Below are 57,671 nucleotides of genomic sequence, written 5' to 3'. Positions count from 1 at the left end.
AAAAATCTCCCTTGCATTTTCAAAGTTGTATTCCCCCTGATATTCCAACCAATAAGTATTGTTGCGGTATTGGGCTTTGATTTCTGCCATTGGTCCATCCAGTATCTTTTTAGATTTGTGGATCAGGGCGATATTGTCGCAAAGCTCCTCTACCGATTCCATCCTATGGGTGGAGAATATGAAAGTAGCACCTTCTTTATTGAGTTCTAATATTTCGTTTTTGATGACATCTGCATTCACCGGATCGAAGCCTGAAAAGGGTTCATCAAGGATGATGAGCTCTGGTTTGTGTAATACGGTAGCCACAAACTGCACTTTTTGCTGCATCCCTTTACTCAGATCCTCTACTTTTTTATTCCACCAATCGGCCATGTCGAGTTTTTCAAACCAATATCTGATTCTTTTGGTGGCCTCAGGAGTGCTTAATCCTTTAAGTCTGGCAAGATATAAAACCTGTTCGCCAATTTCCATTTTCTTATAAAGGCCTCGCTCCTCTGGCAAGTAGCCAATTTGAGAGATGTGTTTTACGTTGAGTCTTTCTCCGTTAAAAATCACCTCTCCGCTATCTGGTGCAGTAATTTGAGTGATGATTCGAATCAGGGAGGTCTTTCCTGCACCGTTTGGGCCCAAAAGGCCGAAGATCTTTCCTTTTTCTACGCGTAGACTGACGTCATCCAAAGCGCGATGAGCAGCATATTGCTTGACAATGTTATTTATAATCAGCATCTTTTAGTTTTAGTAGTTTAGTATACTAACTTATTAAAATGTTACTGATTATGTGGTAATAATTTCGAATGAAATAAAAATGAGACATAAAAAAAGCCACCCGAAGGTAGCTTTTTTAGCATGCCGACTAACCGGGGTTAGTCAAAGTATTCTTTCATTTTTTCAAAGAAACTCTTATCATTCTTTCCTGGCTGAGGTTTGAAGTTAGGAGATTCCCTAAGTTTCTCCAGCATACTTCTTTCTTCCGAGCTTAATGCTTTCGGTGTCCAGATGTTCACATGGATGATCTCATCACCACGGTGGTAAGAATTGATTTCCGGGATACCTTTGCCTTTCAAACGTAGAAGTTTGCCGCTTTGTGTACCTGGTTCTATTTTGATTTTTGCTTTACCATCAATGGTAGGAACTTCCGCACTGTAACCTAAAGCCGCATCAACGATAGAAACGTGTAAGTCGTAAACGACATTGTTTCCTTCGCGTTTTAGAGATTCATGAGGAATTTCTTCAATCAGGATGATTAAATCACCTGGAATTCCACCTTGAGGTGCTGCGTTACCTTTACCACTCATGCTCAATTGCATACCGTCGCTTACCCCAGCAGGGATATTGATGGTAATGGTTTCCTCACCACGGGTGATACCTTCACCATGGCAGGAAGTACATTTAGAGGTAATTTGTGAACCGCTACCATTACAGGTAGGGCAGGTAGAGGTTGTTTGCATTTGTCCCAATATGGTATTGGTTACTCTGCGTACTGCACCACTTCCACCACAAGTCTGACAAGTACTTACCGAATTACGGTCTTTAGCACCTGAACCATCACAGGTTTTACAGCTAACTTGTTTGTTAACTTTGATTTTCTTTTCTACACCGTTGGCGATTTCTTCCAAGGTAAGTTTTACTTTAATGCGCAGGTTGGTACCTTTCGCTACACGTCGGCCGCCACCACGAGATTGCTGACCACCGCCGCCAAAGAAGCTATCAAATGGGCTGCCGCCACCACCACCGAAGATGTCTCCAAATTGACTGAAGATATCTTCCATGTTCATGCCGCCACCGCCATAGCCGCCACCGCCGCCAGAAGCACCGCCAACACCCGCATGTCCATAATGGTCATAACGTTGTTTTTTCTCTGGATTACTTAAAATCTCATAAGCTTCAGCTGCTTCCTTAAACTTATCTTCTGCTGATTTATCATCCGGATTTTTATCCGGGTGAAACTTAATGGCTAACTTACGATAAGCCTTTTTAATCTCTTCAGCAGATGAACCCTTGGACACGCCAAGCACATCATAATAATCTCTCTTGCTCATAAAATATTAACTCCCTACAACGACTTTTGCAAAGCGTATTACCTTGTCGTTTAAAGTGTACCCTTTTTCTAATTCGTCCATCACTTTTCCTTTTAACTCTTCGTTTGGAGCAGGAATATTCGTTATTGCCTCATGATGGTCTGTATCAAATGGCGTATGTAATGTTTCCATTTCTTTCAGACCTTTTTGGGCTAATGTACTTTTTAATTTGTGGTGAACTAATGCCAGACCCTCAAGGATCGGGGCAACATCAGTAGCACCTTGCATCGCCTTATTGGCGCGGTCAAAATCGTCCAATACCGGAAGCATGGAGACAATTACGTCTTTACCTGCAGTTTGTAAAAGCTCTACGCGTTCTTTTTGAGTACGACGTTTATAGTTGTCGAACTCTGCAAATAAGCGCAGATATTTATCATTTAATGCAGCAACTTCTTGTTGTAGTTTCTCTTCAACAGAAAGCTCAGGTTGAGCTTCTTCTGGAGTAGAAGCGGCATCTGCACTTTCTTCGGCTTGCACGTTGGTTACCTGCTCATCAGCAGTATTTCCCATAATAGGATCTTCGATGTCGTTTTTTTTCTTCTTGCTAAACATGGTATAGTAGAATTTTTGGATTCAAACTCAAAAGGTTTGCCAATGAATGATATCAGCCATACTGTCAGTTTTCAAATGAAAAGACTGACTAGAATGGCTGAATAATAATAATTTGTCAGAATATGGTTACACAATTTGTGCATCTTCATGCACGATACCACCTTCACATTTTATGATTCTGGAAGGTAAAGTACGGATGATATGGTAGTCGTGGGTAGCCATTAATACCGCGGTTCCCCCTTGACTGATTTGTTTCAGTAGCATTACAATTTCTTCAGAAGTATCCGGATCCAGGTTTCCTGTAGGCTCATCGGCCAGGATAATTTCCGGGTTATTCAATAAAGCACGGGCAATCACCACACGCTGCTGCTCTCCACCGGAAAGCTCATGAGGCATTTTTCTAATCTTAGAGCGTAAGCCCACTTTTTCAAGCACATCTTTAATGCGTTCCTGGATTAATGCTGAATCTTTCCAGCCTGTTGCTTTCAATACGAACTCTAAATTTTTTTCTACCGTTCTATCGGTTAGCAGTTGGAAATCCTGAAACACAATGCCCAGTTTTCTACGTAAATAAGGTACATCTTTAATCGCCAGGTTTTTTAAATCAAATCCTGCAACCTGTCCTTCACCGTTTCCGATATGGAGGTCACCATAAATGATTTTTAGTAAACTACTTTTACCGGAGCCTGTCTGACCGATTAGAAAAACGAACTCTCCCTTATCCACATTCAGATTTACATTAGATAAGACCAGGTGTTTTTGCTGGAACACATCTACGTTCTTTAAATTTATAACTGCGTTTTCTGTCATGTTTAAATATCTAATTTAGCAATTTGTCCGAAAGGCAAATCGTTTACAAAATTCATTATAGCGGTCAATTTGTCGCCCAGACCTAGTTTTTCCAAGGATTTCTCCGGTCTATCTACCCTAAAGTACGCCAATAGCGTAAATTTCTCATCCCTCAACTGTACATAGTCTGGGATTTTGGCAATGCCTTTAACTTTGATTATATACATTTTGTTCAAAAATAGTATTTCAAAATGAGAAATGAAGCGGTTGCCCTAATTTTACCGCTTCCTATGTCGGGGTACAAGAATCAGACCTTTACAGGCTGTTCAGGAAATCGATGGTGTTTACATTGTCTGCATAATCCCATAATTTGGGTGCCTGACTTTGTCCTGGTGCCAATACCGTAGTGTTAAGCTTTAAATCAGCCTTAGAAACAATACATTGGATATTTTCTTCTTCCTGGGCCAGTCTTTCCTGTACTTCTTCCAGGTTTTTATAACGCTCATAAAACAGGACAGCCAATGGCGATACCATATTTACGTCTTCTTTCAGTAGTAGAAATCCATTGTCAAAATGTGTCGCTGCATTTACGAGGTAGATGGATTTGTTATAATCGTAGTTGTTGTTGTATTTGAAGTGATTGATGATGTTTTGGAAGGATTCTATAGGCTCATAGAAATTCTTAATGTCGTAATCTTCAGGGATGAAAAGTTTGGATACATTTCTGCAACCTAATCCGAAGTAATCGAATACATCATGACCTAACATTGCGATTTCTTCCTTGCTTTCTTTACCAGTTAGTACGGCAACACTATTTCTGTTTTTTCTAATGATATTAGGCACTTTGCCAAAATAATATTCGAAATATCTGGAGGTATTGTTGCTACCAGTAGCTATAACCGCATCAAAATCTTTTAGTCTTTCTACATAAACAATATGATCAGCCAATAAAGGTTCGATGTCTACCAATCTTTTCAGTAATGCTGGTAATAGCTTGTCGTCAGAGCTTGATAGTTTGATCAGGGCAATATTTCCTGTAGCCAATACCGAAATTACATCATGAAAACCGACCATCGGGATGTTTCCAGCCAGGATTAATCCTACCTTTTTCGGGCTTGCACTAACTTTAATGGATTTAAACCAGGTTTCAATATCCTGGTCATTGAGCATGTGATGTAAAGCTTTTAACGCTTTCTCTACCTCTTCAACCGTAAACCAGGCATTGCTATTTGGTGCTGATAAAATTAAATTTTTAAAGTCAGGATCAGGATTGGCAGTAAATTGACCGAGCTTTTTGAATGCAATTATGAGTTTTTCAGCAGTAAGGATTGCCATATTCCAATTATTTTAAAGTTTATGTGTTATATTTGCACTGCAAAGGTAACCTTAGCATTAGAATTAGACGAAGACATGGCTATTAAAATAACAGACGAATGTATTAACTGTGGAGCATGTGAGCCTGAATGCCCCAATAATGCGATTTATGACGCAGGCACAGCCTGGAGATTCTCTGATGGAACCAATTTAAATGGTATCATTGATTTTGGCGGGAAAGAAATAGACTCAGAAGCTTCTATGGAAGCTGGATCTGACGAAGTTTATTATATCGTTTCCGATAAATGTACAGAATGTAAAGGCTTTCATGATGAACCTCAATGTGCGGCAGTTTGCCCGGTAGATTGTTGTGTTGATGATGAAGATGTGCGTGAAACTGAAGAAGAGCTATTGGCTAAAAAGGCCTGGTTACATCAGGAAAACTAAGAACAGAATTATTGAAAAATATAAAGGACGCTGATTAGCGTCCTTTTTTTTGGAGTTATTCCTCTTTCTCTTCATATTTATTAGGCACAATCAGTACCGGACAGGCGGATTTTCTGGCTACGTGTTCTGCAACACTTCCCATTAAGAAATGGTAGAGGCCAGTACGGCCATAAGTACCGATTACAATCAGGTTGGAACCCCATTCGTCCGATTGTTGGATGATGCCATGTGCAGCATTGTCAATCACACTTAAATAAGTGGTTTTAATCCCCAAACTGTACTTTCCTTCTATTTCTTTCAATAGCATATTACTATTCTCTTCGCTGTTGTCGTACGTCTCCAAAAAAACAGGGGCAAGGGTCAGATCCGGGTTGATATTGGCCGGAATCGGCTCTATGATGTTGACCAGGGCTACTTCTGCATCAAATGTTTTTGCGATTTCATACCCTGTCTTGGCCGCCTTTTCGGAGCAGGTACTATTGTCGACAGCAATTAAAATCTTTTTAAGGTTCATGGTCTTACAAATTAAGGGTTATACTATTAAGACATCTTATTACTGTAAATTGTTTGCTTATTTAAAGCGATATAAAAATTTAACATTCCTAAAAAGGGCAATGATTTTATCTAATATATAGATTTTCAGGGGTATTATAGAAATCTATTCTGGATTGTAATAATGATAGAGTTATTGTTATTTTTATAGCAGCAGAGTCAGTAATAATATGGAACAAGAATATGGAATTTGCAGGGTGGCCATTGCCCCCCTAAGGACTGAACCTTCCGATAAAGCTGAGATTAGTTCTCAATTGCTTTTTGGTGATCATGTGGAGATTTTAGAAAAGAAAGAAAACTGGTGGTTGGTTTGCAATGCTGCAGACAGCTATGAGGGATGGATGGATTTCAAACAGCTGTCTATGATTTCTTTAGAACAATATGTGAACAACCACAGTTGTGACCATGTGGTTCCTGCCGAGCTTATGGGAACGGTGATTGATGAAGCGGGAACCAGATACTATCTTTCTCCAGGAAGTAACCTTCCGATGTTGGAAAATGGCTTTTGCACACTTGGGCAACAAAAATATGCGGTCATGTTTACCCCTTTAAAAACTACGGCTTTTCATACGGTGGAGGAATTGATTCAGCACGCACTTTTCTTTCTAAATGCTCCTTATTTATGGGGTGGAAGGAATTTGTTTGGGATAGATTGTTCGGGTTTCGTACAGATCGTGTTTAAATTGAACGGATTTCAATTACAAAGGGATGCCTGGCAGCAGGCAGAGCAAGGGGAGGTAGTAGACTTTTTACCGGCTGTAAAACCAGGTGATGTTGCTTTTTTTGACAATGCTGATGGACGGATTATACATGTAGGTATTATGTTGAGTACTGATCGCATCATCCATGCTTCGGGAAAGGTCAGAATTGATCCGATAGATGATCAGGGAATTTACAATGCGGAGTTGGGACGTTATAGTCACCAACTCAGAATCATTAAGCGCTTTATTTAAATATCCAGCCATTTAGACTGGCGTTAATTTATTTTGTTAATTCCCTTCAATCACACAGCTGGGTTGACACTTTACGGGAAAATTGCAGGAATTGGCAATGAAACACATTTTATGTGCTTGCTCATGTAAGGCATTTGCCTTATCCTGATCCACTGCTCTGGTAATCGTCACGATGGGATATAAAGTGACTTCTGAAAAGTGACCACTACCGTCAGCATTTTCGATCATCGTACCTACAGCATTGTCCTTGTAGTCCATCACAATAATATCATTTTGGGAACAAAGGTGAAGGTACCAAAGCATGTGACAAGAGGATAGGGAAGAAACGAGTAAATCCTCGGGATTGTGCTTGGTTTTATCGCCTAGAAAGGCGGAATCTGAAGAACCTGAAATTTCTGCTTTATGGTCAATAGAAATGACGTAGCTTCTGTCGTATGAGCGGTAATCCATCGTTCCTGAACCCTTATTCCCTGTCCAGGTGACTGCGGTCTTATATTGGTGTTCTTTTGCCATGATTGGTACTATTTTATACCAATTTAATCATTCTTAGTTTTCTTTCCTTAGTTTTTTGAAAGTAAATGGCAGTATTCTGATAACCTGTTAGTTAAATTTCCAAACCATGACTTGTCGGTCATCTCCTGTGGAAATCAGAAAGTCCCCATTGGTACTCCAGATCAGTTTATTGATGGAGTGGGAGTGTCCTGCTGTATTCTTTTCTAAACTTAGAATTTTGTAAAGTTTAAAATCTTTGCTGCCCCATATCTTAATGCTTTTATCTTGACTGCAGGTTGCAAAATAAGGTTCGGTAGGGTGAAATGCAATGGCATAGATGCTGAATAGGTGTGCAGCGATGCTATTGATCAATTCATAATCAGGTAAACTCCATACTTTTAATTGGGCATCTCGGCTCCCTGAAATCAGGTAATCTCCTCCAGGGGAGTATTGTAAGGAGGTGACCGGAAAAGTATGCGCATTAAGCGCTTTAATGAGGCTGTAATCCTCCGAATTATAGATTCGGATCAGACCATCTTTACCACCTAATGCCAATTCCTTTTCATCATTACTCAATGCAATTACCCTTACTGTTTGCGGAATCACTTGGAAATGATATAACAAGGAGAAGTCAGCTAAAGACCATACGGCAAGTATCCCATCTTCTCCGCTGCTTACCAGTTCATTTTTATAAGCGATGGTTTTAAGATCGAATACGCCCTTTTGATGGAAGTTTAAAGTCGCAATTACCTGCGCTTCATCCAGGTTAAAGACCAGGATCGATCCACTGCGTTGGGCAATAAATAATAGGTTGCCGAATCGGTGCAAAGCATATACAGAGCTTTGCACCGGCACAAGAACTTTTACAAAACCCATCGTTTCCAGTGACCATTCCACTACACCTTTGTCATTTCCGGCACTAAAAAAGGTGTCTTTTTTAGGGGAGTTCGCTAAGGAATAGATAGGGTTTTGGTGTCCGTTAAGGGTATGTAAGTGTTTCAGCATGATATTTTTGTAATGGTATTACTTGCTGTTTTTTACTGACAGCAATGGTTTCTATTTTCGGTGTCTTTTTTCCAGATTTTGAGCAATCTCAGTTAAGCTTTTTCCTTTTTCTTTCAGCAGTACTAAAAGGTGGAAAATCAGGTCTGAACTTTCATTTACAAAATCTTCATCTGTTTCGTTTAAAGCAGCAATTACAGTTTCTACACCTTCTTCACCTACTTTTTGTGCAATCTTATTCAGACCTTTCTGGCGAAGTTTGTTCACATATGATTCTTCTGAAGGGTTTTCATACCTATCTGAGATAATGCTTTCCAATTCAAAAAGGAAGTTTTGATTGTAGTCGGTTTTAAAGCAGCTTCTGCTTCCGGTGTGACAAGTTGGGCCTACCGGGCTCGCTTTAATTAATATGGTATCGCGATCGCAATCAATATGCGTCTCTTTTACGAAAAGGAAGTTTCCACTTTCTTCACCTTTAGTCCACAGTCGGTTTTTAGACCTGGAAAAGAAGGTTACTTTGCCTTCTTCCTGAGTTTTTGTCCAGGCTTCCTGGTTCATGTAACCCAGCATTAAAACTTCCAGCGTCTGGTCGTCCTGAATGATCACCGGAACCAATCCATCTGTTTTTTCAAAATCTATATTCATAACCTTACAGGTATATTGTGGTATTTTAATTTTTGTTTCAGGTCAGGAATGGGAATCTCACCAAAGTGAAATACCGAAGCCGCAAGGGCTGCATCAACGCCTGTTTTTTCAAAGACTTCTATGAAATGTTCCACAGTTCCCGCTCCTCCGGAGGCAATTACAGGAATATTGATCATTTGAGTAATCGTATTCAATAATCCACAATCAAATCCTTGTTTTGTCCCGTCATGATCCATCGAGGTTAACAAGATTTCTCCGGCACCTCTATTTTCTGCCTGACGAATCCAATCTTCCGTTTCCAGTTCGGTGATTAATCTACCCCCATTTAGGTGAACGCGGTTTTTACCTTCCACCAGTTTGGTATCTACGGCAACTACTACAAATTGAACGCCAAATGCGTTGGCCAGTTCTTCAATTAAAGCCGGGTTTTTGACCGCTGCAGAATTGATACTGATCTTATCTGCACCTGCATTTAACAGGGCTTCCGCATCTTGGATAGTGGTAATCCCGCCACCAATGGTAAAAGGAATGTTCAGCTGACGGGCAACTGATTTCACCATTTCTATCATCGTCTTTCGACGTTCATGAGTTGCGGTTATGTCTAGAAATACGAGTTCATCGGCACCTTGCTGCGCATATTGCCAGGCCAGTTCTACCGGATCTCCGGCATCCTTAAGGTCAACAAAGTTGACACCTTTTACCGTTCTGCCGTCTTTAACATCCAGGCATGGAATGATACGTTTACTTAGCATCGGCTTAAAGAGAAGTCATTTGCTTTAAATTCCACTCTTTGATCTCCTCAATAGTGATTCTGCTTTCATAAATGGCTTTACCTACGACTACAGAGCGGATGTCTAATTTTGCCAACTCTTCAATATCAGCCATAGAGCTCACACCACCAGAAGCGATCAGTTTAATGAAGGGTGAGTGTTCCAATAGTTTTTTATAAAGGTCTACTGCTGCTCCGCCAAGTTTTCCGTCTTTGTTGATGTCGGTACATAAGAATCTGAAAAAGCCCAATTGCAGACATTTATCTACGTAATCCATTAATTTAACAGGTGAGCTTTCCATCCATCCAGAATATTTAATCACCTCATCCAATACATCAATCGCAATGACGATTCTATTGGCGTAGTCATATTTCTTGCCTACTTCCTCACTTAATTCCGCAAGGAAATCTGGGTTGGTGATGGCTTGTGTACCTACGATAACGCGGTGAACTCCTGCATCCAATAAGTCAGTAACTTGTTGAATGGTACGGATACCTCCTCCGTATTGTACGCGCATATCAGTTTTACTAATGATTTCAAACAATGCTTTTTGGTTACTGAAATCTCCTTTGGCACCGTTTAAGTCAATAATATGTATGAACTCTGTACCGTTAGAACGGTAAGTTTCGATCATTTCGGCGATGGAAACATCATATTCAGTTTTCTGGTTATAGTCACCTTCTCTAAGGCGAACTACTTTTCCATCTAAAATATCAATAGCAGGTATTATGTACATTTTATGGTGTTAAGGTTGAGAAATTTTTTAATAAAAGTTCTCCGGCGGTACCGGATTTTTCCGGGTGGAACTGAACGCCGTAGAAATTGTCTTTTTGTATAGCTGCAGAAAATGGCGTGCCATAATTTGCAGTGGCAATATCAAAAATAGGGTTATATTCAATAAAGTACGAATGCACAAAGTAAAATTGCGTTTCATTTGCTACGCCATCAAATAATGGATTGTTTTTGTGCTCGATATTATTCCAGCCCATGTGTGGGATTTTAATACCCTGATTTTTATCAAACAGGCGGGTTTTTAAGGGGAAGATACCCATGAGTCTTGCATCTCCTTCTTCGGAATGATCGGTTAAAAGCTGCATGCCTACACAGATACCCAATACTGGTTTTTTTAGTGCTTTAATTGGTCCTACCAGTCCGGTTTGTTCCAATTTTTTCATGGCTGCACCAGCATGGCCCACACCTGGAATGATGATATGGGTATATTTATCCAGGTCTGCTTCCGTATTTACCATTCCATAGTTCAGGTGTTGTCTTTCTAACGCTGAGGTTAGCGAAAAGATATTGCCTGCGCCGTAGTTTACAATTCCAATCATTACAATACGCCTTTAGTACTCGGTAAGACTAACTTTTCAGCGTCGCGTTTAATGGCCATTTTGATGGCTTTTGCGAAAGCTTTAAAAATAGCTTCAATTTTATGGTGTTCATTTTCACCTTCAGCTTTGATATTCAGGTTACACTTTGCCGCATCACTAAATGATTTGAAGAAATGATAGAACATTTCCGTAGGCATGTCACCTACCTTTTCACGCTTAAATTCTGCGTCCCAAACAATCCAGCTTCTACCGCCAAAGTCGATCGCTGCTTGTGCTAAACAATCATCCATAGGTAAGCAGAAACCATAGCGCTCCAAACCTAATTTGTTGCCAATTGCTTTTGCAAATGCTTCGCCAAGTGCGATACCTGTATCTTCAATGGTATGGTGCTCATCGATATGAAGATCGCCATCAGTTTTAATTTTCAGGTCGATGCTGCCATGACGGGAAATCTGATCCAGCATGTGGTCAAAGAAGTTTAATCCTGTAGAGATCTCCGCTTTTCCCGTTCCATCCAGATCAATATCGATGCTGATTTTTGTTTCATTGGTGTTTCTTTCCTGGTGAATACTTCGGCTTCCTGCTTTCAGCATGGTATAGATGTCTTCCCAGTTCTGAGTTTTTAACGCGATATATTCGTTAAGGGCTTCTATTTTATCTAGTTTTTCATTGGCTCCCAATTGCAGGTTATTACATAACCAGATGGCTTTTGCACCCAGGTTTTTAGCCAAAATGATGTCATTGATGCGATCGCCGATTACAAAAGAGTTTTCCAGGTCGTAATCTGAGGTTAGAAAGTGTTGCAGCAAACCGATGTTAGGTTTTCGCGTCGGGGCATTCTCATGGGCAAAAGTTTTGTCGATGATCACCTCATTGAACACTACGCCTTCATTGGCGAAGGTATTCATGACAAAGTTATGTACCGGCCAGAAGTTGGCTTCCGGATGGGCCTCAGTTCCCAATCCATCCTGGTTGGTCACCATGACCAATTCATAATCCAGCTCTTTGGCTATTTTTGAAAGGTAATAAAGCGCACGTGGGTAGAACTCCAGTTTCTCAAAAGAGTCGATTTGCTCATCAGGTGGTTCATTAATGAGGGTTCCGTCTCTGTCAATAAATAATACTTTTTTCATTAGCATGTAATTGTTTTCAATGGTTCTGAAACTATGATCAGGATAATTATACTGGTTTTAAGTTTATGCCGATCATGGTTTCCTATTTTAGGGGTTAAGCGCTTTCAAAGCTGCTAAGAGGATTTCATTTTCTTGTGGGGTTCCTATGGTGATTCGAAGGCAACCTTCACATAATGTTACTTTAGAACGGTCTCTGACAATGATGCCCTGGTTTACTAAGGCGTCATAAGTTTTTAACGCATCTATGACTTCAATTAGTATGAAATTGGCATCAGAAGCATGAACTTTTTTAACGATTGGTAAATCGATCAGCGCTTCGCTCAGATTTTCTCTTTCTGCAACAGTGATTTTAATCCATTCGTTAACCTGTGCAATATTTTCCAACGCTTTCAATGCAAGGTCCTGTGTGGCCTGGTTGATGTTGTATGGAGGTTTTACTTTATTAAGGATGTCGATTACCGGACGGGCAGCAAATGCCATTCCTAAGCGCAATGCGGCAAGTCCCCATGCTTTAGAAAAAGTTTGTAGGATTACCAGATTTGGATATTCCGTCAATTCTTTAATAAAGGTGCGTTGTTTTGCATAGTTAATGTAGGCTTCATCAATGATCACCAATCCCTGGAAATTAGCCAGAACAGTTTCAATATCTGTGCGGATAATGGAATTTCCAGTTGGGTTATTTGGAGAACAGATAAAGATTAGTTTCGTGTTTTCATCAATTGCTTCTGCAATTTTCTCCAGATCCAATTGGTAGTTCGGCAGGAGGTTTACTTTTCGGGCTTCTACATTGTTGATGTTGGCAGAAACTTCATACATTCCATAGGTTGGAGGAAGAATGATCACGTTGTCTTTTCCCGGTTCGCAAAAGGCACGGAACAGCAAGTCTATTGCTTCATCGCTGCCATTGCCCAGGAACGTATTTTCAATAGGAACGCCTTTAATTTTGCTGATCGCATCTTTAAGATCCAGTTGTAATGGATCTGGATACCTGTTGAAATTTACATCTAGTGGAGAACCATATCCGTTCTCATTGGCATCTAAAAATACACTGGCCTGTCCTTTATATTCATCTCTTGCGGTAGAATATGGTTTCAGATTTTTGATGTTTTCTCTTTGGAGGTTATTGATATCCATCTTTATGATTTTAAACGAATAGTGATTGCATTTTTGTGCGCTTGCAGACCTTCTGCTGCGGCTAAAACTTCAACGGTACTGCCAATATTGGCTAAACCTTGTGTTGTGATGTGCTGAAAGGTAATTTTCTTCAGGAAAGAATCCAGGGATACTCCAGAGTATGCTTTTGCAAAACCGCTGGTCGGTAAGGTATGGTTGGTTCCTGAAGCATAATCGCCGGCACTTTCTGGAGTCAGGTTTCCTAGAAATACAGAACCTGCATGCTCAATTAAGGGGATCAGCTGCTCAAATCGACTGCTTGCTAAAATTAAGTGTTCAGGAGCATATTCGTTGCTAAACTGCATAGCCTGTTCCAGGTTATCTACTTGTACGACATAAGAATTGGCAATGGCTTTCTCTGTGACCTCTTTTCTAGGAAGTACAGCAAGCTGAACTTCGATTTGTTTTAATGTTTCGGCAACTATTTCGGAAGAGGTAGCGACTAAAATCGCCTGACTGTCGGCACCATGTTCTGCCTGAGCCAGTAAATCCGACGCAATGAATGCCGGGTTTGCAGTTTCATCAGCAATGACTAAAACTTCTGAAGGGCCTGCAGGCATATCTATAGCGGTCATACTGCTGGATTGAATCAGTTGTTTCGCCTGAGTCACATAACGGTTTCCCGGGCCAAAGATCTTATAGACTTTGGGTACGCTTGCTGTTCCATAAGCCATGGCAGCAACGGCTTGCGCGCCACCAATCATATATATTCTTTTAATACCAAGTTTTACCGCACAGTAAGCCAGGTAACAATTGGTTTTTCCATCTTTTTGAGGAGGGGAGCAGACTACAATTTCTTTACATCCTGCCAATACTGCCGGAATGCCAAGCATCAAAAATGTGCTTGGTAATACTGCCGATCCTCCGGGGATGTATAATCCCACACGACTGATTGGTCTGGATTCCCGCCAGCAAGTTACGCCAGGCATGGTTTCCAATTTATCTTCTGTGTTGGCTTGAGCCGCGTGAAAAGCCCAAATGTTTGCATAGGCCGTATCAATAGCCGCTTTTTCTGCTGCGGGAATCGTAGCGGCTATGCGTTCAATCTCCGCTTCCGAAAGGTATAATTCCGTTAAAGCGACCTGATCAAACTGCTGTGCATAATCGATTAATGCAGCGTCTCCGCGCATTTTTACTTGCTCAACGATTTGAGTTACACGATCCAGAATACTACTATCGTCTTCTAGCTGTCTTAAGCAGAGATTTGTGATCTCTAGCTCAGTCAACTCTTTATAACTATAGATTTTCATCAGAGTATATTGTTTTTAAAGGTGGTGTTGAGTTTTTAAGCGATGATTTTCTCAATTGGCATAACTACAATTCCTTGGGCACCGGCAGCCTTCAGGCTGTTGATTTTCTCCCAGAAATCATGTTCCGCAATGACAGAATGAACAGCAACCCATTCTTCATCGAACAAAGGAACTACTGTTGGACTTTTTACCCCTGGTAATAAATCAACAACTTTCTTTAAATTAACCTTCGCCACATTCAGTACCACATATTTAGTTTCTTTAGCGCGCAAAACAGAAAGGATTCTTTGTAACAGCTCCTGAACTTCAGGAAGAAGCTCCGAACCTTTGCTGCCAATCAGGATGGCTTCAGATTTCATAACTTCTGAGAAAGGTTTTAAACCATTGCTCTTTAAAGTTCCACCAGTAGATACGATATCGCAAATGGCATCACTCAATCCCAATCCCGGACCAATCTCTACAGAACCCGAAATGGTTCTTACTTCCGCATTGACATGGTTTTCTTTTAGGTATTTTTCTAAGATCACCGGGTAAGATGTAGCGATAGCTTTGCCTTCTAGTTGTGCAACCTCAGTGATTCTGCTTTCATTAGGAATGGCAATTTTTAAAGTGCATTTTCCGAAACCTAGTCGTTGAAGATAAGTGACATCTGCACCGGCTTCCACAATTACGTTTTCACCAACAATACCTAAATCGGCAATGCCATCCTGAACATATTCTGGAATGTCATCATCTCTCAGGAAAAGAATCTCTAATGGGAAATTCGTCACTGTGGATATTAGGGAACTTTTGTAGTTTTCGAATGATAAACCACAATTTTTAAGGATTTCTACTGACTTTTCGTTTAATCTACCAGATTTCTGGATAGCTATTTTAAGTGTTTTCAATGATTATGCTAGGTTGAAATTATTGAATATTGGACAAGAAGATATTTCGGAAACAAGTTTTGAAGTACAAAACATTACATATACATCGCCGACAGGCGATGGTGCAAATGTAAGTGATGGTTCAAAATTTGAGTCATAATTCTTTTTAAGTCCTTAATCAACAAGTGTTAGCATGCTGTGGAACTGCAAATATATAGATTGAAAGCACAAAACAAAATATATATGGCATTTAATTTGCCTATTTCAGTTTGATAATGACAATTAACATCTAGTTTTGTAAAAAAAATACCACATTGAAAAAAATACTGTTCCTTATAATCCCGTTCTGTTTACTATTAAATGCCTGTTCTTGGTTTAAAGATACCCCTGAGATCGGTTTAGTGCTTTCTAAGCATTTTGACCGCAAACTTTACAAAGATTTTGATACTGCTGAATATAATGTAGTCTTTAAGCAACGTTTTGATGCTTTGAAAGGAAAATTAACGAATCCAAATACCATTCAGCACTTTTATGCAAGCCATAACGAGGAACCACGTTTGGTGACCCAGTTTTTTATTAACGGTGGACTGGATACTTTAACGGCTTTTATCGCAAGAGTAGATGCACATGGTTATAATCCGGAGCTCTTCCGCCTGGAAGAATTGAAGAAGGCTTTGCAAGGCTTGTCTGTTAACAAATTTAAAACGATCCAGGAAGTTTACCCTGTTGTTGCTGATTTAGAACTAAATGCTGCGGAAAGCTTAACCAAGTATGATAATTTTGTAAGCTATGGGAGTGTAAATCCACGTAAACTGTTCTCCCGTTATTATGTTCCGGTAAAACGCCCTGATAGTGCAAGTATATCTCAGGTGTTGGCTACAAAGGATGTTCAGGGTTTATTGAAAGAAATTCAACCCAATTCTAAGCAATATTTAGCCATGCAACAAAAACTGGCTAGTTTAAAAGCAGCTGGTTTAGGAAAGAGCGACCAAGCGAAAACTATTTTGGTAAATATGGAACGTTTGAGGTGGAAGCTGCCCGAGATGGGGAACGAGTACGTAGAGGTAAATATTCCTGATTTTTCGCTGACCTGGTTTAGCAAAGAAGACACGTTGAGCCATATGAAAGTTTGCGTAGGAGGGAAGAGAGAAGATGGATATGCAGAGAAAATTGCCAAATATCAGAAAAGTGGTAACCTGGATGATAAACCTAAAAATCATGAAACGCCCATCTTATTTAGTAAGCTAAATTCTATTCAGGTAAATCCAATCTGGAATATTCCCGTGAGCATCGCCAGAAATGAAATTTATTGGATGGCAAGAAAAGATCCTTATTACCTTTCTAATAGTAACATCAATGTGTACCGAAATGGGCAATTGATTGGTGAGCCTGATACCATTCAGTGGAGTAATTACTCAAGAGAGAAATTGCCTTACCAATTTAAACAGGGTTCTGGAGATGGGAATGCTTTAGGGAAGTTTAAATTTATCTTCGACAACGGCTCTAGCATTTACCTGCATGATACCAACAATAAAAGCGGTTTTGCAAAAGCCAATCGCGCCATTAGCCATGGTTGTATCCGTGTAGAAAAACCTTTAGAGTTTGCACAGAACCTGGTTAAAGATAAAAACCGTTATGATCAACTCAGGATGGAAGTAAATCTTCCTCCTTTAGATACCACAAAAATGGCGCTGTATCGTAAGAAACTGGCAAAGAAAGCAGATACCGTGAATTTATTTAAGCTAAAACCTACCTGGTTTGGTACGAAAAAACAGGTTCCATTGATTATAAATTACATTACTGCCTGGTCACAGAACGGTTCAATGCAATATAGAGCCGATGTTTATGGTTTAGATGAAACTTTATGGTCAGCTATGAGGAAATTCATGTAAAAGTTCTACCTTTGGTTTTTAATGAATTTCCTATACCCAGGTTTTCTTTTCGCACTGCTGGCAATAGCCATTCCTATTGTAATTCACTTATTTAATTTTAGGAAATTTAAGAAGGTATATTTTAGTAATGTACAGTTTCTTAAAGAAGCAAAAGAACAGAATTCTTCCCGGGAGAAGCTTCAACATTTATTGGTATTGGCTTGCAGAATTCTTGCGATCCTATTCCTGGTGCTTGCCTTTGCAAGGCCTTATATTCCGCTGGATGCAGGCTTAGATCCTACTAAAGGTAACCTGATCAGTGTTTATATCGACAATTCCTATAGCATGGAAACGGTGAATAAGGAGGGGAATCTATTGGATGAAGCGAAGCGTAAGGCGAAAGAAATTGTAGGAGCTTATCAACTGAACGACCAATTTCAACTGCTCACTAATGATTTTGAAGGGAAACATCAACGTAAATTAAACAAGGAAGCTTTTATTCAAATGCTGGAAGATGTGAAAATTTCTCCAGCCAGTAGAACCTTGCAGCAAGTGGTCAACAGACTACAGCAGGAAGGTGATTCTAGAAAAAATCAATTGGTATACCTGCTTTCTGATTTTCAGCAAAATTTTGCGGGGACTGAAAAGATAAAATCTGATCCGGGTATCCGTTATTCCCTGATTAAATTAAATGCGAACGCAGTTCCAAATATTGCGGTAGACAGTGTATGGAGCTTATCTCCGGTTCATCAACCCAAGCAGGCGGAACAATTGGTGGTACAATTGCACAATTATGGTTCAGAAGATGCGAATGATGTTCCTTTGAAGCTCCTGATTAATCAACAGCAAAAAGCCATTAGCAATATTAAAGTTCCGGCAGGAAAATCAGTAAAAGATACTTTGGCCTTTAGCGGTTTGCAAAAAGGCTGGCAAAAAGGGGTGTTGTCTATAAAAGATTTCCCGATCACCTTTGATGATGCACTGAATTTTAGCTTCCGCGTGAATAGCGAGATGAAGGTGTTAAGTATTTCCGGTGATCCTACACAACAGTTCTTAAAATCATTATTCGCTGCTGATCCTTATTTTAAACTAATGGAAATGACGGAGGCGAATATTAAATATTCGAGCTTCCCGGAATATAGTCTCATCATACTGAATGGCTTAAAGCAACCTTCCTCTGGACTCGCGCAGCAACTTAAAAGCTATGTTCAAAACGGAGGATCATTAGTGATTTTCCCTGATCTGGACGCTGGTGCTGCGGTTTATACTCCATTTTTGACGGCGTTATCGTTGCCGGCAGTGCAACAATTGAATACAGGAACGGCGGTTTCGACGAGTATCGAGCTCAAAGATCCGTTGTTTAAAGATGTCTTTGAGCAGGTTCCTGCAAATATAGACCTCCCGGTAGTCAACAGGTACTTTAGCTATCTGGAGCGAAATACCGCAGGGAAAGAAAATATTCTTCAGTTGCCATTAAATCAAAGCCTTTTTGCCAGGTATCCTTCTGGTGCAGGGAAAATATATTTGTCGGCCAGCACTTTGAGACCTGAAGATGGAAACTTATCCAGACATCCGGTATTTGTACCGCTCTTGTTTAAAGTGGCATTTAGTAGTGCGAAAGAGCAGCCGATGTATTATACTGCAGGTAAAGATGATTTGTTGGAGCAGCAAAAGATCAGTCTTGGAGCGAATCAATCACTTATCCTTAAATCAGCTGATGGCATAGAAGTGATCCCGGAAATTCGTCAGACACCAGGGAAAACCCTGTTGTACATCGCAGATCAGGTGAAAAAAGCCGGTTTTTACGAGCTTAAAAGTGCAGATTCTGTGCTTGCGGTATTGGCTTTCAATGACGACCGCAGGGAATCTGATATGAATTATGCTAGCGAACAAAGTCTGAAGGATTTATTCGCCGGACAGCAGATTGCATTGCACAATTCTCAGAAAGATGCCTTATCACTAAACATACAGGCGAAAAATAGCAGTATAGAGTTATGGAAACTTTGCCTAATTTTGGCTGTTGTTTTTTTAGCCATCGAAATACTATTGATCCGATTTTTTAATAAAACAAAAAACATACAAAAACCATGAATCTTCTCATCACTGGGGTAACCATTGCCGACCCAAACAGCCAGTTCCATCAAAAAACTTGTGATGTACGTGTAGAACAGGGCAAGATTACTGCGATTGGCAGTAACCTGCAGTCTTCCGGCAAGGAAGAAGTTTTTGACGGAGCAGGTGCCATTTTATCACCAGGCTTTTTTGACCTGAACTGCTCTATAGGAGATCCTGGATTTGAAACTAAAGAGGATGTGGAAACGGGAACCCGTGCCGCTATGGCTGGTGGTTTTACCGGACTAGCCGTATTGCCACATACCAGACCGATTGTTCATTCAAAGGGAGAAATCGCCTATATCATCAATAAAGCAGCTGGAAATCTGGTAGACGTATTGCCAATCGGGGCAGTAAGTCGTGATCTGGAAGGAAAAGAGTTGGCAGAGCTGTATGATATGCAACAAGCAGGTGCTATTGCATTCTCTGATGGCAGTAAGCCGATTTGTGACGATGGATTCATGAGCCGTGCTTTACAATACCTGAAAGGCTTTAATGGCTTGATGATGGTGCATCCGGAAAACAAATCAATCTCTGGGAAATCGCAGATTAATGAAAGTAAAACCAGTGTATTACTGGGGATGAAAGGCGTTCCTGCATTAGCAGAAGAGATGCACATCAGCAGAGACATCTTCCTGGCTACCTACCATGATGCCCCATTACACTTTAGTAATATTTCTACAGCAGGTTCGGTCGCGCTGATTAAAAAAGCTAAAAAAGACGGCTTAAAGATCAGCTGTGATGTTGCGGCTCATCACCTGGTATTCACAGAAGAACTATTAAATGACTTCGATAGCAATTATAAAGTGAAACCGCCATTGCGTGGAAAATCAGATGTGAAAGCATTGATCAATGGCTTGAAAGACGGAACTATTGATGCCGTATGTTCTCAACACCGTCCGCAGGAGATAGAATTTAAAGCGGTAGAGTTTGAAATTGCTGCTTATGGCATCATTGCCTTGCAAACGGTTCTTCCATTAATGCTTAAAGCTGGATTGGATGCGACGCAAATTGTAGAAAAGTTGTCAATCAACCCCCGCAAACTGTTAAACCTTGAGGTTCCAGTTATCGAAGAAAATGAAATCGCCAACTTTACGGTGTACCATCCTACACTAGAATGGGAATATAACATTTCAAATAATCAATCGAAATCAGCGAATTCGCCGCTTTTAAATAAAAAATTAACCGGTAAAGTTCAACTGGTATATAACAACAAACAATTACAAGCATATGGATAATCATGTTAGAACAGCGCTAATTGCGTCGTTAGATAAATTTGCTACGGTATCTGGAATAGATTCCATCAAATTAGAAGAGGGGTTGATCGAAGTATTTAGTAAAGATCTTGGCTTCCTGGAGAAGGTAGAAGAATTTGATGAGGTATTTGATGAGTACCCTGCATTTGAGGAATTGAGAGAGGTTTTCTTCGATTTATTGATGATCAATTTCTTTGCTAATGATGTAAAAAAATTAGAAGAAGATTACTTGGAAACTGATGAGTGGGCGGATATTGAAGAAGAGACTATCGATAGAGGTACGGAGCTTTTAAACTTGTTATTGTACATCAATGAATGTCATGATGAGCGTATTAAGCCAGAGCTTGGCGATTTCCTGAAGGAATTCTTATTGGTAGAAGAAGATGAGTTCCAAGATGAATTCCATATCTATGAAGATTTAATCACGAACCAAAATCTGGTAGAAAGTAGCGTAGAAGATATTTGCAGTCATGTAGGTATGATTGATCTGGGTGAAGAAATGGAAGATCTGTTTATTCCTTTCATGTGTTTCTTCCACCAACCAAAAGAAAGTGAAGAAGTAATTAAAGATTTACAAGAATATAGTCCTCACAAGGAATTTGACGTTGCAGTTTATACGTTAATTGCTAATTTTAACAAAAACTAATACTTATATTATCATATATGCACCAAGACTTAATTGAGACGGAAAAGAAGCCAAATAAATTGGCATTTCAAGCAGCTATAGCTTTCGCACTATACTTTTTTGTACTGATTTTTGTGTTTAAATTTTTGAACATCAGTCCAGCAAATACCCATTTGTCTACTGCTTCTAAGGTGGTGAGTCAGTTGTTGTCTTATGTTCCTTTCTTTTTGGCGATTGTCTATGTACAATCGAATCATAGAAAAGAACTGGGTGGTTATATGAGCTTTGGCCGTGGGTTTTCTGCTGGATTTAAAGTTGCTGCTTACGCTGGATTATTGCTTTTTTTATTACAGGTTATCTATTTTTTTGTAGACAAATCGGCTACTGATGAATTGCTTAATGCAGCGATTGAGCAAGCTGATGGTGATGAGCAAAAAGTTAAAGGAGTGGAAATGATGCGTCCTTATATGGGCTTGTTTGTTGGTTTTGGAACTGCGATTACTTATACCTTAATTGGTTTGATTGCGAGTTTGATCGGAGCTGCAGTTTTCAAGAAGGAAAGACCCTTAGACAAAGATTAAAGTATATTTAACCTATGTATTTATAAATACACAACGTGCAGTTTTATCATTTTATTTGATGAAATTTGCACGTTGCTTTTTTTTAGCACGTTATTAAGTCATGGATATTTCTATTGTAGTTCCTTTATATAATGAAGAAGAGTCTCTTCCGGAGTTAACTTCCTGGATTGCTAAGGTGATGGAAGCGAATAACTTCTCTTACGAAATTCTGTTTGTTGACGATGGCAGTACTGATACTTCCTGGTCAGTAATTGAAGATTTGAAAACTCAATTTAATGCGGTAAAAGGCATTAAATTCAGGAGGAATTATGGTAAATCAGCAGCGCTAAATGTTGCTTTTGAGGCAGCACAGGGTGATGTTATCATCACAATGGACGCGGATTTACAGGATAGCCCTGATGAGATTCCGGAATTATTCCGCCGGATTAAGGAAGAGAAGTTGGACATCATCTCTGGATGGAAGAAAAAGCGTTACGATCCAATTTCAAAGACCATTCCAACTAAATTATTCAATGCAGCGACTAGAAAGATGTCTGGTATTCAGCTGAATGATTTTAATTGTGGTTTAAAAGCATACCGTAAAGAGGTGGTGAAAACCATTGAAGTTTATGGAGAAATGCACCGTTATATCCCTGTAATTGCAAAGTGGGCCGGTTTCAAGAAGATCGGTGAGCAGGTAGTAGAACATAGGGCAAGAAAATATGGCGTTACAAAATTCGGACTGAGCAGGTTTGTAAATGGTTTCCTGGATTTATTGTCGATCTTTTTTGTCGGTAAGTTTGGTAAAAGACCAATGCACTTTTTTGGTTCATTAGGGGTATTGAGTTTCCTTTTGGGAACCATTATGGCACTTTGGATGATCGGTGTGAAGTTGTACCATATCGCGATGTTGATTCCTTATAAAAGGGAAATTACTGATCAACCATTATTTTACATTTCTTTAGTGGCCATTATTTTAGGTTCTCAGCTATTCCTTACGGGATTTGTGGCAGAACTGGTGACTAGAAATGCGCCGGAAAGAAATGCTTATTTGATTGAAAAGGAAATTTCTTAAGCCATGTTTTTTTCTATAATTATCCCGCTCTATAATCGTCCGCAAGAAATTGATGAACTGCTGAATACATTGGTGCAGCAGACTTATCCTCAGTTTGAGGTCTTGGTGATAGAAGATGGATCAACCAATGATGCGAAAGCCATTGTTGCGGAATATGAAAATCAACTGGATATCAAGTATTTCTATAAACCGAATGCCGGACAGGGTTTTGCAAGAAATTATGGTTTTGAGCGAGCTAAAGGTGATTATTTCGTTATTTTTGATTCTGACTGCCTGATTCCTGAAGATTACCTGGAAACCGTAAGAAATTATCTTTTTGAACATCACCTGGATGCTTATGGTGGTCCGGATGCGGCGCATGAGACTTTTACTCCGGTCCAAAAGGCGATCAGCTATGCGATGACCTCTCCGTTTACTACGGGTGGCATCAGAGGAAATAAGAAACACATCGGGCAATTTCATCCAAGAAGCTTCAATATGGGCGTTTCCAGGGCGGTATGGGAAAAAGTTGGTGGGTTTATCCTAACCCGTTTAGGGGAAGATATTGAATACAGTATCAGGATCCATGAAAGTGGTTTTAAGATCGGCCTCATTCCAGCAGCAAAGGTATTTCATAAGAGAAGAACTAGTTTCGGTCAGTTTTATAAGCAACTACATTTTTTTGGAAGAGCGAGGATCAACATTTATAAACATTTCCCTTCGGAATTGAAATTAGTCCATTTCTTTCCTGCAGCCTTTACTTGTTTTGTGATCTTCACCATATTGATGAATTTCATATGGCCTCCATTGGCTTTTATCTGTAACTTTATGTTGTTGCTGTACTTTGTGATGATCTTTTTTCATTCTTGGCAAATCAACAAATCTTTAAAAGTGGCATTTTTTAGTATCATTGCATCATTCATTCAACTAACCGCTTATGGGTTAGGGTTTATGCAAGATTTTTTTAAGCGAGTAGTATTTAAACAACCATGATAAATTTTTTAAAGGAGAGTACGTTTACGGTGAAGGATGTGATCATGCAGGCCTGGATTGTTACGCGTGATAATTATTTCTCTATTGCCACTTTGTGTTTCCTGGTTTTTATAACCGTATCCACCTCCACTTTTATGGCCTTTTTTATGGGAGAACTTCCTACAGGCGTTAGGGTGGTGATGTTGTTGATCTTTGTGTTATTGTATTGTATCGTTAACCTTTCTCTGCTGAAATATATTTTCCGCCTGCTGGATAAGGAGGATGACAAAGACATTCAGATTATTGAAACCTTACCAACGCGGACAGAAATCATTCGGTTTTTAGTCGGTACGGTATATTTTGGAATCAGTATTTTTCTGGTAGGAATCTTATTGTTGCCGGTACTGTATGTTTTAGATCTTATTTTGAAGTTTGCAGTGAATCAAGGTTTTATAGCGGATTTTACTGCTGCAGGAAAGGTGATTGTGAACATTGCAGTAGCAATTGCGATTCTGAGTATTTTTTTTACGTTCATCAGGATTATCTTCTTTCCTTTCTTTATCATAGACAAGCACGTACATCCATTCGAATCCATTAAGCTGAGTCTGGCTACTACCAAGGGGAACTTCATTAAATTGTTGTTTATTTTTGGCGGTTTTGTACTGATCCAAGCAATTGTTTTTGGATTTTTCTACATCGTAGTGGTTAGTGGTTTTCAATTGATCAGCTTGATCTTTAACTACGAGATTTATTCCTATGTTTCTTTATTTACGGCTATTTTTAGTTCCTTTATTGTCGTACCATTCTCCACAGCTCTGGTAACTGTAGCTTACCGTAGAATGGTGAAAGAATATAAAGGAGATGAACATCCTGATATCTTACACAACATCGTTTAAAAATAATTTATGGGATTAAAAGCGGCATTAAGTAAACCGTTTGCGGCACTTGTAATTAAGGGCATCAATAAATGGAAAAAAAATGCAGTTGCTGCGCAAAATACGATTCTCGCACAGCTCATTGATTCCTCAAAAAATACCTCTTTTGGTAAAGACCATGGTTTCGGGGAAATCCGAAACTATGAAGACTTTAAAAAGCAGGTTCCACTAAGGGATTATGAGGCACTAAGGCCTTATATTGATCGGGTAGTGGCTGGCGAAGCCGATGTCATGTGGAAAGGAAAACCACAATATTTCGCTAAAACATCGGGAACTACTTCCGGTGTAAAATACATTCCAATTTCTAAGGAATCCATGCCTGAACACATCAAGGCTGCAAGAAATGCATTATTAACGTACATTCATGAAACGGGTAATGTAAAGTTCATCAACGGAAAGATGATCTTTTTGCAGGGCAGCCCGGTGATGACCAAAAAGAATGGCATTAATGTAGGTCGTTTATCGGGTATCGTGGCGCATCTTGTACCTAAATACCTGCAAAAGAATAGGCTTCCTTCTTATGAGACCAATTGTATTGAAGATTGGGAAGAAAAAGTTGATGCGATTGTAGAAGAGACTTTTCATGAAAATATGACGCTGATCTCCGGCATTCCGCCATGGGTACAGATGTATTTTGACAAGTTAAGGGAGAAATCAGGAGGTAAAAAAATCAAGGACATCTTTCCTGAATTCAGCTTATTCGTTTATGGTGGGGTGAACTACGAACCTTATCGCTCGAAAATAGAGGAGAGTATCGGCAGGAAAATTGATGCCATAGAAACGTATCCGGCATCGGAAGGTTTTATCGCTTATCAGGATAGCCAAAAAGATAAGAGCTTGTTATTATTGGCCAAGGCAGGGATCTTTTATGAGTTCGTGCCTGCTGAGGAGTATTACAATGAAATCCCTACCCGTTTAAGTTTAGGGGAAGTAGAATTGGATAAGAATTATGCGTTAATTCTAAATACGAATGCTGGTTTATGGGGGTATAGTATTGGTGATACAATTAAATTTGTTTCCAAAGACCCTTACAAGATCATGGTTACAGGGCGCATCAAGCATTTTATCTCTGCTTTTGGAGAACATGTGATTGGGGAGGAAGTGGAACATGCCCTATTAACTGTGGCCAATGAAGAGGGGGTAGGAATTACCGAATTTACTGTAGCTCCGCAAGTGAATACCCCAGTGGGTGAATTGCCTTATCATGAGTGGTTTGTGGAATTTTCTGTTGCGCCAAAAGACCTGGCTGCATTTAGTAAAAAGGTAGATCAGGCTTTGCAGAAGAAGAATATTTACTATTTTGACCTCATTGAAGGTAAAATATTGCAACCTTTAATCATTCGTTCCCTTCAAAAAGATGCTTTTGTGAACTACATGAGGGCGGAAGGTAAGTTGGGTGGACAAAATAAAGTACCTCGTTTATCAAATGACAGGAAGATTGCAGCGGTTTTAAGTAGTTTTACAATTCGTCAGACAGACGAAGAATAGGGAGAATTTAATTGAAGAATATATCAATATTAGGGTCTACGGGATCTGTAGGCACTCAGGCCTTAGCTGTGGTTCAGGCGAATCCTGGATTATACAAGGTTTTGGCGCTAACCGCACAGTCTAATGCCAGCTTATTAATTAGTCAGGCTTTAGCATTTGAGCCAGTACTAGTGGTCATCGGCGACGAAAGTCAATATTTAGTAGTGAAATCTGCTTTGGCGGGTACTTCAGTACGGGTATTGGCAGGTGAAGAAGCTTTATGTGAGGCTGCGGCTTTAACTGAAGTGGACCTGGTTTTAACCGCTATTGTAGGTTCGGCAGGTTTAAGACCAACGATTGCTGCGATTGAAGCAGGAAAAGATATCGCGCTGGCGAATAAGGAAACTTTGGTGGTAGCAGGTGATTTAATCACCAGTCTGGCTAAAAAACATGGGGTAAACATCATTCCGGTAGATTCTGAGCATTCTGCGATTTTTCAGTGCCTGGTAGGTGAAGGAAATGAAGCACTGGAAAAGATTTATCTGACCGCTTCTGGTGGTCCTTTTAGAGGAAAAGACCGGGAGTTTTTAGCAAATGTTACCAAAGCACAGGCTTTAAAACACCCAAATTGGGTCATGGGTGCTAAAATCACAATAGATTCTGCTTCTTTAATGAATAAAGGATTGGAAGTGATTGAAGCCAAATGGTTATTTGATTTGGATGCAGATCAGATTGATGTGATTGTACATCCACAGTCGGTTATTCATTCTATTGCGCAGTTTAAGGATGGTTCTATGAAGGCGCAGATGGGAGTTCCCGACATGAAATTGCCAATTCATTACGCTTTTGCCTACCCGCAGAGAATAAGTACGGACTTTAAGCGTTTTAATTTTCTGGAATACCCGGAACTGACCTTTTATCCGGCGGATAACAAAACCTTTAGAAATCTTGACCTGGCTTATACTGCTTTGAGAAAAGGAGGGAATATGCCATGCATCATTAATGCGGCCAATGAAGTGGTTGTAAACGCATTTTTGCAAGATAAAATTGGCTTTTTAGAAATGAGTGAGGTGATTGAAAACTGCATGGAGGAGATTGGATTTATTGAAGAACCGGGCCTGAATAATTATTTAGAAACGGATTACCATACGCGTATATTTGCGAATCAACTAGTAACAAAATAGGAATTAACGAATCAAAATTAAAACATTAATATAAGATATGAGCGGATTGATTATGGCAGCCCAGTTGCTTCTGGGGTTATCGATACTGGTAATTTTACACGAATTAGGACATTTTCTTGCAGCACGTGCTTTTGGGATTAAAGTCGAGAAATTTTATCTGTTTTTTGATGCCTGGGGCTTCAAATTATTCAGCTTTAAACGCGGTGATTGCGAATACGGAATAGGATGGTTGCCTTTAGGGGGCTATGTGAAAATTTCAGGAATGGTTGATGAATCGATGGATACGGAGCAATTGAAACAACCTGTTCAGCCTTGGGAGTTCAGAAGTAAACCAGCTTGGCAACGTCTGATTGTGATGTTGGGAGGGGTATTCGTGAACATTGTGGTGGGTATTTTCATTTTCTGGATGATGACCTTTAAATATGGAGAAACCTATATTCCGAATAGTTCTGTACTTATTGGGATCAATCCTGGTGAGATCGGCAGAGAAATCGGCTTGCAAAGAGGGGATAGGGTAATTGCGGTGAATGGCAAGAAAGTGATTCGTTTTGAAGAACTGATCAGCTCTAAAGTATTATTGGGAAATACGACATTAACGGTTGTACGTGGCAATAAAACCTTAGATGTTAAGGTTCCAGATAATATTTTGAACAAAGTATCAGATTCTGGTATTGAAGGTTTTATCAGTCGTGTGCCATTGCGTACGGCAACAGTAGACAGTGTGATTGCAGGGAAACCTGCCGCTAATTCTGGTGTATTGAAAGGGGACAAGATTGTTGCCATCAATAAAGAGCCGGTTAAAAGTGATATTGATGCTCGCGAGTTGATTTTAAAAAATAAAGGTAAAACGACTGATTTCACCATCAATCGTGCTGGACAAAACCTGGATCTAAGTATTCCCGTGGACACTGCTGGTACCATCGGCTTTGCTTTTAATCCGAATGAGATTAAACAAGAAACCATTAAGTATAGTTTACTTGCTGCACTTCCAATTGGTATAGATCAGGCTTGGAAAACGTTTAGTGACAATGCTAAAGGAATTTGGAAAGTAGTTACCGGAAAAGTGAATGCGAATAAAGCATTTTCAGGCCCGGTAGAGATCGCACGTAAGGTTTATGGTGGCGAGTGGATCTGGGCTAGATTTTGGGCTTCTACAGGCTTTATTTCGATCGCATTGGCATTTATGAACTTATTACCTATTCCTGCATTAGATGGTGGACATGTTGTGTTCTTATTAATTGAGATGATCAAAGGAAAACCACTTGGTGATAAATTTATGGAGCGTGCACAAATGGTAGGTTTTGTAATTTTATTGGCTTTGATGGTCTTTGTATTGGGGAATGACTTGTTTAAAGTCTTTTTCAAACACTAATGTGATGGTAGATTACTTTGAATTTTACGGTTTACCCGTTACTTTTCATCCTGATCCTGCATTGATCAAAAAAAAGTTTTATGAGCTGAGTAAAAAGTATCATCCTGATTTTTATATCAATGAATCGGAGGAAAAACAGGCAGAGGTCTTGGAATTGAGTACGATCAATAATAAAGCATATCAGGTATTAAGCGATCCTCAAAAACGAGTGCATTATATCCTGGAACTCAAAGGACAGTTGATCGATGGAGAACATTATACGCTTCCTCAATCGTTTCTAATGGAGATGATGGACGTGAATGAATCCCTGATGGATTTACAGTTTGATCCGGATGCAGAACGTTTAGCAGCGTTAAAAGCAGAGATAGATGAAATAGAAAAGGGTTTAAGCGACCAAATAGCTGCGCTAACGACTTCATTTGAACATAAGGACAAAGAAGCCCAGCTTCGCATCCTGACTGCTATAAAGGATTTATATTACCGCAATAAGTACTTATACCGGATCCGGGAGAGTATCAAAAAGGCAGAATCTGCCGCATAGGTGTTATCGCATTGTAAAAAAGCCCGTCAGGGCTTTTTTACAATGTATGTTTGAGGTACTTTTGGGATCAAACACATTTATATGAACACATTATCCATTTTTAGAAAAGTTGCGGTAGCTGAAGGGCTGTCTTACCTGTTGTTGTTATTTGTAGCGATGCCAATGAAATATTGGGCGGATATGCCACTTGCGGTGAAGTATACCGGCTGGGCACACGGTTTGCTGTTTGTGATGTACATGGTAATCTTAATCATGGCCTGGATGGAGTATAAATGGAATTTTAAAAAAGTAGCGATGATTGGTGCAGCTTCTCTGCTTCCTTTTGCACCATTTATCGTCGATAAAAAATTAAAAGAAGAAAATTAAAATAAAAATTTGCATTTATAAAACTAGTTCCTATATTTGCAACCCGCTAACGAAGGAAATGCCCGGATGGCGGAATTGGTAGACGCGCTGGTCTCAAACACCTGTGGGAAACCGTGCCGGTTCGACTCCGGCTCCGGGTACATACCGGACTGATGTCCGAAGAATCAAAGGGTTGCTCATAAAAAAGCAACCCTTTTTTATTGATCCTCTGCAGGTTATGCCGGAAGGTCGGGTCGATAAAAGCGGTTCTAAGTAGACCCCCTGCCCATACCAGATTATCTTTGAACACCCCCCTTACAATCGCATGTTTTTGGAAGATGTTACATTTTTCATAGATCTCAAAAAGATTGGTAAGAGAGGGCAGAATCCGATCAATCAGACTGTCAATTTCTATTTTTGATTTAGGATTTCCTTTTAGGCTCATTTCCAAGGATGCTTTTTCCTCTTTGTATTTCTTAAACCAGGTCTGATAAGTTGTGTTTTCGATCTGATTATTCATGAATTTCTCTTCCAGCTCCAGAATTTTGACGTTAACCGCGCTGATCGCATTCAGTTTTTCTTTTAATCTTTCCTGCTTTTGTTTTAGAGGTTCAGCTAGTAGTGCTTTGGCTGCGAGCTGTAGAAATTCTACCTGCTGCGGTTCAAAGCAAATGTCTTTAAGGACTTCGTCAAATTGTTCATGCAAAAGTTTACCTGGTACATTCACATTGTTATGGATATGGCATCTATAGTACAGGTAATATTGTTTTCGGCCTTTTGACCATCCCGCAGTCATACTTTGTCCGCACCAGCATTTTAAAACGCCTCTTAAGGGGAAGTCTTCGTCGGGACGTACTTTTTCCGGTCGTTTGTTGCTGAGCATTTTGTTTGCGGTCCAGTATTCAGCTTCGGTGATTATTGGCTTATGGATGCCCTTTACATACTTTTCTGGTAAATCTTTTAGGGCGGGGACTCTAATTAATCCTGCGTAGAGGCAGTTGTTCAATATATCATGAATGGCACTGTTTCCTTTGTTGGAGAATCCCATAGCTCTAACTGTTTTATAGATGATGTAAGGAGCAATGCCAAGCAGGTAATCATTAAATATTCTTTCCACAATAACGGCTTGGTTCTGATCGATATGGATATGGTTCTTTTTTGAGCCATCATTAGTGTTTTTATAGCCATAAGGCGCACGTCCAAGATAGCGTCCGTTTTCTTTAGCATTTCTTATCCCTTGCCTTGTTCTGTTACGGATAGTGAATAGCTCTTTGTTGGCAATCATGTAATCAAATGCCCTTTTCATGAAAACATCTGGATCAGATGTATCCAGATCTACGCGTTCATTTGTGGATAGTACCTTTACACCATGATTGCTTTCCAGATCTGCAATTTTCATTAAAGCTTCAGGTAGATTACGGCTGAAACGATCGTGATCCAGTACAATGAGGTATTGACATTCTCCCTTAAACTTCTTTAAGAAGATCTCTAGTGCACGATAATCTGGCCGGTCGAAGGTATAGCTGTCTTCTCCGTTATCTTTAAATAGCGCAATTATATTTAAGTTATTTCTTCGGCAATATTCCCGAACCGTCGATTCCTGGTATTCTAAAGATTTTGATTGGTCTTTAGTACTTAATCTTAGGTATCCAATAGCGTTCATGATTCCTCTTTTAATATGATTTCAATTATAATTTGTGCGAATAAAGTCAATAACACCTGCTCACTTTGACTAAATTTATATTCGCTTTTTTCCAGTACTTTTTGAACTGGCAAGGGCAAAAAATCAAGTATGTACCCTTCGTCTGGTATCAAGGTTATTTCTGGTTTGATGATTTTTGGATTTTCCTTTATTGCTGTCATAAACACTGTTTTCAGCAATTTGAGTTTAATCTGATTTCCATTGTCCCATATGGGAGAATTACACTTAGTTAGCAGAATCTACCAAAGTGCTTGGGTTCATGTGCAGAACTTTGGCTCTTTTCGTAGTCCAATTTTCTTTGGAAAAATTGGAGCAAGCGGAAGTTAGGCAGAGCCTTACTTTTCGCCCCTAGCGCTATCGCTAAGGGGGGGTGGGATATACTCCGGGTATATCCATTGGCATTTAAGTGCCTTTAAGCTAGGTTAAACCCATAAAAAAGTATATCCATGGATATATCCACACCTAAAACTTGACAACAATTAGGTTTTTTATGGAACATAATTCCGCAAAATATTAGCTCTAAAAAAATCAATAACTTCCTGAAATATTATTCTCTAACTTAATTTTTGCTGCTTGCTAAAATGGAATAACAGCAGCCCGTTGTATAATTTCTAACTATTTTAGTGAGCATATCATTTGATCTCACCCTACGGCTTTACAAGCAGCCTCAATTATATGTTCATTATATTCTTCAATTTTTCTTTTTACCTGCCCATTGAAATATGATTAAAAGTAGGCCCGGCTGTTGTATTATTCTTTTAAGAGTGATTACCCATGAAATGAATATTAGTGAGTACATTTTTTGTCTCACCATGCGGCTTTACAAGCAGCCTCTTTAAATTCTTTATTCAATAATTACCTGAATTCCGGCTTTCTCTGCTTTGTAATTTATTTTATCCTTTAGGCTATAATAGCTCCAATTTTGAAGTAAGAACGGATCCTCTTTTGCTATTTCTTCTTTTTGTTGTTGATTGACCAGGATTAAAGTGGCAGCCTGATGTTTTATACAAAGATCAATCAATCGACGGCTATAGACATGCAATTTGTATTCAACGTATTTTTTTTCATTATTCTGATAGTCTACAAGGCATTTCTTCTTTCTTTTCTCCCCATGGCCACCACGATTAAAGGTAATTCCTTTCTTTACCCTGAGAATGGCTGCCTGTATAGCTAACCTTCTATGTAGAAATTCCTCTTTATTCCCTATGGCGTATTGCTGATCTCCAATTTTAACATTTACCGGATGTTCTATGGAAAGAGTAGCTTCGGCAATTACTGCGGTGTCTAAATCATGTTGCTCTTTTTCAATTTGAATCACCGCCAGAAAATATATTTTACCCTTATCTAACTGGATGTGGCTGGTGCGGAGTTTTATTGTCCCATTCTTTATTCTATTCAGAAGGATTTTTTTATCAGCTGTATCTTTGCCCAGAAAGGTTCTGAAGGGAATTTGAAAGAGCTTAAAGCAGAAGTTTTTGTTATCAGGAGCATGATCTAATTTTGTGATCGCTTCTGCAGCAAAAGGCATAGGAATATTTTTTTTGTAATTTCTCAGCGATTTTTCACCTTTCCAATAGGCAACTCTCTCTTTGTTAAAGGTAGCTAACAATGTGTTATTTAAGTTGCTCAGGATGTTGGTTGGAATATGTCCTTTAAAATGATTAGAAAGCAGGCGGTAGGTAGTGTTTATTCTGGAAGACTTGAGTATGCCGTTTGGTTCTTTTTTTTCATCAGCAATTTTAAGAATGATTTCATCTGTTAAGTAAAAGAAGTCTTTTACCTGTTCCTGTACAAAGTGGTGGCTCATAATCATGTTGGCCGACCGAAAACAAATCGATTGCCAATTGAATAGCTTGTCTTTGATGTCTCTGACGTATTGACTGTCATCAGAATCGATCAGTAGCTGGATCTTGCGGGTGATAATCATTGTGTTATTTTCCATAGCATTAGATTTTTACCTTTTTTATCTTGGTATAGGCCTGAACAAAAACTTTTTGGATATAGCTTTGGCTTAGGTTTAATGTTCTGGCAATTTCTTCAAAGCTGTATTGAAGCTCATAGCGCATGTTCAGAATTGTAGATTGTTCTTCGCAGAGATCACCTTCGAACTTGTAATTGTTTGTTTTTCCTACAACGTTGAGCTTTTGGCTATTCGTTAAAATGGATTTTAGAGATTGCAGTGTTTTTTCAATTGTTCTAGCGACCTGATAGTCTGAGATTCCACCAACATGCCAAGCAATACGTTCATAACTAAATGAATATTTGATGCAGAGCCTGATGAATAACTGTTGATTTTCGGGAAGGTTTGGGAGTACATTTTCTACTTGTTCCCATTGCTTGCGCATATTTTCGTCAAGCTCTTGTTGGTATAGAACATCTGTATCTTCTTCTTCCCAAGGGTTGTAACCACCGATATATTCCTGATAATTTTCTAGGTCATCCAGTTTCAACATGTTTCGCTGAAATTTGGTATCTGAAGTTCTGTAATAAGCTTTGCAGCCATCTGAAGTCCATTTTTTAACAAATGTTTCAATGTGAGCTGGGTCAATAATAGTTTCTCTGATTAGCCAGAGCCTGAGAAATGCGTCATTAACAATACAATCAGCATTGATGTCATCCTTTATATATCTTAATCCTCTAATATATAAAGCTGGATATAAGAGCTTGTAAAAAAACTCAAGCCCTTTTTCATTGCCTTCCTGGAAGATGTTAAAATAATACTGCCTGTCGGTTACTTTGGTACTTTTCATGCTCGTAGTTTATACGAGTCCAATTATGACAGATGCAAATACTATAGCGGGCCCTATCACCGTGCTACAAGGTTCCGACGCCTTCAAAAACGGTTTACGATAGAGCCCATAGTGCTATAGCGGTACAAAAGTACATATATATTCACTATGGGCATTAGATCTATCGTCTCGTTCTGATTCAAATTGTCGGAATTTGTAACCGAGACTCTTTTTTATTAATACCTCTTCTTGTAAACTAATGCCTTAATCTTTTTTATTTCTTATCTATCATCAAATCAATGATGATTCAAATTTACTTAATTGTTTTTAATTACACAATAAGTCTTTCAAAATATCACGATTTAGTGTTGTCCATTTGTTTGATGGACAATTCAATATCAATGCTTAGTACTAACATATTGGAGCTAAGAGATGCTTTGGGCCTTTCTCAGAAGGACTTCGCTTTGCTTGCAAATATTTCGAGAACAACCTTAGGGAACATAGAATCTGGAAGAAATAATTTCAAAATTAGCAGCCTAGATGGAATCCTGAATTTTACCTCAATTAAATTAGAAGATTTAAGTAAAGAGTCTTTTACTCCTCCTAAGAATTTACGTGAAAGGCTAATGGAAAAGTATAAGATTGAGCCATCTGTATTCGTAATTTTAAATGAAGAACCTTCTATACCTTACTGTATAAAATATAAGCTTCTTAAGACTAATTTCCTTGATTTACCGAAAGAAACGAATCAGATCATAAAGTTCTTTAATGATAAATACGGCTGGACGCTTAAAGGAAATTCTCTGCATGCGGCATTAAAAAGAATGTCAGATCTCATAGAAATACAGCCACATCCAAATAAACAATCAACTAACTTATATTCAAGAAGAAAACTTGTCTAGTTTCATTATTTGCATAAAGGTTTTATTTAATTGGTATTAATCCCTTAGTCAATTACTTAAGGCCCTCATTAGTGGCTTGCGAAACACTTACGCTAATAGCCTCTCCTTTAGTTACCGCTTCTAGCATTTAACAATTAGGGGAAACTTGTGATATATTTTTCGTATACTATTTTTGAAGTTGGTCTGATGTAATGATTATAGATTATAATTGTTGCCTTTTAGCTAAAAGTTTAAGAATAACCGGTTTTTTGGATAGTCTAGATATGTTCTCGAAATTTTCCAAATATAATCCATAGTTTTAAAACATCTAAAACTCAAAATTATGATCTATAACGCAAATTATTTCTTCAGCTATGGCCTCTATTCCATTAAGAACGTAGTAAGTACTCTCTTTTTGGATAGTGACAATTTGAATTTTCTAATTTTAAATATCTATTAGTTTACAATTATCATATTATAATGCCTGTAAAACTTACACATGTTGATTATTCTCCAATGCATAATGAAGTTGAATTGGAGGTTGGCGATGAGGATAAGCTCGTTCAGAATGTTGCATATCTTTTGTTGGGAAATCATTTGCATGTCCAGCAAATCTTAGCAAAAAAAAAAACATCAAACCATCAAGTAATAATCGCGCAATTGACCTAGCAATAGAAAGGTTGAGTTATAACTCAAATGAGGAAAGATATAAAAGGGATGGCTGGGTATATCAAATGATCAATTGGGTCGCTATTAACCAAGAGCATATTGGAAGAAAATTCTTTGTTCAGTTACCTCATGATGCTCCCGCCCAGCATGGAATCGATGGGATTGCTGTGTTGCTGAAAGACGATAACAATCTTGAGCAGGTGATCATCTCAGAGGATAAATATACTGAAAATGCTAGGGAGACTGTAAGACTCCAGGTATGGCCAGATTTTGCGAAATTTGAAGAAGGAACGCATAATATTCAATTGGTTAGTCGAATAACATACATGCTTCATCATCTAGATCCATCACAGCTTTTGACGTCCATTAATGCTGATATTTATCGTCCAGAGATTAGGAAATATAGAGTAGCTATAACGCCTAAAAATAATACTAATAATCAGGTTTGGCGACCTAAGTTGTTCAAGGACTATGACAAAATGGTAAAAGGAACTGATGTGGTCAGAAGGAATAGTCTTACTTTTTACCAATCCGATATTCGTCAATGGATGGATAATTTTTGTCCTAAAGTAGCCACATATCTTAAAACCCTAAAGTCCTAAAATGTATAATTCGATAACAGAGGAAAATATTAGATCGATCCCTAAGGTTGGTAGCATAGATATAGAAAGATTGCCACAGGAGTTAACTAGAATATATGCAGTAGTTATTTCAGTCAGAAGTAATCTGTCTAATGGGAGTTTTGAAAAGGATGCTCTCGCAGCAAGCATTGATATGTTACGTTCGCTTGCAAATAATCTGGAAACCTTGGCGGTAATTTTGCCGGATTTGGAAAATAAGAGGTCAATAGCTTTTGTTTGCGCAACGGCCAGGTATCTGCTACTGCAGATAAGAGAATATTCTGAGCCTGAGCTGGTATCGGTGATGTTTGGAAGAGACCAGATTCCAGAGGTCATTTCAGCAATGGTTCTTTTTCTCATTGGAAATAGTCCTGCAGACGCTTGTGAAGCCTCCAGGTTTGCAAAGCGGGATCTGATAGATGATCGAATTGAATCGCTTCTGATGCGTGCAATCGTGCATTTGGCAAAAGGCGAGATGTCACATATAGTCAATCTGTCTGTTCCGGATATTGAGTATGAAGCTGATGAATCGGAAAGGGAGGCAATTGATTATCTATGGGAATGTTTACTTAATGGGGTCAAACAACTAGCTGAGGAACTATTTGATCCTAATTTTGCCAAAGATAAGACGGATTATTTCAAGACGGTAATAGAACTGTCTGTATTTGATCCTGAATATGAAAGCCTTTTTGAGAAGGAGAGCCTTTATGCTGGACCTTATCATTTGGCTAAGCTCCTCGATATATTAAGGGATGACTTACTGTTGAGAGGGATTGTAAAGGTTTCACCCCCGGTTAATACTGATGCAGAATTGTGGGGTACATTTCTCGCCCGTATAGCAAAAGAGCGACCCTATCTTTGGGAGAACCATTTTGATGCAGTGAAAACAAACTTCCTTAATACTGGGTGTTCTGCCGTACTTACTTTTCCAACTGGTGCAGGGAAGAGCACGCTTGCTGAGTTAAAGATATCATCAACTCTCCTTGCGGGAAAAAGGGTGATTTATCTTGTGCCTACTCATGCTTTAGAGGATCAGGCAAATAGCAATATGCTAAGAATATTTGAAGGGTTTATTCCCGAGTCAATAATGGAATTCGATCTTGAGTATACTGATATTGAAGATAGTGCGCTTCCAAGCATCGCAGTAATGACGCCCGAGAAGTGCTTAACGCTGATAAGCGTCAGGCCAGAAGAGTTTGCCGATGTGGGACTAGTCGTTTTTGACGAGTTTCACCTAGTGCATGGAAGAGAAGAAAAGAAAGATAGGAGGAGCATTGATGCGATGTTCTGTCTGCTCAGACTATTCGCTGAGGCACCATATGCGGATTATCTACTGATTTCGGCAATGGTCGAAAATGGACCGGAGATTGCGGAGTGGATTTCTTCAGTTACCAAAAGAGAGTGTGTAGCATTTGATTCATCTTGGAAGCCAACAAGGCAATTGCATAGCTGCTTGATGTATCGTGAAGAGGATATTGTAAAATTGGAGGGTGTTTTAAGGAAAGCACGTAAAGATAGTACTAGTTCAGGTCCTAGTGCAGCGGTAAAAAGAGAGTTGCAAGCAGTTCCCTTTACCTTTTTCAGTTTGAGAAATAAATGGGAATCCAAATCGAGTGATGATTATTATATCAATAGAATATTGACTCAGCCTGTTAATTTAAGTGCAAATAGTGATTGGAAACTTACAAGTAATAGAAACGAGGTGGCAGCGGAATTCGCTTCCTATTTTGCCAGTCGAAATATAAAAACACTGGTTTTTGTCGACGATCCTAGAATTACCAAAAGTACATCTCGAAAAATATCTGCTAAGTTAGAGGATGTTACTTTCCAGCGTACTGATCTTATGGATAAATATCCTCAGATGTTTGAAGCTCTGGCATTGGAATTAGGAGATATAAAATATTCGTTTGTTTCAAATGGCAGAACCGCAGTACATCATGGGAATATGTTGCCATTGGAGCGAAGGCTTAATGAGAACTATTTCAAGCGAAAGGACGGAATCAATGTTGTAGTTGCTACAGCTACCCTAGCCCAAGGTATCAATCTTCCCGCTGAGGTGGTGATCATGGCTGGTGATGACCGCTTTGATGAGGATACTGGCTATCGTGAGACCATAGATCCACAGGAAATACTGAATGCTGCAGGTAGGGCAGGTAGGGCTGGGTCTGCAGCCCAGGGGATGGTGTTGTTGATCCCGGGCAAGCTGATCCATTATAAAGATAATACGGTTTCTCAAAAATGGTGGGAGCTCAAGGAGACAGTATTCTCTAGTAGCGACCAGTGTTTGAAAATCAATGACCCACTTATAGGTTTTTTGGACAATCTCTCATCAGATAGCACGAAATTGACCGCGGAACAGAAGAATGTTATATTTAGGTTAAACCTGATACCTGATACAGAGAATTCGATCAATACTATCTTTGATAAGTCATTTGGTAAATATAGAGCCTTTAAAGACAGCCAGGAAGAATCATATGCGGAGAAAGTTCAGAAGTTAATTGTGGTGAGAACGGAAGTAGATGGTGAATATGTCAATGAAGATTGGGTAGGGCGGGTGAGCCTGAAAATGGGCTTAGATCCACAATTTGTGATTGAAGTCGGTAATTTTGTAAATGACGTTGGAATTGTAGAGCTAGGTGAGATGACCTTAGATGAGATAATTGATGAGGTAATGGACTGGCTTTGTGAAAAACAGGAGCGCATATTTAGTTTCTTTACAGGAAATGCTATTCATGCACAATTGGCTAAAGCACTTAATATTCCCATCAATAAGGCAACCGAGGAAATTATCTTTACTAAGATGAGTGGCATCAAGGATTTGCTATTGGCGTATATCAATGGAAAGGACTATTACAGGATTCAGATTCTTATTTCAGGCAATTCGGATGATAATTTGGATAAAGCGCGAAGCTTTTGTCTTAAGCTTATTCCGAATTTGAGTTTTATTTTCGGAGTAATTTCCTTAGTTATAAGGGATTAAACTATCGATAATGAGGAGTCCCCTAAAGATATTCCATATATGTTGCGTGCTTTGGCAAGTTTCATTCGTGAAGGGTTGGATTCCGAGGAAAAACTCAAACATAAGACTCGATATCCTTATCTTCTGAGAACACAGGTCCATGAGGTGTTTTCTTTAAATTAGGCCAAGTAGTTGATTCCCTCGGAACACTGGTAAACTTTGTAGCGGAATGGGTGGTAAACTATATAGCGGAATATGCAGGTAGCAATACTCTCCATTGGTATTGTTGCGTTAAAGCTGAAAAGAATACATTAACAATAGTGGAGTCTATTGAGATCAAAAATATGGACTTTTTTATAAAAAAGATCTCAGTCCGGGGTGGAATAAACGATACGATTACGATAAAGTTAAAAAGTTCGCTCTATTTTATGCCAGTAACAAATAAATAACTAAACGCTCATAATAGATTATGGAACTTCATTATATCTGGATAAATGATTTTAATTTTCTCAAGAAAAGAGGAATTAATTTATCCTCACAATTTATATTTAAAATGTCGGAAATAGAAGAAGGTAGGAAAAAGCTTCGGATAGGGTATAATCCTGATTATATTCCGAACTTTTTCGAAGCTAAAAATATTTCTAATGTCACTACGATTGTTGGTCAGAATGGAACGGGTAAATCGAGTATTCTCGAGTACATCAAAAATCGTCTGCCAAGTGGAATTAACCCTATGATAAATGAGGATATTTTTGCCTATAGTGCAGGGAACAAAAAGGAACTAATTGTTCTTTCTCCGACATCAATAGATCTAGATCTCGATGATGAGACAGGCCTATTCAGAACTAAAAAATATGATCAGAATGCCGCTGAAGGAGATCCAGTAAAGCTCCTTGGGGAGTTCAGCGATGTGGATTATATATATTACTCTTTTTTTCTGGATTATAAGACAGAGGTTAACTCATTTACAGGATTGAAGAATATTTCAACAGCTGCCTTATTGGCGGAAGCCCACTTCGCCCATTTCAATAGGGATAAAACGACTAAAGAGGTAGCGAATGCAGATGTTACAAACCTGGATGCCTTGATGGCATCCGAAATCGGGGACACGATGCTATTCTTGGTTAATCGAAAAGATATCAAATTGCCATTTACTAGGCCAGAAGAATTGATTATCTATTTTGATAGAAGGGATATAAGGTTTTTGAATAGTCAGGATGGTAGGAAGCCACTCACGATAGGAAATGATATCATAAAGTTTGTTAACGATTCGCTTCAGGGTATCGATGATCTTAAAGAGGATGGAAGTATTATAGCCGAGTTTCATCTTCTGGTACTTGCAAATTTCATCGTTTATATGAATGTCTATTTTCGAAATAGTGATTCTGAGTCGGAGTTTAAGCTTCCTCGAGGGCTGACTATTGTGGAAACAGTTAAGATATTCTTTGCCAATATAGTATATCATCGGATGGGTAATGGAGAATTGTTGAGCAATCCAATCATCCAGAATAAATGTAAAATAGTCTTGCGATTATTGGAAATTGTTGGAGAGATGGTTTATGATAATAAAATTAAAACAGGTAGCGCAAGTGATAATAAGGATAGAAAACTTCTGCTTCCGATTGGAAAAGACAGTGAGGAGGACTTCGAAAAGTTTATGGTACATTATCTTCAATCCAAAGGGAGATCGGGCTATCTGGAGTTTAAATGGCGTAATTTGAGCACAGGTCAGCAGTCTATGTTATCCTTTTTTTCAAGAATTTATGGATTGGTTGAGGGACAGGGTGCTCAGTTGAAAAAGACTGTTGTTTTGCTGATCGATGAGGGAGATGCCGGGTTTCATCCAGAATGGCAAAGGGAGTTTTTTATCAATACTATAAAGTTTATATCAAAGATCTTTGACAAGAGATCAGTGCAATTGATTTTTACCACTAATACACCATTTCTGACCTCCGATCTCACCAATCCGCATATTATATTCCTTGAAAGAAATAAGGCCACTGGTGAGATTATTATTCATGAAAAAGATGTTATTAGGGGAAATACCTTTGGTGCAAATATCCATGAGCTGTTTGCCAATTCGTTCTATATGGACGGCGTGCTGATGGGCGATTTTGCCAAAAAGAGAATCAATGATATCATCAAATTTCTTAAGGATAAGAAAAAGACGGTTCCACGGGAGGATTATAGAAAGACTATTTCGTTAATTGGAGAGCCGATTCTGAGACGAAAGCTTCAGGGGATGTGGATAGAGAAATTCAATAATGATGAAGAGAGTATACTTCTAGAGCGTTTGCGTGTGTTGAGGAAAGAGAAGGGTAAAAAGCCATGATCAAGACACCATTAAGCATCGAAGAACTGGATGCCCTGGCAGTGGAACATTTCGAAAATGTAGAGAAGTATCTTCGGGTAAAGAATAAGCTTGTAGAAGGACTGATGGGGCTTGCTGCCCCGGTATTCACATATATCATACCTCGTATTGATGATTTTATCATGGGGCGACCTGCTAAGCTTGAGGAGCTATTAGCAGAGGTCGAGCCGATCGCAAATGAGGTTAAGAATAACTATATTACAAGTAATCCTCAGCTTAGCATAGTTCAGGTTAGGAAATGGTTCAATAATATTATCTTTCAGGTATTTAATTATGACTACGATTATGGATTTACTAAAAGAATCTCGGGTAGATTGGCTTATGAACATGTGGACAAGTTAAAGCTAAATACCTGCCCATATTGCAATGCACAGTTCACTTTTGCGATCAAAAAAAAAGGAGGTAAAAAAGCTCGTCCCCATTTAGATCACTTCTTGGACAAAGCCTCACATCCTTATTTCGCGCTATCATTCTACAATCTTATTCCCTCATGCTATACCTGTAATTCAAGTTTAAAGGGAAGCGATCCCTTTAGGGTTACTAGCCACATCCATCCAATGCTCGAAAGCGTCGAGAGTGTTGTGAAATTTAGAACGAATATATCGGATGTTGATTTCCTAGTACACAAGAAAGATTTTGAACTGGAGTTTTTATATGATGATTCGAAAGACCCCGGTTTAAAAGAGAGGGCGGAAACGAGCTTAGGGAGCTTTTTGATCAGGGATCGATATAAATTTCATAAAAACTATGCATCGGATATCATCACCAAGGCCCATGTTTATTCTGAGAATACCGTTAGTGAAATTTACTATGACTACAAATCGATTTTTAGCTCTGAGAATGAGGTTTGGGATCTATTGATGGGAAATATTCTAAACGTTGATAATCATCATCAAAGAATTCTATCAAAAATGGCAAGAGATATAGCAGAAGAGTTTGGAATTGTCATACTCCCGAAAGAGTAAAAATGGATGGCTTCCCACTAGTAATAGTTTTGTTTTTTTTCTGAGCATTTACAATCATAATGATGGTTTTCAGTTATCCTTCATAATTGTTTTGACAATTCCTGAGATATTAATTTTCGGAACTTTCGATTTATACCTGAATATTTTGTGACGAAATTTGGTACTCAGCAGATCGGATATTTCCACCCCAAGGACTAAAAAAAGGTGTCCATGAGGTGGAGCTGATCTAAGACAACGTTCATTAACTTAAGGTGCAGCTGCACTTAAGTCAATGACGTTGTCTACTCCAAACCATTCCTTAGCTTTGGCTATTACGGAAGGATTAGGGTCATGATAGTAAACGGCCAAGTTTTCCTTTGCTCTGGTACAACATACATAAAATATTTTTTGAGTCCTGATCAGTACAGTCTCTGTGCCGGTGTTTAAGAAGAGGTTTGCAAAGTTGTAATTGTTCCATCGTCCATTGTCCATGATGACCAGTACGTTGTCAAATTCACTTCCTTTTGTTTTATGCTGGGTGGAAAAAGGGGTTTTTCCTTCAAGGAAATTATATAGTGATTGAAATTCAGAGAATTGGATGTCCTTTACTCGATTGTACAGATAAGACTTGTCCGCAATAAACTCATCGAGTTTATCCTCCATAATACAAATCCGTTTTTCGTGTGCTTCAAGGATAACCTGCTCGATGGTTTTGTTTCCTACATTGATCAGGTTTTCTATGTTATCCTTTAGTATTTGTTTGTCCACAATCTTCTGGATATGTATCCTATAGTCAGTAACGCGGAGGAATTCATTGTACTGGTGGTTTTGGTAAAGATGTATATTGGTCTGGATTTTGAAAAGATGTTTGATTAGAGCGTCCCGTTTCGATCCTTTCTTTTTCTCGTCACTTGCATTGTTCTTCTTGTCGTCTACAAGGTGGTCCTTGTGGACATAAAGTTTCATGAGTTCGCTATAGTTTGAAGCTAAGGCAATTTGCATGAGGTCGGGGCGGGCTTTGATGAAATCATTCATTCCAGCGGTTGGTAGTATCGGCCTCAGTGTGGTTTCAGTCTTTCCCTGTTTCAGTAGCTCAATCACCTCTCCAAAGGTATTCGAGGAGAAATCAGTGTTGATGCCGGTGTCCTGTATGTATTTTTTGATTCGGGTTCGGTAAGCGAGTACCTGGTCCTTATCATAGATATCCATTAGGTTCTTAAAGCCTGCTCCGTCAGCAATAAGGTTGTGGGTAAGGTAAAGCTCCTTTGTTTCTTTGCTATTGGTAAAATCCCATGTCTGTTCCCGGATGAGAAATTCTTTTGCTTTTTTTACGCCTGTCAATGCAGAATGTAAAAAAAGAATTCGCCCCTGTTTTAGGTTGCCTTGGTTCATATTGGGTGCATTGATATCTGTTGAGGGTACTTGGACAATCCCATCCGTCCGGAGCTTGTTGGCCAGATCGATGACTTTTTGTGGACTTCTTCTATTTTGATGTTTCTTCACCTCCCTGATGCAGTGACGATATTCGTTCAGGTTGCCGATGGTGTCATCATAGATGGACTGCATGGCATCTCCAAAAAATCCGATAATGTTTTTTCTTTTGCTGAGATCGAAATGGGTAAGGAAGATGTCAATGACCTCCTTACTGGTATCCTGGTATTCATCAATCAAGATGAAAGGATACTTGTCCTTGACCACGTTACTCAGTTTTGGATACTTTCCAAAGAGGTGAGTGGCTACGATGAGCACCTCATCATGGGAAATTATACCTTCTTTTAGCCTTAGGAACTCCTTATATTGGATACCTTCCTCACAGGTGTCGAAAAAGTTAATGGCCAAAGGAGTGTGTTCATCAAGCGAAATGGCTGTAACGGTTTCATCATTGCATAAGGTAATTAATGCCGCTTTCAGTTCCTTTTGAAAGTGCTTGATATTGTCCCATAGAAAATCATGTATGGTCGTGACATTGAGGTTAGCGTGGTTTATCCGCTCTTCGATTTCTTTCACTGCTGCATTGGTATATGTCATACAAGCGATCTTTGCCGTGGGGTTTTCCCTAATTACCTGCATGATCACTTGGACCAGGGAATAGGTCTTACCGCTCCCAGCACCCCCGCTGAGCAAAAAGTTTCCCTCCTGATCGATAATGGAGAATATCTCCTGCACCTCTGGCTCAAGCGCTAATCTTTTTTCAACCATAATAATCCTTCTTTGATATATGCCGGTATCTTCCAGTTCTTTAGTTCAGAATCACTGTGATAGATAATATCCATTGCAAAATGTGTTTTCTTTTTAATGCAGTTCGCTGCCAGAAAATAGGCGTTCTTTTTCGTATCATCGAAAATACTTCTATTCTTCAGACCATTGAAGCTTTCCTTATTGGTGATGATAAAATTTCGGTTGATATGTATGAAACCATCCTCAAAGCTCCGAGCATGGTAAGTGTCCTCCTCAGTTTGGAAGACTACACAGAGCCGTCCGTTCTGATTTTGCTGCCAGGTTCCACTGCTCTTTTCAAAACATTTTTCCGAAATTACAAAGGCCCTCAGTTCAGTCAAGGTTGCGGAACGGAAAAAGTAGTTAAGTGCATCATTAGAATAGTTCGTTCCAATCGCCACTTCACAAGCCTTATCATCATCTCCAACTGCATCTAGGTCGGTAATGATTAGTGACTTGATCCCCAGGAAGTCAATGAACTTTTCGAAGATCTGCGAATAGGCTCCGACCTCTATAATGGAAATATTCTGAGAGAGCAGAGGCATAATAGGATCTTCTTCTCCGGCATCAAGTAAGAGTTGCTTTTCCTCTAAATCGATCTTTCTCATGATTGTGGGGATTAGGATTCGCTCGGTGTCGCCTTCGATGAGCACGGCTTTATCCGCAAAGAAGATTTCCGCACGGCTGATGGTCAGATACTGAGTGAGGAACTGATAATGCTTGTTTTCAAGGTCATAATCCTTTTTCAGATCCTTTAGGCTGATGGCGTTGACGCCATTCTGGCCTTGTTTCTTAAGGTACTTAATATCATTGAAATCACTGTCTGCTACTATATGGGAAGAATGTGTACTAATGATATATTGCAATTTCCTGATGATTCCGTCTTTTCGACTCACGCCATCGCCAAGCAGTTTCTTGATGTTCTTGATGAACACATACTGCATCTGTGGATGTGTGTGTGCCTCTGGTTCCTCGATAAACAACAGGTTTATGTCCGCTGGTATCGCGCCAGCCTCGCGTTTGAACTCGTGAACGAGGATCTCGATCTCAAAAATCATGCTAATCAGGTTCATATAACCTAGGCCATTATAGTGTTCAGGGAGATGATTATCCTCATCGTGCTTGTAGACTACCGTGGTATTGCCCTTCAGCAGCTCACGGTGTTGGAGCGTTGAGATGATTTCGATGTCCGATTCGTTTACCTTGATCCCACCAAAAGATTTTACCTTTTTTATGATTCCGGAAAACATAGATTTATATATCCCACTTAAATGATCGTCAGTCTCACTAAGTTTCTCCTTAAAGTCCTCAACGGCTTGATTGCGCTCATCTGTTGCCTCTGTTTTTTCATAAATGCGAGAGGTTTGTGTGGAGAGCGTTTTGTCAACATCCTTATTGGTCACATCCCTTTTTGCACTTATGTACTTAAAATTGATGATGTCTTTTGTGCTGATCTCCTCCTTGATCAGATCGATATACACCAATTCGTTGACCTTTTTGTTCGTACGGTCGAATTCAAATGATTTTTTATTAAGTTTGAAGAAATCACCCTGCTGTTGTTTCAGGAACTCGTAAATGCCTTTGATCTTGTAATTCGGATCTGCAGCTAGTTTCTCTTTCTCTAAGAATTGGTGTTCAGAGTATGCTTTCCTTGCTGTTACAAATCCAAGGTAGTCCAGGGTATACTCAAAGCCCAGGACAACATTGTTGTTTGCGGGATCCAGGTCCATCATCACTCGGTTGATGTTGCTCAGATTGTCGTGCTCATCATAAGCTATAAACACTTTGAGCTTAAGCCCGGAGGTAACATAGTCCGTCTTTAAGGGCTGTGTTTCCAGTTCCAGCAGTTCCCTAATCTGTTTTTTGTATTCGATGTTGAAATCATCGAAGTGGAATTTGTTTCTGTCCGATGGATTCAAGAATTTTTCCAGTAGCATCAGTATGGAGGTCTTGCCCGTATTGTTCTTTCCAATGACTAGGGACAGTTCATTTTCAAGGTCCATGGAAAATCGCTTCAATAATCGAAAGTTCTCGATCTCAATTTTAAATATTTTCATAATAATTTCTTTAGGTTAATCACTACGCTCCTTTGGATAGGGCGAGGGAGCATCGCTATTATCCTATTGGGAGTTCCGTTACATAGGTTATAACATAAACAGGGTGGGTAGGGAAGTAGCAGCGGTGCCAAATGGTCTTGGCTTTTTGTTTAGAGAGTGGGTCATTTCGTTAATTTGAAGTTAATCAAAGCAATATAATATTTCTATTCCCAATTAGAATAATATATTTCCTATTTTAGCAAAATCCCTTCTTTATTATGCCATTTTATACAATGGCAAGGATGGATATGTTAATTTTTTTTAAAACCATTTTTCACTTTGGCTAAACATAAATAATCATGCTGCTAAATATCGCTTTCCAGATCGACATCAGTAATGATGAGATCGACCTTCTCAAAAGGATCCTAGATTGTGCCGATCAGGCAGCATTAGAGCAAAAGCTCTCCAGGGTCGGTCTAGCATCGCTGACTGAATATAATAAGATGATCCTCGGTCAGCGGGTATTTACCCGGGGCAAGGATATGATGGAGTTTAGATTACTCAATCTGATCAAGCACTATTTTCAGGGTGCGATTCCCAGTGAGCAGCAAATCAGTTCGCTGTTTCAGATCACTTCTGCCGAAAGTCGTTCGCTTATTCGCTCGATTACCTCTAAGTACCAATATGAACTCTCTGATATAATTAATGGAATGCTTATTAGGCTGTTAAGAGATAAAACGTTGAAAAATGAAGAGGAGAACTTCAAGCTACCATTGGATAATATATTTTTTAAGGATGAGCTAAATAAGCGTTTGGGTCAGCTGAACAATAAACTGCCAATGGTTGAAAAGGATGGCGCAACCAACGGCATCTTTACGATACAGAATTCTTCTTACGCGGCTTTATGCAATCATTTTGGGATTGCACAAACTATAAATTCATATGTCTGATATTTCTTCTGATGTTCTATCCTCGGCAAGCTTGATCTTAGCTGCCTTGACAACCATTTACGGCCTCTACTATTCTGATATTAGGGACATACTCGACGTTGTTCCCAAGACTGGAGATTTGAAACCAGATAATAAACCGAATTATACGAAGGCTAAGACCATTTTGAGGAGCAAGTTGATTCCACTTCTCGTAGGCTCAATCGTGCTCACGCTTGTATTTATACCTGATTTCATTTATCAGCTGGTCAATTGTTATCAGATATGGCGAGATTTAGGGGTATCTTATGATACTTATAATACCTCAAATGCAGCTTATGTTGTGGTGACTTTCTTTGCTATTATGTTGACAGGTAGTGTTTTGTTGATGTTTTATGGGTTCGTCAAAAAAATACGTGCACTTAGATCATAGTGTAATTAGAGTTTTAATACAAAAAAAATAAAATGTCAAGTTTTTTAGGTTCAACTTTAAATTACTTTACTTCCAAATTTTTGGTTCAATTCTAGTCCGGTTAAGGTTATTTTTCACTAAATTTGCGCTGTTAATAACTAGAGCAAAGGCAAATTCAAATAAAACCTTTGACATTTAAATCATTAATAATAGGTTCTATAAGCCTTAAAAAACGATCTAAATGTTCAAAGTAATCCGGAGATACGGTACTGCAATCTTTCCCATATGGGAAAGATTATTAAAAAATATATTTATTAGCCTCTAGATGATATCTAGAGGCTTTTTTAGTTCTTGATATTTATAAGGTTGACCATTACCTTCACCATTATTTCCTTCTCTTCAGATTTCCTTTCAGCTATCATTAGTGTTAGCGCAACCAATGCAAGGTCTGCTATGCGTTTTGATCCATCTGGTTTATAAAGAATGTTCTTATCCAGAAACCAAACAAATAAGCAAGCTACAGTATCAGTTCCAGCATAAGGTTTGTTGTAAATTCTGCATTCTTATTGTCCATACATTTCATATAGTGTATTTAAGCGCAAGCCATTGTTGTCATGTTGTTGCCAAAAGTCGTTAATGGTATAAATAATTTCTATGGTTTCTTTTCCAGGGCCAAATTGATAATCTGTGAGAAAGCAGACTTTCTTAATTGGCGATTTGTCAAGTGCTATCTTTAATAGCTTATCAATATCAGGTTTATATTGATCTAAGAACTTAAAACTGAATTGCTGATTTGCGTCACTATTGAAAATTGGATCACTGATCTTGTTGACTGGTATTATAAGTTCACCTGGATAATCAATATCCCAATCAATTAATTCACCAGCGAAAAATCCACCACACTTGTCGTATTTAAACTCAGGATTGCCGATATGAACAATTATTCCGTTTTGCTGCCGAAGTAAATCATAAAAAAGTTCCCGATGACTTATAAGCTTATCTTCTTCTATGATTGCAATGCTAAAGTTTTCTTGGTTCAGCTGAAGTGCTGTTGAGTTAATCGAAACTATTTCTATTGTCGGCATTTCTGTCTCTGTTTATAACAATTTAAGGCTTGAAGAAGGTAACGCGACTTCTCATTCATCAATGTCTTCGAACGTTAATTTATTGTTCTTCTTTTCAATTTTTATTTTTCTCCAAGTCGGTGCATATCCTTCTCCCTGTGGTTCGAAAAGTTCTCTAACATACTCCGCTTCTGTTTCATAATTTTTTATTCTTTTTGGACCGGTATAATAGTCGGTTCTATTGTCAAAATAGCTTTCAACTTGTTTTTCAGTATTAAAATTTAAGGAGTTTTTTATTTCATTTATAATTCTTTTTTTATCATTAACTGTGATCGTCAAAGTAAACGTATGGTAATAGTCACCAATCGCAGACATCGATTTATTTTCCTCAATTTTAAAGCTATCGTGTAGTTGAATGCCCTGTTCCGTTAGTAGTTTTTCTGCGTCATTTTTTGAAAACAGCTGGTCTTCGAAAATTGTTAGGGAGGACATGATAAGGATTAATAGTGTCAAAATAATCGAAAAATATTTTCCAACTTTTGAATAGCCCATTTTCTTAGGAATCCAATATGCAAGGAAAATAAAGCCTATTGCTAAAAAAGTTAATATTAATCCAACTATTAATGAAATCATTTATTACGTTTTATGGTTAGAGGTAGTAGTAATACGTTTAGTTTAAGCTACCAATGACAGGCAATTGTTTTATAATCATTTCGAGTTGATTGACCATTTTATTTATTTCTGTTTGATCAAATTCCATATTGAATGATAAGACACTACCATATATACCAGGATTGTCGCATGCTTTAACTTCTACATTAAAATGTCCAAAACCGTCACCAATTATTTTTAGATCTAAATATCCTTCCAGGTCATTAAATATTACAGTTCCATTTAGGTTATCATAAAGCTTGGATAGGTCTTCCTTAAATGCCTTGAAGTCTGTGGTTCGGAAATCACCTTCGTATTGTCCTGAGAATTTCCCTGCGTTAATCGAAACTTTGGTTTTGATCCAATTTTTATCCCAATCAATTTCCGAATTATATTGTATCCTTTCTATCGGCTCAAGTCTCACCAAGTAACCAGAGTCTGAAATTTCAAAGGAAAGATTTTCAGTGTTTATCATTTTGGTTTATGTAAGAAGCTAATCTACGAACTTCTTAGCCATTTCAGCCTTGTTCAAAGTATTACCTTTAATGGCTGGAACCTACTAAGTGGGACGAGATTATTCTCGAATTATTTCAATCCAATACTTCAACTAACCAGAGAATATTTAGAGAAAGCACTTAGTTGACATGCGGAAATATTTTTTCCACTATTTCCATAATTTCAATGGTAGGCGGGATCCATTCATAGGTTTTCCAATTTGTATCGTCTTTCTGCTGCTCCGCTAGCAGAATTTGGTGACTAATTTTTGGAGTGTATATACTAAGTTTTTCATATGATGTATGATCCGGAATCGGAGGAAAGAATCTTCCGTTAAACTTGTGTCTTTCTATGCTTTTGAATTTATTTAAATTTGAAAAGAAATATTCAAAAATTTCACCTTTCACTTCTGCAATTTTAATATTTGCATCATTAATGCAAGCTATTTCTTTTGAATAATACCTATTGCGAAGTTTCCAGTATATCTTTCCCCTAATAAACCCCTCGTAAACACATTCCCTAATCGCATCTTCTGAACCTTGTTTATGAAAATAAATCATTTCACAACCTACACAGTATTGTTCATAAATTATTATCGTATCGGAGCCTAGGTTTCTAATTTTCTTATATTCTTCTCTTATTAAAGGATCTAATTTTTTAGTGAATTTGACTTGCGCTGAGGTTTTCAATATAGAAGTAAACAGCAGGAAAAACAAAGTTACTTTCATAAAGTATGTTTTGGGTGTATCGACATGATGCGATAATACCATAAATTACATAACCAAACCGATTGTTATTAGATTAACCTTAAAATATCTTGTATATCCGATATCCAACGGATATAATTACATCAAGGCTGGATGAATTAGTTAGTTTTATCCGAATTAATTTGATACAAAGATCAAATCGAGTCGATGCTAATGCTCCTTAATGAACTTTCGAATATATTTGGGGTATTAATCACCCAAAAAGCATTTAATGAATGACAAATTTTAAGAAATCAATTTTAGCAGGTCTTGTTTTTGGTCTTGGAATTGGGCTTTATCTTACAATCAAAGAAAACTGGGTTTTGGCGTTGGTTGTTGGCTTATTTAGTGGTGTTGTTTTTAGTATTAGTTCTTACATGAAGTTGTTTTCTAAAATGGATAATGAATCATCTTCTTTTCAAAAAATAGACAAAAATTCAATTATTTATTCTGGGTTGGCAAATCATTATAAAGATGGGATTTCAGTTGGTGGAAAGCTTTATTTGTCTAATAATCAACTTATTTTCAGATCCAATATTTTTAGTTTTATAAAAAGGCATGAGTCAATTATTGTCTTAAGTGAAATAGTAGCTGTGAATTTTGATGATTCCTTTGCCCCACTTAGAAACGGTTTATCAATAGTAACAAGCAAAAGAAGCGAAAAATTTATAGTGTATAAAAGAGGGTTTTGGGCAGAGCAGATTGCAAAATGTAAGGCTATAATTTATAATTAAATTCTTATGAAGCACATGACCCGAAATCAGTTTTATGCGATGTTAGTGTTGTTTATTGCTCTTTTAATCTTTTGGGCCTTAAAACACTATGGCCCTTCGTTAGGTATTTCTAAATTGGGTAAATATCATGGGACTATGAAGTATTTATAGGTTGTTGCTCTCAACTGCAATTTAAAATCTGCGAGTTGAGCTCCAAATTTTCACAAAAGCAAAATGGAAGTCCTAACTTTTCATCTTTGAAACCTGTAGGCATGATTAAGTTCATGTCGGAATAGTTTTCTGTGGTTCTAGGATCTGGTTGCTACCAAAACTATAAATTACTTTACTTCCAAATTTTCGGTTCAATGGTAGTCCGGTTAAGGTTATTTTAAAATAAATCTGCACTATTATAAACTAGAGCAAAGGCAAATTCAAATAAAACCTTTGACACTTAAATCATTAATAATAGGTTCAATAAGCCTTAAAAAACGATCTAAATGTTCAAAGTAATCCGGAGAGACGGTACAGAAATCTTTCCCATATGGGAAAGATTTTCAAAAAACATGTTTATTGAAGCCTTTAGATTATATCTAAAGGTTTTTTTAGTTTTTTAACTGTTGCTTTTTTTGCAACAGTTGCTTCTGATCAGGCGGAATTCTTGGGAGGAAGAAAAAAAACCGAATACTGTTCGATCTCTAAAAATTCACTAAAAATAGGTTTTAACAGCAAATTCAAATTGATTCTTGAAAATTTCCTTAAAAGGATTAATGTTATTTTGCTCATAAAATATCAGCATTGCCTTTTTGTATTCGATTGAATCTACTGTTCTAAATGACAAGGGGCAATGTTCATGAGCGATCAATAAAGCATTGCTGACTATCCGGGCAGTACGTTTATTACCGTCATTAAAAGCCTGTATATAAGATAGCAGCACTAAAGCCAGTAACGCTTTTTCAAAGATGTTTTCTTTCTCGTTAATCAGCGTGCACATATCATTGAGGGCATCACGTATCTGATGCTCATTATCTAAGGGCTTATAATTGGTTCCGGAGATACCTACACGTCTCTGGCGGATGTTTCTGTCCACACCCAGATCTTTGATCAACAGACTATGTATATCCTCTATACTCCTAATGGTTAAAGGCACAACATAGTCAGGATGCGCTACAATAAAATTGATCGCTTCCTTATGATTCAGCAACATCGTTGCATCATCTTTCGGTTTACCTTCAGCAGTTTCTTGTTCCTTTAGTAGACGTTCTGTTTCCAGAAGCGAATAGGTATTTCCCTCGATTTGTGATGATTTCCAGCTTAGGTCAATGGCCAGTCGTTCCAGTTCTTTACTATAGGCAGCGGGAGTTAATGTAGCAATATTTTCCCTGAATTGGAGATGAAGTCCTTTTAGATAATGATTTTCATCATCATTGAAAAGCTTAACATTCCTCAGCACTTCTGTAATCAGCTCCAGGTTAAAGCTATCCTTAATCTGACGTTCATCTACCTCTTGCTTAAAATATTCTTCAACATTAATGGGTAGGAGTAACTCATAAGAAGCACTTACAGCGTATTTTGTAGCCTTTGACTTTCCTTCAGAAACAACGATGCCTTGAGCGGAAAGATTCGATAAAATTCGTTTTACCGTTGCATAGGCAACCTTTTCGCTCACCGCATCATGGATTGCTTTGGATGAACTTAATGGATGATCCTTTAAGTAATCAAGGATTAGGGTAGCATTTTTTCCCTGCATAATATTTAAATGATAAAATGGAGCTCACTGTTTATACAAATGTAGCTCATTTTTAATTATAAATGAGCTACAAATAAGCGTGTAATGAGCTGCAAAATTATAATCACAGAAATGAAGATCATTTCAGTAAGAAATTCGGCTCAATATAGGCGAAAAATGAGCTGTAAATAATGTCAATATGAGCCACAAATTAAAATGTATACCTATAAAAGCAATATGCATTTTTTGCACATTGCTTTTTCCGCCAGTTCTTTTCCCGTATATGTATTGTAGCAATTCTATAGCTTACTTCTCAAGTTAAAACCAAAATTATATTACTAACCAAATTTTCGGTTCAAAAGTAGAGCACTAAGGGTATTACATTAAAAGTTTATTAATGCTTGGCTACTAATTTTTCATACATTTTATGAACCCCTTTACTTTCAAATCTTCAATAATAGGATCCATAAGCCTTAAAAAACGATCTAAATGTTTAAAGTAATCCGGAGAAACGGTACAGATATTTTTCCCATATGGGAAAGATTATTAAAAAATAGGCGCTATATTTAGCAATGCTAATTAAACACTTATGACCACCGTTCAAGACTTACGGGATGTTTTTTTTATTCTGCATGATGGCATCATTACCAGCTATTCATCATTTAACGATGATCTGCTTTCTCTTAACGCCCAGGTATCCCTCTAAATCAGCTCCCTCAATGATCACCGTATATATTCCAGGGTTATCTGCAGCATAGAAGTTAACTGTTGCTTTGCCATTTTTATCCGTAATGATATTTGGCTTCCAATATATAGTTGAACGTATATCCGACTTGTCGGCGATACTACTTGAAGTGTATTTTGGACTATAAAACTCTTTTGGAACGATAAAAGGCATCGGTTTATATAGATAAGTACCAATACTCTTTTTCAGGAAGGGGCCTTTTCCACCGCGGGTAGTTACTTCAATAAAGGCATGGTCCCATGGTTTATCTAGCGGATGAAGGTAATAAGTTGAATACCTCATTTGATATCTGGTACTTGTCATCACTTCAACCCCTTTGATTTCTTCAGCATCATAATACTCAAAAATATCTTTGAGATACTGGTATTGTGATGTTTCCGGCGGAATGAAAAAATCAGTATTTATACCATCGATAATCAAGTGAACTAACATGGTGTGTATCTTGTAATTAAATGGCGCATTTGGCCTAAATCCCTTAATGCTCTTTTCCAGGAGTTCACCGAGAGTAGTTCTACCTGCTTTTAGTAATTGTTCTTCATCAATAATGACATCTGCAGCACCAGGGCCATTTAAGTTTTTCGAATCTTTAATGACCTTTCTTGCATTAATAACAACCTCTTTAAGCATGTTCCTTCCGGTAACGCGCAATTGTTCTTTTTTTAAAGTCACCTGATTGTTCACTATTAAATTGGTGCCAGTGTCAATATTTACGAACCATGGAACGATCCTATCCGTTACTGGTGAGAAAACCGGAGCCTTAAATTCCTCCATCTCAATGCCAACATTAAAGCTTTTTCCTTTCTTATTTTTAGCACTGATAAAAAAAGCAGGGGTGTCAATTGGGTTAATCCCTCTAAAAATGAAGTTACCTTTATCATCGGTTAATGTATCTAGTATAAATAATGGTTTTTTTGAAAATAATGCAATTGGAGCTTTTGCAACTGGTTTATTAAAAGCATTGGTAACTTTTCCTTTTATTGAAAACTCTTCCTCATTGGAGTAGACAAAAGGCTCAGCAGATTTAAACGCCTGGGGCCAGTCGTAACCTACCCAACCCTGTGTCAAAAGCAAATAATCAAGATGCTGCCATTTTTCGGAATTTGTTGCCGCATCGTCATAATAGCCAGGACCTTCTATATTGCCTTTTAGGTCTGAAGTCAATAACATGTGGCTTAAAATTGAGCGTTCTGCAATACTATCAATTTTAACCTGTCCGTTATCTGTTACTGCAAGTGAAAAACTACCCTGTATGGGATTCCCTGTATGGTCACTCACTTTAACATTTAAAGAAATACTGTCTCGTTGTTGGTACTCACTTTTATTTGATTCCAATTGGATATTCAAATGATCACCCAAGTCATTGTAAAACATACGTTCATTTAGGCCCATCTTGTCTTCGCCCATTAAAATAAGGCGAATTATACCACTCGGAAAAAACTTTTTATTTAGTACAAACTTAATTGCTCCTTTACTAAAATCGGCTACTGATGCCCAGCAAACTATATTTCTAGCCATACCAAAGAGGTAATAGGTTGAAGCTATACCTGCTGTAGGGGTAAGTGTTACTTCACAGGAATCACTTTTAAATCGATTCGTGACATTTAGTGTTATGCCTGTTTGCTCAACAAATGGAAGTTGGTAGCTCTGATATTTCCCGTCAGGTAATTGTATTCTGGCAGTATAAGTTTCTGCCTTTTCAGGTACAAGGCTAAATATCCCCATTCCTGCATGCGCAGTCTTAAAAGAAGTAATTTCCTGTTGCTTGCTGTTATAAATTTTACCTGATATAGCTACTCCATAGCCATCTTCGTTTAAAGCTTTAAATGTAATATTAGTTTTCTGACCTACGACCAGTTTTCCGCCCTCAGGCATAAACTGTAAATCAATCTTTTCTGGCCGGTTAAATATAAGTGGGATGAGCAATTTACGACTGCCTTGGCTCTTGCGTAGATCCTGTATGCCTAATGTGATGTTTTTTCCAGATACCTTATTAGGCAAGTCAAATTTTAACTTTAAAGTCCCGTCCAAACTTGTTTCAACTTTGTCCTTAAACCATGTTCTTTTAGCATCCATAACACTCATCTGCATTTCTCTTAATCCCACAGGAGATTTGTCAAATTGATTGATCCTCAGTCCCAACTCAATTCTCTGCTTGTTGTCGTCATTTATTAAATTTGCGTTATAATTAATTAGCCAGTTTGATCCGGCATCATTACCAATATAAAAGTGTTTCTTAAATAGGTAACTCTCTCCGAAATTCCTCATCCAGTTCGTATATCCTGTTAACGTATATCCCCCTTGCTTAAGGTCCAGATCTAATCCCATATAACCGTATGCCATTCCGCTAATTACAGGAACCATAATTCGTTGAACCAACTTGTTGCTGTCATTTGAAAGTTCGAGATAAAGTACCCCGCTTTTAGTTGAATAGGTCAGAAAGGACGCATTCAATAAATAAGCTTTGAACCACAACGTGTCTCCCGCCAGATAAGTTGGTTTGTCAGTTTGCAGATAAAGCTTTTCGATGGAAAGACTGTCATTTTGTGTATTAAGCCTGGTAATGATCTGATGTAGATTTTCTTTGGGAGCCATCTGAGAGAAACTCATGGCAATGTTGAAAAGATTGAGTAAGGCACAAACTAAAATACTTATGATAAGGTGAAGAGCTTTGGTTTTCATAGTTTGAGAGTCAAGTTAACATGAATTGATCTTTCATAAAGATAGTAATAGGTCATTATAATTGCCGATCTGTTCTATTTTGGTACACTTTTATGTGGTTTTGAATATGAAAATTACATTGGTACGCTTCAAATGCATGTTAGCTCAGCTTGTTAGAGGAACTCAGAATCTTTTGGTCGATGGTTCGAACTCATTACAGCCCATGGGCATTGTAAACCAAACTACAAATTACTTTACTTCCAAATTTTCGGTTCAAAGGTAGTCCGCTTAAGGTTATTTGCGCTATTAACAACTAGAGCAAAGGCAAATTCAAATAAAACCTTTGACACTTAAATCATTAATAATAGGCTCAATAAGCCTTAAAAAACGATCTAAATGTTCAAAGTAATCCGGAGAGACGGTACATACCGGACTGATGTCCGAAGAATCAAAGGGTTGCTCGTAAAAAAGCAACCCTTTTTTATTGATCTTCTGCAGGTTATGCCAGAAGGTCGGGTCGATTTTCTTGGATCAATCCCAAAACTTGTGGAGCACTGATACTTTTTTTCGATTTTATGCATACAACTGGGTTAGCCTGAAAAGGAAGAATTCAATATTTTTCACCCCTCTAAATTGCGATCTGAATGCCTTTATCTTTGCATTAAAAGATTCCGCTGAAGCATTCGTAGATCTACGATCAAAGTAATTTAATATAGTTTGGTAATGGTTCTGTATCGACTTTGCAATGGTATTGAAGGACTTGAAA

At 38.4% G+C, this 57,671-nt stretch carries 51 protein-coding genes, 1 tRNA gene and 1 pseudogene (1 of these 53 running past the window's edge); 23 read left to right on the top strand and 30 right to left on the bottom strand.

Features of this window, described 5'->3' with window-relative positions:
* From GM920_RS21450 to GM920_RS21425, 6 genes are all read right to left on the bottom strand, one after another.
* Nucleotides 1–726, bottom strand: the 5' portion of a protein-coding gene (locus GM920_RS21450) for an ABC transporter ATP-binding protein (RefSeq protein WP_182961349.1). 180 nt of this gene lie to the left of the window's left edge; the window shows 726 of its 906 coding nt (coding positions 1–726); its start codon is at nucleotides 724–726; its stop codon lies off the left edge, out of view.
* A gap of 137 nt (nucleotides 727–863) precedes the next feature.
* Nucleotides 864–2,039, bottom strand: a complete 1,176-nt coding sequence (gene dnaJ, locus GM920_RS21445) for a molecular chaperone DnaJ (RefSeq protein WP_182961347.1) — start codon at nucleotides 2,037–2,039, stop codon at nucleotides 864–866.
* A gap of 6 nt (nucleotides 2,040–2,045) precedes the next feature.
* Complete coding sequence (locus GM920_RS21440) at nucleotides 2,046–2,630, bottom strand: nucleotide exchange factor GrpE (RefSeq protein WP_182961345.1); 585 nt, start codon at nucleotides 2,628–2,630, stop codon at nucleotides 2,046–2,048.
* 126 nt (nucleotides 2,631–2,756) lie between these two features.
* Nucleotides 2,757–3,440, bottom strand: a complete 684-nt coding sequence (locus GM920_RS21435) for a cell division ATP-binding protein FtsE (RefSeq protein ID WP_182961343.1) — start codon at nucleotides 3,438–3,440, stop codon at nucleotides 2,757–2,759.
* Nucleotides 3,441–3,442: 2 nt separating this feature from the next.
* Nucleotides 3,443–3,646: a fructose-6-phosphate aldolase gene (locus GM920_RS21430; protein ID WP_182961341.1), complete on the bottom strand. Its 204-nt coding sequence runs from the start codon at nucleotides 3,644–3,646 to the stop codon at nucleotides 3,443–3,445.
* Between the two features lie 88 nt (nucleotides 3,647–3,734).
* A complete protein-coding gene (locus GM920_RS21425) occupies nucleotides 3,735–4,754 on the bottom strand; it encodes an acyl-CoA reductase (protein WP_182961339.1) in 1,020 nt (339 codons plus the stop codon).
* A 75-nt stretch (nucleotides 4,755–4,829) separates the two neighbouring features.
* Between GM920_RS21425 and GM920_RS21420 the strand changes: the two genes are divergently transcribed.
* Nucleotides 4,830–5,180: a 4Fe-4S dicluster domain-containing protein gene (locus tag GM920_RS21420; RefSeq protein WP_182961605.1), complete on the top strand. Its 351-nt coding sequence runs from the start codon at nucleotides 4,830–4,832 to the stop codon at nucleotides 5,178–5,180.
* 55 nt (nucleotides 5,181–5,235) lie between these two features.
* On the opposite strand, the gene GM920_RS21415 is transcribed toward GM920_RS21420, so the two are convergent.
* Nucleotides 5,236–5,694 carry a universal stress protein gene (locus GM920_RS21415; protein WP_182961337.1) on the bottom strand — a complete coding sequence of 153 codons (459 nt, stop codon included), beginning with the start codon at nucleotides 5,692–5,694 and terminating at the stop codon, nucleotides 5,236–5,238.
* Nucleotides 5,695–5,902: 208 nt separating this feature from the next.
* Between GM920_RS21415 and GM920_RS21410 the strand changes: the two genes are divergently transcribed.
* The gene (locus GM920_RS21410) at nucleotides 5,903–6,685 is read left to right on the top strand and encodes a C40 family peptidase (RefSeq protein WP_182961335.1); all 783 of its coding nucleotides are present in this window, start codon (nucleotides 5,903–5,905) and stop codon (nucleotides 6,683–6,685) included.
* A gap of 36 nt (nucleotides 6,686–6,721) precedes the next feature.
* On the opposite strand, the gene GM920_RS21405 is transcribed toward GM920_RS21410, so the two are convergent.
* From GM920_RS21405 to hisG, 10 genes are all read right to left on the bottom strand, one after another.
* Nucleotides 6,722–7,198: an OsmC family protein gene (locus tag GM920_RS21405; RefSeq protein WP_182961333.1), complete on the bottom strand. Its 477-nt coding sequence runs from the start codon at nucleotides 7,196–7,198 to the stop codon at nucleotides 6,722–6,724.
* Between the two features lie 87 nt (nucleotides 7,199–7,285).
* Nucleotides 7,286–8,182, bottom strand: coding sequence for a WD40 repeat domain-containing protein (locus tag GM920_RS21400; RefSeq protein WP_182961331.1), 897 nt, complete (start codon nucleotides 8,180–8,182; stop codon nucleotides 7,286–7,288).
* A gap of 51 nt (nucleotides 8,183–8,233) precedes the next feature.
* Complete coding sequence (gene hisIE / locus GM920_RS21395) at nucleotides 8,234–8,824, bottom strand: bifunctional phosphoribosyl-AMP cyclohydrolase/phosphoribosyl-ATP diphosphatase HisIE (protein ID WP_182961329.1); 591 nt, start codon at nucleotides 8,822–8,824, stop codon at nucleotides 8,234–8,236.
* Nucleotides 8,821–9,576, bottom strand: a complete 756-nt coding sequence (hisF, locus tag GM920_RS21390; protein ID WP_182961327.1) for an imidazole glycerol phosphate synthase subunit HisF — start codon at nucleotides 9,574–9,576, stop codon at nucleotides 8,821–8,823. The genes hisIE and hisF overlap by 4 nt, the downstream gene beginning before the upstream one ends.
* A gap of 4 nt (nucleotides 9,577–9,580) precedes the next feature.
* Complete coding sequence (gene hisA / locus GM920_RS21385) at nucleotides 9,581–10,330, bottom strand: 1-(5-phosphoribosyl)-5-[(5-phosphoribosylamino)methylideneamino]imidazole-4-carboxamide isomerase (RefSeq protein ID WP_182961325.1); 750 nt, start codon at nucleotides 10,328–10,330, stop codon at nucleotides 9,581–9,583.
* Nucleotide 10,331: 1 nt separating this feature from the next.
* Nucleotides 10,332–10,925: an imidazole glycerol phosphate synthase subunit HisH gene (gene hisH / locus GM920_RS21380; protein WP_182961323.1), complete on the bottom strand. Its 594-nt coding sequence runs from the start codon at nucleotides 10,923–10,925 to the stop codon at nucleotides 10,332–10,334.
* Nucleotides 10,925–12,058 (bottom strand): bifunctional histidinol-phosphatase/imidazoleglycerol-phosphate dehydratase HisB, encoded by a 1,134-nt coding sequence (hisB, locus tag GM920_RS21375; RefSeq protein WP_182961321.1) that lies wholly within the window; start codon nucleotides 12,056–12,058, stop codon nucleotides 10,925–10,927. The genes hisH and hisB overlap by 1 nt, the downstream gene beginning before the upstream one ends.
* A gap of 87 nt (nucleotides 12,059–12,145) precedes the next feature.
* Nucleotides 12,146–13,192 carry a histidinol-phosphate transaminase gene (gene hisC, locus GM920_RS21370; protein WP_182961319.1) on the bottom strand — a complete coding sequence of 349 codons (1,047 nt, stop codon included), beginning with the start codon at nucleotides 13,190–13,192 and terminating at the stop codon, nucleotides 12,146–12,148.
* A gap of 2 nt (nucleotides 13,193–13,194) precedes the next feature.
* Nucleotides 13,195–14,481, bottom strand: a complete 1,287-nt coding sequence (gene hisD, locus GM920_RS21365; RefSeq protein WP_182961317.1) for a histidinol dehydrogenase — start codon at nucleotides 14,479–14,481, stop codon at nucleotides 13,195–13,197.
* 35 nt (nucleotides 14,482–14,516) lie between these two features.
* A complete protein-coding gene (hisG, locus tag GM920_RS21360; RefSeq protein ID WP_182961315.1) occupies nucleotides 14,517–15,368 on the bottom strand; it encodes an ATP phosphoribosyltransferase in 852 nt (283 codons plus the stop codon).
* Between the two features lie 293 nt (nucleotides 15,369–15,661).
* Here hisG and GM920_RS21355 point away from each other — a divergent pair, with 293 nt between their 5' ends.
* The 14 genes from GM920_RS21355 (at nucleotide 15,662) to GM920_RS21290 (ending at nucleotide 29,802) form a co-directional block, all read left to right on the top strand.
* A complete protein-coding gene (locus tag GM920_RS21355) occupies nucleotides 15,662–17,239 on the top strand; it encodes a L,D-transpeptidase family protein (protein WP_182961313.1) in 1,578 nt (525 codons plus the stop codon).
* Between the two features lie 21 nt (nucleotides 17,240–17,260).
* Nucleotides 17,261–19,309: a vWA domain-containing protein gene (locus tag GM920_RS21350; protein WP_182961311.1), complete on the top strand. Its 2,049-nt coding sequence runs from the start codon at nucleotides 17,261–17,263 to the stop codon at nucleotides 19,307–19,309.
* Nucleotides 19,306–20,568, top strand: coding sequence for a dihydroorotase (locus tag GM920_RS21345; RefSeq protein ID WP_182961309.1), 1,263 nt, complete (start codon nucleotides 19,306–19,308; stop codon nucleotides 20,566–20,568). Before GM920_RS21350 ends, GM920_RS21345 begins: the two co-directional genes overlap by 4 nt.
* Complete coding sequence (locus GM920_RS21340; RefSeq protein ID WP_182961308.1) at nucleotides 20,561–21,232, top strand: hypothetical protein; 672 nt, start codon at nucleotides 20,561–20,563, stop codon at nucleotides 21,230–21,232. Before GM920_RS21345 ends, GM920_RS21340 begins: the two co-directional genes overlap by 8 nt.
* A gap of 17 nt (nucleotides 21,233–21,249) precedes the next feature.
* The gene (locus GM920_RS21335; RefSeq protein ID WP_182961307.1) at nucleotides 21,250–21,792 is read left to right on the top strand and encodes a DUF4199 domain-containing protein; all 543 of its coding nucleotides are present in this window, start codon (nucleotides 21,250–21,252) and stop codon (nucleotides 21,790–21,792) included.
* 100 nt (nucleotides 21,793–21,892) lie between these two features.
* A complete protein-coding gene (locus tag GM920_RS21330; RefSeq protein WP_182961306.1) occupies nucleotides 21,893–22,846 on the top strand; it encodes a glycosyltransferase family 2 protein in 954 nt (317 codons plus the stop codon).
* Between the two features lie 3 nt (nucleotides 22,847–22,849).
* Entirely contained in the window at nucleotides 22,850–23,818 is a 969-nt protein-coding gene (locus GM920_RS21325) for a glycosyltransferase (protein WP_182961305.1), read from the top strand.
* Nucleotides 23,815–24,693 carry a hypothetical protein gene (locus tag GM920_RS21320; protein ID WP_182961304.1) on the top strand — a complete coding sequence of 293 codons (879 nt, stop codon included), beginning with the start codon at nucleotides 23,815–23,817 and terminating at the stop codon, nucleotides 24,691–24,693. Before GM920_RS21325 ends, GM920_RS21320 begins: the two co-directional genes overlap by 4 nt.
* Before the next feature lie 9 nt (nucleotides 24,694–24,702).
* Nucleotides 24,703–26,220, top strand: a complete 1,518-nt coding sequence (locus tag GM920_RS21315) for a GH3 auxin-responsive promoter family protein (protein ID WP_182961303.1) — start codon at nucleotides 24,703–24,705, stop codon at nucleotides 26,218–26,220.
* A gap of 11 nt (nucleotides 26,221–26,231) precedes the next feature.
* Entirely contained in the window at nucleotides 26,232–27,383 is a 1,152-nt protein-coding gene (locus GM920_RS21310; RefSeq protein WP_182961302.1) for a 1-deoxy-D-xylulose-5-phosphate reductoisomerase, read from the top strand.
* Between the two features lie 37 nt (nucleotides 27,384–27,420).
* Complete coding sequence (gene rseP / locus GM920_RS21305; RefSeq protein ID WP_182961301.1) at nucleotides 27,421–28,755, top strand: RIP metalloprotease RseP; 1,335 nt, start codon at nucleotides 27,421–27,423, stop codon at nucleotides 28,753–28,755.
* A 4-nt stretch (nucleotides 28,756–28,759) separates the two neighbouring features.
* Complete coding sequence (gene hscB / locus GM920_RS21300) at nucleotides 28,760–29,296, top strand: Fe-S protein assembly co-chaperone HscB (RefSeq protein WP_182961300.1); 537 nt, start codon at nucleotides 28,760–28,762, stop codon at nucleotides 29,294–29,296.
* Nucleotides 29,297–29,377: 81 nt separating this feature from the next.
* Nucleotides 29,378–29,662, top strand: a complete 285-nt coding sequence (locus GM920_RS21295; RefSeq protein ID WP_182961299.1) for a DUF3817 domain-containing protein — start codon at nucleotides 29,378–29,380, stop codon at nucleotides 29,660–29,662.
* Nucleotides 29,663–29,722: 60 nt separating this feature from the next.
* Nucleotides 29,723–29,802: transfer RNA gene (locus GM920_RS21290), tRNA-Leu, on the top strand.
* A 722-nt stretch (nucleotides 29,803–30,524) separates the two neighbouring features.
* Here GM920_RS21290 and GM920_RS24015 read toward each other — a convergent pair.
* The 4 genes and pseudogenes from GM920_RS24015 to GM920_RS21270 form a co-directional block, all read right to left on the bottom strand.
* Nucleotides 30,525–31,304, bottom strand: a pseudogene (locus tag GM920_RS24015) (recombinase family protein); the annotation flags it as partial.
* Nucleotides 31,301–31,504, bottom strand: coding sequence for a hypothetical protein (locus GM920_RS21280; protein WP_182961298.1), 204 nt, complete (start codon nucleotides 31,502–31,504; stop codon nucleotides 31,301–31,303). The pseudogene GM920_RS24015 and the gene GM920_RS21280, both read right to left, overlap by 4 nt.
* Nucleotides 31,505–32,187: 683 nt before the next feature.
* Nucleotides 32,188–33,285 carry a hypothetical protein gene (locus GM920_RS21275; protein ID WP_182961297.1) on the bottom strand — a complete coding sequence of 366 codons (1,098 nt, stop codon included), beginning with the start codon at nucleotides 33,283–33,285 and terminating at the stop codon, nucleotides 32,188–32,190.
* 4 nt (nucleotides 33,286–33,289) lie between these two features.
* The gene (locus GM920_RS21270) at nucleotides 33,290–34,093 is read right to left on the bottom strand and encodes a sigma-70 family RNA polymerase sigma factor (RefSeq protein ID WP_182961295.1); all 804 of its coding nucleotides are present in this window, start codon (nucleotides 34,091–34,093) and stop codon (nucleotides 33,290–33,292) included.
* Nucleotides 34,094–34,371: 278 nt separating this feature from the next.
* Here GM920_RS21270 and GM920_RS21265 point away from each other — a divergent pair, with 278 nt between their 5' ends.
* From GM920_RS21265 to GM920_RS21245, 5 genes are all read left to right on the top strand, one after another.
* Entirely contained in the window at nucleotides 34,372–34,974 is a 603-nt protein-coding gene (locus GM920_RS21265) for a helix-turn-helix domain-containing protein (RefSeq protein ID WP_202986162.1), read from the top strand.
* A gap of 659 nt (nucleotides 34,975–35,633) precedes the next feature.
* Nucleotides 35,634–36,224 (top strand): hypothetical protein, encoded by a 591-nt coding sequence (locus GM920_RS21260; RefSeq protein ID WP_182961293.1) that lies wholly within the window; start codon nucleotides 35,634–35,636, stop codon nucleotides 36,222–36,224.
* 1 nt (nucleotide 36,225) lies between these two features.
* Nucleotides 36,226–39,222, top strand: coding sequence for a DEAD/DEAH box helicase (locus GM920_RS21255; protein ID WP_182961291.1), 2,997 nt, complete (start codon nucleotides 36,226–36,228; stop codon nucleotides 39,220–39,222).
* 532 nt (nucleotides 39,223–39,754) lie between these two features.
* Nucleotides 39,755–41,533, top strand: coding sequence for an AAA family ATPase (locus GM920_RS21250; RefSeq protein WP_182961289.1), 1,779 nt, complete (start codon nucleotides 39,755–39,757; stop codon nucleotides 41,531–41,533).
* On the top strand, nucleotides 41,530–42,537 hold the full coding sequence (locus GM920_RS21245; RefSeq protein WP_182961287.1) for a hypothetical protein: 1,008 nt from the start codon (nucleotides 41,530–41,532) through the stop codon (nucleotides 42,535–42,537). The genes GM920_RS21250 and GM920_RS21245 overlap by 4 nt, the downstream gene beginning before the upstream one ends.
* A 246-nt stretch (nucleotides 42,538–42,783) precedes the next feature.
* Here the strand turns inward: GM920_RS21245 and GM920_RS21240 are convergent, their stop codons facing one another.
* Both GM920_RS21240 and GM920_RS21235 read right to left on the bottom strand, forming a co-directional pair.
* Complete coding sequence (locus GM920_RS21240) at nucleotides 42,784–44,715, bottom strand: UvrD-helicase domain-containing protein (RefSeq protein WP_182961285.1); 1,932 nt, start codon at nucleotides 44,713–44,715, stop codon at nucleotides 42,784–42,786.
* On the bottom strand, nucleotides 44,697–46,790 hold the full coding sequence (locus GM920_RS21235) for an ATP-dependent nuclease (RefSeq protein ID WP_182961283.1): 2,094 nt from the start codon (nucleotides 46,788–46,790) through the stop codon (nucleotides 44,697–44,699). The genes GM920_RS21240 and GM920_RS21235 overlap by 19 nt, the downstream gene beginning before the upstream one ends.
* Nucleotides 46,791–47,128: 338 nt before the next feature.
* Between GM920_RS21235 and GM920_RS21230 the strand changes: the two genes are divergently transcribed.
* On the top strand, nucleotides 47,129–47,719 hold the full coding sequence (locus tag GM920_RS21230) for a hypothetical protein (RefSeq protein WP_182961282.1): 591 nt from the start codon (nucleotides 47,129–47,131) through the stop codon (nucleotides 47,717–47,719).
* A 951-nt stretch (nucleotides 47,720–48,670) separates the two neighbouring features.
* Here the strand turns inward: GM920_RS21230 and GM920_RS21225 are convergent.
* The 4 genes from GM920_RS21225 to GM920_RS21210 all read right to left on the bottom strand — a co-directional run bounded on the left by GM920_RS21225 (nucleotide 48,671) and on the right by GM920_RS21210 (nucleotide 51,045).
* Nucleotides 48,671–49,192 carry a hypothetical protein gene (locus tag GM920_RS21225; RefSeq protein WP_182961280.1) on the bottom strand — a complete coding sequence of 174 codons (522 nt, stop codon included), beginning with the start codon at nucleotides 49,190–49,192 and terminating at the stop codon, nucleotides 48,671–48,673.
* 51 nt (nucleotides 49,193–49,243) lie between these two features.
* Nucleotides 49,244–49,804, bottom strand: coding sequence for a hypothetical protein (locus tag GM920_RS21220; RefSeq protein WP_182961278.1), 561 nt, complete (start codon nucleotides 49,802–49,804; stop codon nucleotides 49,244–49,246).
* Between the two features lie 37 nt (nucleotides 49,805–49,841).
* Nucleotides 49,842–50,297 (bottom strand): WapI family immunity protein, encoded by a 456-nt coding sequence (locus GM920_RS21215; RefSeq protein ID WP_182961276.1) that lies wholly within the window; start codon nucleotides 50,295–50,297, stop codon nucleotides 49,842–49,844.
* 160 nt (nucleotides 50,298–50,457) lie between these two features.
* The gene (locus GM920_RS21210; protein WP_182961274.1) at nucleotides 50,458–51,045 is read right to left on the bottom strand and encodes a hypothetical protein; all 588 of its coding nucleotides are present in this window, start codon (nucleotides 51,043–51,045) and stop codon (nucleotides 50,458–50,460) included.
* Nucleotides 51,046–51,299: 254 nt separating this feature from the next.
* On the opposite strand from GM920_RS21210, the gene GM920_RS21205 reads away from it, so the two are divergent.
* Complete coding sequence (locus GM920_RS21205; protein ID WP_182961272.1) at nucleotides 51,300–51,797, top strand: GRAM domain-containing protein; 498 nt, start codon at nucleotides 51,300–51,302, stop codon at nucleotides 51,795–51,797.
* Between the two features lie 685 nt (nucleotides 51,798–52,482).
* On the opposite strand, the gene GM920_RS21200 is transcribed toward GM920_RS21205, so the two are convergent.
* The 3 genes from GM920_RS21200 to GM920_RS21190 all read right to left on the bottom strand — a co-directional run.
* Entirely contained in the window at nucleotides 52,483–53,523 is a 1,041-nt protein-coding gene (locus tag GM920_RS21200) for a Fic family protein (RefSeq protein WP_182961270.1), read from the bottom strand.
* Between the two features lie 637 nt (nucleotides 53,524–54,160).
* A complete protein-coding gene (locus GM920_RS21195; RefSeq protein WP_182961268.1) occupies nucleotides 54,161–56,926 on the bottom strand; it encodes a hypothetical protein in 2,766 nt (921 codons plus the stop codon).
* Nucleotides 56,927–57,478: 552 nt separating this feature from the next.
* A partial coding sequence (locus tag GM920_RS21190) for a transposase (RefSeq protein WP_182961266.1) occupies nucleotides 57,479–57,671 on the bottom strand: 193 nt, incomplete at its 5' end.

Origin of the sequence: Pedobacter gandavensis (genome assembly GCF_014172405.1) — a bacterium.
In the GTDB taxonomy this organism is placed as follows: Bacteria; Bacteroidota; Bacteroidia; order Sphingobacteriales; family Sphingobacteriaceae; genus Pedobacter; species Pedobacter gandavensis.
The sequence above is the reverse complement of the archived record's forward strand: the minus strand, read 5'-3'. Positions and strand labels throughout refer to the sequence as shown.

Excerpts from the sequence above, each read along its gene's own strand:
- dnaJ (WP_182961347.1), bottom strand. The coding sequence starts at position 2,039 with ATGAGCAAGAGAGATTATTATGATGTGCTTGGCGTGTCCAAGGGTTCA.
- GM920_RS21440 (WP_182961345.1), bottom strand. The coding sequence starts at position 2,630 with ATGTTTAGCAAGAAGAAAAAAAACGACATCGAAGATCCTATTATGGGA.
- GM920_RS21195 (WP_182961268.1), bottom strand. The coding sequence starts at position 56,926 with ATGAAAACCAAAGCTCTTCACCTTATCATAAGTATTTTAGTTTGTGCC.
- GM920_RS21220 (WP_182961278.1), bottom strand. The coding sequence starts at position 49,804 with ATGATTTCATTAATAGTTGGATTAATATTAACTTTTTTAGCAATAGGC.
- hisH (WP_182961323.1), bottom strand. The coding sequence starts at position 10,925 with ATGATTGGAATTGTAAACTACGGCGCAGGCAATATCTTTTCGCTAACC.
- hisD (WP_182961317.1), bottom strand. The coding sequence starts at position 14,481 with ATGAAAATCTATAGTTATAAAGAGTTGACTGAGCTAGAGATCACAAAT.
- GM920_RS21425 (WP_182961339.1), bottom strand. The coding sequence starts at position 4,754 with ATGGCAATCCTTACTGCTGAAAAACTCATAATTGCATTCAAAAAGCTC.
- GM920_RS21400 (WP_182961331.1), bottom strand. The coding sequence starts at position 8,182 with ATGCTGAAACACTTACATACCCTTAACGGACACCAAAACCCTATCTAT.
- GM920_RS21240 (WP_182961285.1), bottom strand. The coding sequence starts at position 44,715 with ATGGTTGAAAAAAGATTAGCGCTTGAGCCAGAGGTGCAGGAGATATTC.
- hisB (WP_182961321.1), bottom strand. The coding sequence starts at position 12,058 with ATGAAAAAAGTATTATTTATTGACAGAGACGGAACCCTCATTAATGAA.
- GM920_RS21350 (WP_182961311.1), top strand. The coding sequence starts at position 17,261 with ATGAATTTCCTATACCCAGGTTTTCTTTTCGCACTGCTGGCAATAGCC.
- GM920_RS21325 (WP_182961305.1), top strand. The coding sequence starts at position 22,850 with ATGTTTTTTTCTATAATTATCCCGCTCTATAATCGTCCGCAAGAAATT.
- GM920_RS21340 (WP_182961308.1), top strand. The coding sequence starts at position 20,561 with ATGGATAATCATGTTAGAACAGCGCTAATTGCGTCGTTAGATAAATTT.
- GM920_RS21245 (WP_182961287.1), top strand. The coding sequence starts at position 41,530 with ATGATCAAGACACCATTAAGCATCGAAGAACTGGATGCCCTGGCAGTG.
- GM920_RS21295 (WP_182961299.1), top strand. The coding sequence starts at position 29,378 with ATGAACACATTATCCATTTTTAGAAAAGTTGCGGTAGCTGAAGGGCTG.
- GM920_RS21345 (WP_182961309.1), top strand. The coding sequence starts at position 19,306 with ATGAATCTTCTCATCACTGGGGTAACCATTGCCGACCCAAACAGCCAG.
- GM920_RS21335 (WP_182961307.1), top strand. The coding sequence starts at position 21,250 with ATGCACCAAGACTTAATTGAGACGGAAAAGAAGCCAAATAAATTGGCA.
- GM920_RS21200 (WP_182961270.1), bottom strand. The coding sequence starts at position 53,523 with ATGCAGGGAAAAAATGCTACCCTAATCCTTGATTACTTAAAGGATCAT.
- GM920_RS21420 (WP_182961605.1), top strand. The coding sequence starts at position 4,830 with ATGGCTATTAAAATAACAGACGAATGTATTAACTGTGGAGCATGTGAG.
- GM920_RS21250 (WP_182961289.1), top strand. The coding sequence starts at position 39,755 with ATGTCGGAAATAGAAGAAGGTAGGAAAAAGCTTCGGATAGGGTATAAT.
- GM920_RS21265 (WP_202986162.1), top strand. The coding sequence starts at position 34,372 with ATGATGATTCAAATTTACTTAATTGTTTTTAATTACACAATAAGTCTT.
- GM920_RS21435 (WP_182961343.1), bottom strand. The coding sequence starts at position 3,440 with ATGACAGAAAACGCAGTTATAAATTTAAAGAACGTAGATGTGTTCCAG.
- GM920_RS21210 (WP_182961274.1), bottom strand. The coding sequence starts at position 51,045 with ATGAAAGTAACTTTGTTTTTCCTGCTGTTTACTTCTATATTGAAAACC.
- hisA (WP_182961325.1), bottom strand. The coding sequence starts at position 10,330 with ATGTACATAATACCTGCTATTGATATTTTAGATGGAAAAGTAGTTCGC.
- GM920_RS21215 (WP_182961276.1), bottom strand. The coding sequence starts at position 50,297 with ATGATAAACACTGAAAATCTTTCCTTTGAAATTTCAGACTCTGGTTAC.
- GM920_RS21205 (WP_182961272.1), top strand. The coding sequence starts at position 51,300 with ATGACAAATTTTAAGAAATCAATTTTAGCAGGTCTTGTTTTTGGTCTT.
- GM920_RS21275 (WP_182961297.1), bottom strand. The coding sequence starts at position 33,285 with ATGGAAAATAACACAATGATTATCACCCGCAAGATCCAGCTACTGATC.
- GM920_RS21320 (WP_182961304.1), top strand. The coding sequence starts at position 23,815 with ATGATAAATTTTTTAAAGGAGAGTACGTTTACGGTGAAGGATGTGATC.
- hisIE (WP_182961329.1), bottom strand. The coding sequence starts at position 8,824 with ATGAATATAGATTTTGAAAAAACAGATGGATTGGTTCCGGTGATCATT.
- hisC (WP_182961319.1), bottom strand. The coding sequence starts at position 13,192 with ATGGATATCAATAACCTCCAAAGAGAAAACATCAAAAATCTGAAACCA.
- GM920_RS21410 (WP_182961335.1), top strand. The coding sequence starts at position 5,903 with ATGGAACAAGAATATGGAATTTGCAGGGTGGCCATTGCCCCCCTAAGG.
- GM920_RS21235 (WP_182961283.1), bottom strand. The coding sequence starts at position 46,790 with ATGAAAATATTTAAAATTGAGATCGAGAACTTTCGATTATTGAAGCGA.
- hscB (WP_182961300.1), top strand. The coding sequence starts at position 28,760 with ATGGTAGATTACTTTGAATTTTACGGTTTACCCGTTACTTTTCATCCT.
- GM920_RS21315 (WP_182961303.1), top strand. The coding sequence starts at position 24,703 with ATGGGATTAAAAGCGGCATTAAGTAAACCGTTTGCGGCACTTGTAATT.
- GM920_RS21280 (WP_182961298.1), bottom strand. The coding sequence starts at position 31,504 with ATGACAGCAATAAAGGAAAATCCAAAAATCATCAAACCAGAAATAACC.
- rseP (WP_182961301.1), top strand. The coding sequence starts at position 27,421 with ATGAGCGGATTGATTATGGCAGCCCAGTTGCTTCTGGGGTTATCGATA.
- GM920_RS21405 (WP_182961333.1), bottom strand. The coding sequence starts at position 7,198 with ATGGCAAAAGAACACCAATATAAGACCGCAGTCACCTGGACAGGGAAT.
- GM920_RS21225 (WP_182961280.1), bottom strand. The coding sequence starts at position 49,192 with ATGCCGACAATAGAAATAGTTTCGATTAACTCAACAGCACTTCAGCTG.
- GM920_RS21430 (WP_182961341.1), bottom strand. The coding sequence starts at position 3,646 with ATGTATATAATCAAAGTTAAAGGCATTGCCAAAATCCCAGACTATGTA.
- GM920_RS21270 (WP_182961295.1), bottom strand. The coding sequence starts at position 34,093 with ATGAAAAGTACCAAAGTAACCGACAGGCAGTATTATTTTAACATCTTC.
- GM920_RS21255 (WP_182961291.1), top strand. The coding sequence starts at position 36,226 with ATGTATAATTCGATAACAGAGGAAAATATTAGATCGATCCCTAAGGTT.
- GM920_RS21230 (WP_182961282.1), top strand. The coding sequence starts at position 47,129 with ATGCTGCTAAATATCGCTTTCCAGATCGACATCAGTAATGATGAGATC.
- GM920_RS21415 (WP_182961337.1), bottom strand. The coding sequence starts at position 5,694 with ATGAACCTTAAAAAGATTTTAATTGCTGTCGACAATAGTACCTGCTCC.
- GM920_RS21330 (WP_182961306.1), top strand. The coding sequence starts at position 21,893 with ATGGATATTTCTATTGTAGTTCCTTTATATAATGAAGAAGAGTCTCTT.
- hisF (WP_182961327.1), bottom strand. The coding sequence starts at position 9,576 with ATGCTAAGTAAACGTATCATTCCATGCCTGGATGTTAAAGACGGCAGA.